This is a genomic window from Olleya sediminilitoris (assembly GCF_016785945.1).
Taxonomy (GTDB): Bacteria; Bacteroidota; Bacteroidia; order Flavobacteriales; family Flavobacteriaceae; genus Olleya; species Olleya sediminilitoris.
In genome coordinates this window covers 57,672-115,342 of the sequence record NZ_JAEMEF010000010.1, presented here as the reverse complement: position 1 = coordinate 115,342, position 57,671 = coordinate 57,672, and the positions used below count along the sequence as shown (strand labels likewise).

55 protein-coding genes and 1 other RNA gene (2 of these 56 cut by a window edge) are annotated in these 57,671 nt (G+C 30.1%); 21 read left to right on the top strand and 35 right to left on the bottom strand.

From position 1 onward, the window contains the following. From hpf to JAO71_RS11745, 11 genes are all read right to left on the bottom strand, one after another. On the bottom strand, positions 1-279 hold the 5' portion of the coding sequence (gene hpf / locus JAO71_RS11795; protein ID WP_116824277.1) for a ribosome hibernation-promoting factor, HPF/YfiA family. The gene continues 24 nt to the left of window position 1, outside the view; only the first 279 of its 303 coding nucleotides appear in the window; it begins with the start codon at positions 277-279; its stop codon lies off the left edge, out of view. Between the two features lie 25 nt (positions 280-304). After that, the gene (locus JAO71_RS11790) at positions 305-1,195 is read right to left on the bottom strand and encodes a tyrosine-type recombinase/integrase (protein WP_054851744.1); all 891 of its coding nucleotides are present in this window, start codon (positions 1,193-1,195) and stop codon (positions 305-307) included. A gap of 114 nt (positions 1,196-1,309) precedes the next feature. Further along, positions 1,310-1,504, bottom strand: coding sequence for a 30S ribosomal protein S21 (rpsU, locus tag JAO71_RS11785; protein ID WP_028290303.1), 195 nt, complete (start codon positions 1,502-1,504; stop codon positions 1,310-1,312). A gap of 93 nt (positions 1,505-1,597) precedes the next feature. Continuing rightward, positions 1,598-2,971, bottom strand: a complete 1,374-nt coding sequence (locus JAO71_RS11780; protein WP_203000989.1) for an alpha-amylase — start codon at positions 2,969-2,971, stop codon at positions 1,598-1,600. Between the two features lie 169 nt (positions 2,972-3,140). After that, the gene (locus JAO71_RS11775; RefSeq protein ID WP_203000987.1) at positions 3,141-4,571 is read right to left on the bottom strand and encodes a carboxypeptidase-like regulatory domain-containing protein; all 1,431 of its coding nucleotides are present in this window, start codon (positions 4,569-4,571) and stop codon (positions 3,141-3,143) included. 199 nt (positions 4,572-4,770) lie between these two features. Then, entirely contained in the window at positions 4,771-5,937 is a 1,167-nt protein-coding gene (locus JAO71_RS11770; protein WP_054851747.1) for an acyl-CoA dehydrogenase family protein, read from the bottom strand. 24 nt (positions 5,938-5,961) lie between these two features. After that, complete coding sequence (locus JAO71_RS11765) at positions 5,962-6,849, bottom strand: ComEA family DNA-binding protein (RefSeq protein WP_116824273.1); 888 nt, start codon at positions 6,847-6,849, stop codon at positions 5,962-5,964. 17 nt (positions 6,850-6,866) lie between these two features. Next, positions 6,867-8,483, bottom strand: a complete 1,617-nt coding sequence (locus JAO71_RS11760; protein WP_028290308.1) for an alanine/glycine:cation symporter family protein — start codon at positions 8,481-8,483, stop codon at positions 6,867-6,869. Positions 8,484-8,572: 89 nt separating this feature from the next. Next, positions 8,573-9,598, bottom strand: coding sequence for a potassium channel family protein (locus JAO71_RS11755; protein WP_054851749.1), 1,026 nt, complete (start codon positions 9,596-9,598; stop codon positions 8,573-8,575). 6 nt (positions 9,599-9,604) lie between these two features. Continuing rightward, entirely contained in the window at positions 9,605-9,832 is a 228-nt protein-coding gene (locus tag JAO71_RS11750; protein ID WP_028290310.1) for a PspC domain-containing protein, read from the bottom strand. 12 nt (positions 9,833-9,844) lie between these two features. Continuing rightward, positions 9,845-11,119: a DUF2851 family protein gene (locus JAO71_RS11745; protein WP_203000985.1), complete on the bottom strand. Its 1,275-nt coding sequence runs from the start codon at positions 11,117-11,119 to the stop codon at positions 9,845-9,847. A gap of 208 nt (positions 11,120-11,327) precedes the next feature. Between JAO71_RS11745 and JAO71_RS11740 the strand changes: the two genes are divergently transcribed. Next, positions 11,328-11,693 (top strand): hypothetical protein, encoded by a 366-nt coding sequence (locus JAO71_RS11740; protein WP_203000983.1) that lies wholly within the window; start codon positions 11,328-11,330, stop codon positions 11,691-11,693. Between the two features lie 64 nt (positions 11,694-11,757). Here JAO71_RS11740 and JAO71_RS11735 read toward each other — a convergent pair whose 3' ends face one another. Continuing rightward, entirely contained in the window at positions 11,758-12,738 is a 981-nt protein-coding gene (locus JAO71_RS11735) for a PLP-dependent cysteine synthase family protein (RefSeq protein WP_203000980.1), read from the bottom strand. Positions 12,739-13,028: 290 nt separating this feature from the next. Next, complete coding sequence (locus tag JAO71_RS11730; RefSeq protein ID WP_028290314.1) at positions 13,029-14,264, bottom strand: ABC transporter permease; 1,236 nt, start codon at positions 14,262-14,264, stop codon at positions 13,029-13,031. Between the two features lie 8 nt (positions 14,265-14,272). Here JAO71_RS11730 and JAO71_RS11725 point away from each other — a divergent pair, with 8 nt between their 5' ends. Next, entirely contained in the window at positions 14,273-15,517 is a 1,245-nt protein-coding gene (locus tag JAO71_RS11725) for an exo-beta-N-acetylmuramidase NamZ family protein (protein WP_203000978.1), read from the top strand. On the opposite strand, the gene JAO71_RS11720 is transcribed toward JAO71_RS11725, so the two are convergent. The 3 genes from JAO71_RS11720 to JAO71_RS11710 all read right to left on the bottom strand — a co-directional run bounded on the left by JAO71_RS11720 (position 15,514) and on the right by JAO71_RS11710 (position 18,125). Next, a complete protein-coding gene (locus JAO71_RS11720) occupies positions 15,514-16,422 on the bottom strand; it encodes a hypothetical protein (protein WP_036598372.1) in 909 nt (302 codons plus the stop codon). The genes JAO71_RS11725 and JAO71_RS11720 overlap by 4 nt on opposite strands. 295 nt (positions 16,423-16,717) lie before the next feature. Beyond that, a complete protein-coding gene (locus tag JAO71_RS11715) occupies positions 16,718-17,611 on the bottom strand; it encodes a hypothetical protein (RefSeq protein ID WP_028606809.1) in 894 nt (297 codons plus the stop codon). A gap of 19 nt (positions 17,612-17,630) precedes the next feature. Continuing rightward, positions 17,631-18,125 carry a YkgJ family cysteine cluster protein gene (locus tag JAO71_RS11710; protein WP_203000976.1) on the bottom strand — a complete coding sequence of 165 codons (495 nt, stop codon included), beginning with the start codon at positions 18,123-18,125 and terminating at the stop codon, positions 17,631-17,633. 21 nt (positions 18,126-18,146) lie between these two features. Between JAO71_RS11710 and JAO71_RS11705 the strand changes: the two genes are divergently transcribed. Further along, positions 18,147-18,845, top strand: coding sequence for a class I SAM-dependent methyltransferase (locus JAO71_RS11705; protein WP_054851756.1), 699 nt, complete (start codon positions 18,147-18,149; stop codon positions 18,843-18,845). Here the strand turns inward: JAO71_RS11705 and JAO71_RS11700 are convergent. From JAO71_RS11700 to JAO71_RS11685, 4 genes are all read right to left on the bottom strand, one after another. Next, positions 18,842-19,369 carry a DUF2059 domain-containing protein gene (locus tag JAO71_RS11700; protein WP_203000974.1) on the bottom strand — a complete coding sequence of 176 codons (528 nt, stop codon included), beginning with the start codon at positions 19,367-19,369 and terminating at the stop codon, positions 18,842-18,844. The two genes, JAO71_RS11705 and JAO71_RS11700, sit on opposite strands and share 4 nt — an antisense overlap. 40 nt (positions 19,370-19,409) lie before the next feature. Further along, a complete protein-coding gene (locus JAO71_RS11695) occupies positions 19,410-21,032 on the bottom strand; it encodes an amidohydrolase (RefSeq protein ID WP_203000972.1) in 1,623 nt (540 codons plus the stop codon). Positions 21,033-21,126: 94 nt separating this feature from the next. Beyond that, positions 21,127-22,854, bottom strand: coding sequence for a TonB-dependent receptor (locus tag JAO71_RS11690; RefSeq protein ID WP_203000970.1), 1,728 nt, complete (start codon positions 22,852-22,854; stop codon positions 21,127-21,129). 40 nt (positions 22,855-22,894) lie between these two features. Then, the gene (locus tag JAO71_RS11685) at positions 22,895-25,915 is read right to left on the bottom strand and encodes a tetratricopeptide repeat protein (protein WP_116824263.1); all 3,021 of its coding nucleotides are present in this window, start codon (positions 25,913-25,915) and stop codon (positions 22,895-22,897) included. A gap of 230 nt (positions 25,916-26,145) precedes the next feature. Between JAO71_RS11685 and JAO71_RS11680 the strand changes: the two genes are divergently transcribed. Genes JAO71_RS11680 through JAO71_RS11670 form a run of 3 tightly spaced genes read left to right on the top strand, consistent with a single transcriptional unit; the run spans position 26,146 to position 28,666 of the window. Beyond that, positions 26,146-26,829, top strand: a complete 684-nt coding sequence (locus JAO71_RS11680) for a cell division ATP-binding protein FtsE (protein ID WP_203000968.1) — start codon at positions 26,146-26,148, stop codon at positions 26,827-26,829. A gap of 11 nt (positions 26,830-26,840) precedes the next feature. Then, a complete protein-coding gene (locus JAO71_RS11675; RefSeq protein WP_203000966.1) occupies positions 26,841-27,731 on the top strand; it encodes a glycosyltransferase family 2 protein in 891 nt (296 codons plus the stop codon). Then, the gene (locus tag JAO71_RS11670) at positions 27,728-28,666 is read left to right on the top strand and encodes a glycosyltransferase family 2 protein (protein ID WP_203000964.1); all 939 of its coding nucleotides are present in this window, start codon (positions 27,728-27,730) and stop codon (positions 28,664-28,666) included. Before JAO71_RS11675 ends, JAO71_RS11670 begins: the two co-directional genes overlap by 4 nt. Here the strand turns inward: JAO71_RS11670 and JAO71_RS11665 are convergent. Together JAO71_RS11665 and JAO71_RS11660 are read right to left on the bottom strand one after the other, a co-directional pair. After that, positions 28,652-29,056, bottom strand: coding sequence for a sugar 3,4-ketoisomerase (locus JAO71_RS11665; RefSeq protein ID WP_054851764.1), 405 nt, complete (start codon positions 29,054-29,056; stop codon positions 28,652-28,654). The two genes, JAO71_RS11670 and JAO71_RS11665, sit on opposite strands and share 15 nt — an antisense overlap. 2 nt (positions 29,057-29,058) lie before the next feature. Next, positions 29,059-29,880, bottom strand: coding sequence for a glycosyltransferase family A protein (locus JAO71_RS11660; protein WP_203000962.1), 822 nt, complete (start codon positions 29,878-29,880; stop codon positions 29,059-29,061). Between the two features lie 36 nt (positions 29,881-29,916). Here JAO71_RS11660 and JAO71_RS11655 point away from each other — a divergent pair, with 36 nt between their 5' ends. Continuing rightward, the gene (locus tag JAO71_RS11655; RefSeq protein WP_203000960.1) at positions 29,917-31,059 is read left to right on the top strand and encodes a glycosyltransferase family protein; all 1,143 of its coding nucleotides are present in this window, start codon (positions 29,917-29,919) and stop codon (positions 31,057-31,059) included. 7 nt (positions 31,060-31,066) lie between these two features. On the opposite strand, the gene JAO71_RS11650 is transcribed toward JAO71_RS11655, so the two are convergent. The 8 genes from JAO71_RS11650 to typA all read right to left on the bottom strand — a co-directional run bounded on the left by JAO71_RS11650 (position 31,067) and on the right by typA (position 40,145). Further along, positions 31,067-32,368 (bottom strand): O-antigen translocase, encoded by a 1,302-nt coding sequence (locus tag JAO71_RS11650; protein WP_116824258.1) that lies wholly within the window; start codon positions 32,366-32,368, stop codon positions 31,067-31,069. Continuing rightward, positions 32,369-33,469, bottom strand: a complete 1,101-nt coding sequence (locus JAO71_RS11645; RefSeq protein ID WP_203000958.1) for a DegT/DnrJ/EryC1/StrS family aminotransferase — start codon at positions 33,467-33,469, stop codon at positions 32,369-32,371. It abuts the gene before it with no gap. After that, positions 33,462-34,307, bottom strand: coding sequence for a FemAB family protein (locus JAO71_RS11640; protein ID WP_215906988.1), 846 nt, complete (start codon positions 34,305-34,307; stop codon positions 33,462-33,464). Before JAO71_RS11640 ends, JAO71_RS11645 begins: the two co-directional genes overlap by 8 nt. A gap of 156 nt (positions 34,308-34,463) precedes the next feature. Next, positions 34,464-35,942 carry a sulfatase-like hydrolase/transferase gene (locus tag JAO71_RS11635; RefSeq protein WP_203000956.1) on the bottom strand — a complete coding sequence of 493 codons (1,479 nt, stop codon included), beginning with the start codon at positions 35,940-35,942 and terminating at the stop codon, positions 34,464-34,466. After that, positions 35,939-37,318, bottom strand: a complete 1,380-nt coding sequence (locus JAO71_RS11630; protein WP_203000954.1) for a class I SAM-dependent methyltransferase — start codon at positions 37,316-37,318, stop codon at positions 35,939-35,941. The genes JAO71_RS11635 and JAO71_RS11630 overlap by 4 nt, the downstream gene beginning before the upstream one ends. Then, complete coding sequence (locus JAO71_RS11625; RefSeq protein ID WP_028290334.1) at positions 37,318-37,518, bottom strand: hypothetical protein; 201 nt, start codon at positions 37,516-37,518, stop codon at positions 37,318-37,320. The genes JAO71_RS11630 and JAO71_RS11625 overlap by 1 nt, the downstream gene beginning before the upstream one ends. Positions 37,519-37,571: 53 nt before the next feature. Then, entirely contained in the window at positions 37,572-38,342 is a 771-nt protein-coding gene (locus tag JAO71_RS11620) for a nicotinamide mononucleotide transporter family protein (RefSeq protein ID WP_203000952.1), read from the bottom strand. 3 nt (positions 38,343-38,345) lie between these two features. Then, complete coding sequence (gene typA, locus JAO71_RS11615) at positions 38,346-40,145, bottom strand: translational GTPase TypA (protein ID WP_028290336.1); 1,800 nt, start codon at positions 40,143-40,145, stop codon at positions 38,346-38,348. Positions 40,146-40,369: 224 nt separating this feature from the next. Here typA and JAO71_RS11610 point away from each other — a divergent pair, with 224 nt between their 5' ends. The 5 genes from JAO71_RS11610 to JAO71_RS11590 are packed head-to-tail and all read left to right on the top strand — an operon-like array spanning position 40,370 to position 45,705. Continuing rightward, positions 40,370-42,133, top strand: a complete 1,764-nt coding sequence (locus JAO71_RS11610) for a DUF4836 family protein (protein WP_203000950.1) — start codon at positions 40,370-40,372, stop codon at positions 42,131-42,133. An 11-nt stretch (positions 42,134-42,144) separates the two neighbouring features. Continuing rightward, complete coding sequence (locus JAO71_RS15880) at positions 42,145-42,777, top strand: ATP-binding cassette domain-containing protein (protein ID WP_054851775.1); 633 nt, start codon at positions 42,145-42,147, stop codon at positions 42,775-42,777. After that, positions 42,774-43,967 (top strand): hypothetical protein, encoded by a 1,194-nt coding sequence (locus tag JAO71_RS11600; RefSeq protein ID WP_203000948.1) that lies wholly within the window; start codon positions 42,774-42,776, stop codon positions 43,965-43,967. The genes JAO71_RS15880 and JAO71_RS11600 overlap by 4 nt, the downstream gene beginning before the upstream one ends. Before the next feature lie 31 nt (positions 43,968-43,998). Further along, a complete protein-coding gene (kdsA, locus tag JAO71_RS11595; RefSeq protein ID WP_028290340.1) occupies positions 43,999-44,817 on the top strand; it encodes a 3-deoxy-8-phosphooctulonate synthase in 819 nt (272 codons plus the stop codon). 24 nt (positions 44,818-44,841) lie between these two features. After that, a complete protein-coding gene (locus JAO71_RS11590) occupies positions 44,842-45,705 on the top strand; it encodes a hypothetical protein (protein WP_203000946.1) in 864 nt (287 codons plus the stop codon). Positions 45,706-45,708: 3 nt separating this feature from the next. On the opposite strand, the gene JAO71_RS11585 is transcribed toward JAO71_RS11590, so the two are convergent. Beyond that, positions 45,709-46,056, bottom strand: coding sequence for a DUF1801 domain-containing protein (locus JAO71_RS11585; protein WP_203000944.1), 348 nt, complete (start codon positions 46,054-46,056; stop codon positions 45,709-45,711). Positions 46,057-46,064: 8 nt separating this feature from the next. Further along, complete coding sequence (locus tag JAO71_RS11580) at positions 46,065-46,439, bottom strand: hypothetical protein (RefSeq protein ID WP_028290343.1); 375 nt, start codon at positions 46,437-46,439, stop codon at positions 46,065-46,067. 146 nt (positions 46,440-46,585) lie between these two features. On the opposite strand from JAO71_RS11580, the gene JAO71_RS11575 reads away from it, so the two are divergent. Genes JAO71_RS11575 through JAO71_RS11550 form a run of 6 tightly spaced genes read left to right on the top strand, consistent with a single transcriptional unit; the run spans position 46,586 to position 49,722 of the window. Next, positions 46,586-47,200: a hypothetical protein gene (locus JAO71_RS11575; RefSeq protein ID WP_203000942.1), complete on the top strand. Its 615-nt coding sequence runs from the start codon at positions 46,586-46,588 to the stop codon at positions 47,198-47,200. 28 nt (positions 47,201-47,228) lie between these two features. After that, positions 47,229-47,522: a winged helix-turn-helix domain-containing protein gene (locus tag JAO71_RS11570; protein ID WP_028606785.1), complete on the top strand. Its 294-nt coding sequence runs from the start codon at positions 47,229-47,231 to the stop codon at positions 47,520-47,522. 44 nt (positions 47,523-47,566) lie between these two features. Next, positions 47,567-48,049 (top strand): hypothetical protein, encoded by a 483-nt coding sequence (locus JAO71_RS11565; RefSeq protein ID WP_116824244.1) that lies wholly within the window; start codon positions 47,567-47,569, stop codon positions 48,047-48,049. Beyond that, entirely contained in the window at positions 48,046-48,678 is a 633-nt protein-coding gene (locus JAO71_RS11560) for a SanA/YdcF family protein (protein ID WP_203000940.1), read from the top strand. Before JAO71_RS11565 ends, JAO71_RS11560 begins: the two co-directional genes overlap by 4 nt. Beyond that, positions 48,678-49,064, top strand: a complete 387-nt coding sequence (locus JAO71_RS11555; RefSeq protein WP_203000938.1) for a ribosomal maturation YjgA family protein — start codon at positions 48,678-48,680, stop codon at positions 49,062-49,064. Before JAO71_RS11560 ends, JAO71_RS11555 begins: the two co-directional genes overlap by 1 nt. Further along, on the top strand, positions 49,051-49,722 hold the full coding sequence (locus JAO71_RS11550; protein WP_203000936.1) for a DUF1361 domain-containing protein: 672 nt from the start codon (positions 49,051-49,053) through the stop codon (positions 49,720-49,722). Before JAO71_RS11555 ends, JAO71_RS11550 begins: the two co-directional genes overlap by 14 nt. Positions 49,723-49,753: 31 nt before the next feature. Here JAO71_RS11550 and JAO71_RS11545 read toward each other — a convergent pair whose 3' ends face one another. Both JAO71_RS11545 and JAO71_RS11540 read right to left on the bottom strand, forming a co-directional pair. After that, positions 49,754-51,832 carry a thrombospondin type 3 repeat-containing protein gene (locus tag JAO71_RS11545; protein ID WP_203000934.1) on the bottom strand — a complete coding sequence of 693 codons (2,079 nt, stop codon included), beginning with the start codon at positions 51,830-51,832 and terminating at the stop codon, positions 49,754-49,756. 64 nt (positions 51,833-51,896) lie between these two features. Continuing rightward, the gene (locus JAO71_RS11540; RefSeq protein ID WP_203000932.1) at positions 51,897-53,102 is read right to left on the bottom strand and encodes an NAD(P)-dependent oxidoreductase; all 1,206 of its coding nucleotides are present in this window, start codon (positions 53,100-53,102) and stop codon (positions 51,897-51,899) included. 99 nt (positions 53,103-53,201) lie between these two features. On the opposite strand from JAO71_RS11540, the gene ssrA reads away from it, so the two are divergent. Next, positions 53,202-53,597: a transfer-messenger RNA gene (gene ssrA, locus JAO71_RS11535) on the top strand. Positions 53,598-53,632: 35 nt separating this feature from the next. Here the strand turns inward: ssrA and JAO71_RS11530 are convergent. After that, positions 53,633-54,655 carry a LacI family DNA-binding transcriptional regulator gene (locus tag JAO71_RS11530; RefSeq protein ID WP_203000930.1) on the bottom strand — a complete coding sequence of 341 codons (1,023 nt, stop codon included), beginning with the start codon at positions 54,653-54,655 and terminating at the stop codon, positions 53,633-53,635. 118 nt (positions 54,656-54,773) lie between these two features. On the opposite strand from JAO71_RS11530, the gene JAO71_RS11525 reads away from it, so the two are divergent. Next, positions 54,774-57,440, top strand: coding sequence for a TonB-dependent receptor domain-containing protein (locus JAO71_RS11525; RefSeq protein ID WP_203000928.1), 2,667 nt, complete (start codon positions 54,774-54,776; stop codon positions 57,438-57,440). A 97-nt stretch (positions 57,441-57,537) separates the two neighbouring features. Further along, on the top strand, positions 57,538-57,671 hold the beginning of the coding sequence (locus tag JAO71_RS11520) for an MGH1-like glycoside hydrolase domain-containing protein (protein ID WP_054851791.1). Its footprint extends 1,171 nt past the window's final position; the window shows 134 of its 1,305 coding nt (coding positions 1-134); the start codon lies at positions 57,538-57,540; the stop codon falls past the right edge of the window.

Here is a 57,671-nt window from a genome sequence, read left to right as displayed (position 1 = left end):
TTTTCGCTTTTTTAATTGACGTTGAAGTGAAGCAATTGCTATGTCTGTACCCTCTTCAAAAGACTTACATTGTTTTTTAACTACTAAACTATCTCCTGGTATATTTATCTTAGCTTCAAAGATTTTATTAAGCTTGTTGCTTCTTTTTTCAACTTTAAGATATACTTCAGACTGAATGACTTTATCATAATACAATTCTAGCTTATTCATTTTTTTTTGAATAAACTCTAATAACTGAGGTTCTGCATTAAAATTGATTGCTTGTGTGTTTACCTTCATAATTTACTTTTTTGTGGTTAAACATTTATTTTTTACTTCTTGGATGGCTTTTAGCGTAGACTTTTTTTAATTGCTCTATACTATTGTGTGTATAGACTTGTGTTGCTGCTAAACTTGAATGCCCTAATAACTCTTTAACTGCATTTAGCTCTGCTCCTTGATTTAATAGATGTGTTGCAAATGAATGTCTAAGTATGTGTGGACTTTTTTTCACCTTACTTGAGGCTATACTAAAGTAATCATTTATAATCCTGTAAACAAGTGTTTCGTATATTTTAACTCCTTTTTTGGTTAGAAATAAATATTGATCATCATCTATTAATTCTAGTTTTTTTCTAACTTCAAGATACTTTTGAATACTGTTAATTACAGAATTTAATAGTGGAATTAACCTTTCTTTGTTTCGTTTACCTAAAATTTTGATGGTTTTATTTTCTAAATCTACATCACTTAATTTAATATTTATTAACTCAATACGTCTTATTCCTGTTGAATAAAACAATTCAATAATTAATTTATTTCTTAAGCCTTCAAATCCTGAAGCCAAATTAATTTTATCTAAAACTGTTTCGATTTCTTTTTCAGAAAATGGTATTTGAAGTTTTTTACTTGTTTTTAATGCTTTATGTTTTGAAAGCGGATTAACTTTTACTTCTTCTATTTTTAGCAGAAATTTATAAAAACTATTTAATGCAGACACTTTTCTATTTATGCTTCTATTAGTTAAGCCACTTTCTACTAAATTAATAATCCACGTTCTGATTTGTGCATAATTAACTTCTGTAATAGAGTTTAAAGCATCTTGTTCCTCTAAAAAAAGTAAAAAAGACTGAATATCTTTATTATAAGCATTGACCGTTAGCTTGGAATATTTTTTTTCAAGCAATAAGTAGTCTATAAAAGCATTAATTAACATTGATTGAGACTATTTTATATTTATAAATATAGTGTTTTGTGATTGACTACAAGTAAAACGAAAAAATCCCACTAAAAATAAAGTGGGATTTTAATTATTATAATGCCTGAGAAGTTATACTGCTTCTTGATCTCTTAATAATTGAACGTATTGCGCTTTTTGCACTTTAGCTCTGTTTTGTACTGAAGGTTTTAAAAACTGCTTACGACCTTGTAAAGCTCGTCTAGTACCAGTTTTATCAAACTTACGTTTGTAGCGTTTTAAAGCTCTTTCTATATTTTCTCCTTGTTTAATTGGTATTACTAACATGGTGTCTTAACCTCCTCTCTTTTAAAATTTTGAGGTGCAAATATAAGAACTAATTTAAAATTCTCAATTTTATTTTTAAAATAACTTAACGACTTACAATGTTGACCAAACAGAATAACTTTTAGGAGGTGCTTGAATTTTAACCCACTTACCAGATTGTGTTACTGGTTGCCAACTTGAATGTCCCGTATAATCTTTTATTGTAGTACTTGACCAATTAGTTTCTACCCATCTTTCTTGCCAAGTATCAGAATTATTAATATAAACGATTAAACCTGATGAATTATTACCATTACGTTTAGCGATGTATTCATCGTTATCTACATGTAAAATAGAAGTACTTCCACTAGCTAAATTATTATGAATCCAAATTAAGTTATTTAGACTTGCTTTATTTAACCACTCTTCATAATCCTTATAGAATATTGTTGGATAGCCTTCATGTGTTAAAATATAAGCATAGGCTAAAATCTTATTATTTATAATCTCGTCAGTATCATGGTTTGTAACAAATGTCATTGCTTTAGATGCATTTTGTTTCCAAAGCATATTATCATTTAATGCATTTAAATTATTTCCCATAAAAGCATCTTTCATTTTATAATAACAAGCAAAATCAAAAGCACTTGCATTTGCAGAATTTGTCCACCAATCTAATGTCGAAACATTGCTGTCCCAATATTCTCCAACTGAAAAACCACCAACTTCATCTTTCCAAGCCTTAACTACCCATGGCTCGAAACCTTTAACATAATCAAAACGCCAACCATCAAAACCTATAACATCTCTGTAATATTTAGCGACGCTATTTGAATTTTTCCATAACCAATCTTGTACATAGGTTTGATTATGACACAAATCAGGAAAGCCTCCAAATACACCAGAATCATTTGAATGTGCATTATTAGGATGAAAATCTGTTGCGGATCTGTAAAATTTACCAGAAAGTGGATTAAAATCTGTCCATGTGCTTCCACCTGTATATGGATTTACTTCACTATTACCTCCACTATTGTGATTAATCACTATATCAGCAATAACACTTAGTCCACTTTGGTGTGCTAAATCTATTAATGACACGAGTTCTGTTTTAGAACCAAATCTAGTTTCAACACTTCCCATTTGGTCATATTCACCAAAATCGTAATAATCAAAAGGATCATAACCCATAGAAAATGGACCATTTTGTGCTTTTGATACAGGTGGTAACCAAATAGCGTCAATACCTGCATTACTCCAATCTTGAACTTTTGCTTTTACTGTATTCCACCAATTACCTCCAGCTGGAACGTCCCAATAAAAAGCTTGCATCATTACACCTGAGCCAATGGGTTTTAAACCTGCTCTTTGACTACTAGTATTGTTTACGGATTTTTCTTTTACAGAATCTGTAAGTACGTCATCATTACTACAACTGTAAGTAAAGACTATCGAGACGTACAGAATTATTAATTTTAGTTTTTTCATGTTATTTGGGATTAGATTATACCTAAAACTAATCCATTACACATCAAAAACAAAACGTTTTATTTCACGAAAACGTTTTCGTGTTGACAAATAATTAAAAAAAACATGTAATTTTATCAAAAACACAAAATCACACGCTTGTTTTGATTTTATTATACTTTTGAAATATTTACTCTTTCTTATATAAAGATGATCTTTTGGTTAGATCATTAATTAATTTTTCATCTTCTTCACTTTCTAATAAAGTGTTGTAGTTATCCCAAAACTGTTTGTTATATGGTTTAACTGAAAAAATATCAGGATCCCAATCTTGTTGTAATGCTGTTTCGACCTTATCTGGATCTTGAATAATTTCTGTAAATAAAATCTCTTGTACTGTATAATAAAAACGTTCTTCTTTATTAAACTGCGCTTCTTCTTCTTTATTAATTTTACCTGTTGGTTTATAACCTACGTTTACTAATTTAGGAGTCTCATAGTAAATATAGTTAGGATACATCCTATCTTGATACTCTGTATAAGAGATCACTAATTTGTGATTAATTTGAGTATCAAATAACGTTTTACTTCTACTTTTTTGAGCTTTAGATCCTGCTTTAAGTTGGTATTCAATTTTTTTAACAGCAAAATTATCCCAATAAATATAAATCCAACCACCAGCAATATAACCTTCGTTATAAATGCCTTTTGTATTTAAACCTACAAAATCTTCACTTTTATTGATTTGAATCTTGTAAATTTTTCTTTCGTTGTCTACCAGAATAGTATCTAATTTAAATTGATGTGTTTTTAAAATATTGTCACCAAATAAAGCTTTAGGACTTTTTGAATTACGAACAAGGTTAAGTTTTCCTTTAAATAAATTTTCTAATCCATTAACACGCGTATCGTTCCATTTTATAGACTTTATTAATGATTCTTTTTTAATAGTATCACGTCTTAAATTTTTGGGTCTTAAATTAACGTTAGCATTGTATTTTAGGTAAGTTGAATAGGAAAATAAACTATCAACATCACGTAGGTCATAACTTTTTCTAACTTGATCGACATTGATTTTAAGGTTGTCTTTTCCGCCAGACACATAACTGGAGTCATCATATAAAGTGATTGCACTTTCAACTAACCACTTAAACTGTTTTTTATTTCGCTCTTTATGTCTTAAAAATCCTTTCTGTAAATATTGTTGTTCTGGCAAATTATCTTGTAATTTTTCTAAAGCACGAAGTACAATATCATTACCTGTTTTAGGTCTGTTTTCTGCAACTATCAAAATTTCGTCTAAAGACGCGACATCTTCTTCAAGTAAAATATCAAAATCATTATCAAATTGATCGACAGTAGTTTTAAAACTTTTAAATCCAATTGATGACACAACTATGGAGTCGTTTTCAAACTCTTTAGGAACTAACAACACAAATTTACCATCGGCATTTGTTATTGTTCCTATGGTTGTATTTTGTACATAAACACTTGCGTTTTCAATTGGCATCATCGTCATAAAGTCAACGACCTTATTTTTTAATTCGGTTTGACCAAAAGAGAAGCTTCCAAACAGTAACAATATTATAATTACTGTTGGTTTAATGTTTAAAAATTTCATTTTAAAATAATTGTATTTATAAGTTTATGTAGCTAGTCTAAAATCTAAAACAATATTACCATTTTAGCGATAATTAAAAAACTAATTTTCGCTAAAACAGTAACCATTATATTATGTAGCTGGCTTATAATCTTTACCATCAATTACCATTTTAGCGATAATTAAAAGACTAATTTTCGCTAAAACAGTAATCTTTATATTATGTAGCTGGCTTATAGTCTTTACCATCTATTACCATTTTAGCGATAATTTCTCTTAAAATTTCAGAGGTACCACCACCTATTGGTCCTAGTCTACTATCACGCAATAGTCGTGCCAATGGATATTCTTCCATGTATCCATAACCTCCTAAAAACTGAAGACAGTCATAAATAGCGTCATCTGCTACTTTAGTAGACTTTAACTTAGACATTGTTGCTTCTTTAACAACATATTCTCCTTTACCTAATCTATCTGCAACTGTATAGTTAAACGTTTTACATATTTGCACATCAGTTATATGATCTGCTAGACGATGTCTTAATGCTTGAAAACGATCTATAGTTTTTCCAAAAGCTGTACGCTCTGACATATACTTCATGGTGTAATCAATAGCAAATTCTGCTCTAGCATGGGCATTTACACCCATTATTAATCTTTCTGAAGCAAAGTGTTGCATAATGTATGCAAATCCTTTATTTATTTCTCCCATTAAATTAGACGCAGGAATAGTTACATTATCAAATGCTATTTCACCAGTATCTGATGCTCTCCAACCTAATTTATCAAGTTTGGTTGCAGACACACCAGGTGTATCTCTATCTACTAAGAAAATACTGATTCCTTTATTACCTAATTCTGGGTTAGTTTTAGCAGCTACTACAAGATAATCACTATACACACCGTTTGTAATAAACGTTTTAGAACCATTAATTACATAGGTATCTCCTTTTTTTACAGCTGTAGATCTCATACCTGCAACATCACTACCACCAAAAGGCTCTGTAATACATAAACATCCAATCATGTCTCCAGCGATACTTGCAGTTAGATATTTTTGCTTTATTGCTTCACTACCTTCAGCTTTTAGATGTGTCATTGCTAAGTATGCATGTGCCCACATTGCAGCAGCAAAACCAGCAGAGTTTATTTTTTGTAATTCTTCAAGTAAAATTACCATATAGAAAATATCCAAATCTAATCCTCCATACTGTTCAGGATAACTGATTCCGAAAAAACCCATATCTCCAACTTTTTTCCAAATAAAGCGTTCAATTTGACCTGTTTTCTCCCATTTATCTATGTGAGGTACGACTTCTTTTGTTAAAAAATCGCGTAAACTTTCTCTAAATAAATTATGCTCTTCACTGAAGTACATATTTCCCATAATACGTTGTGTTATTGTTAAGTCTTAATCTAGACGTAAAGATAACTTAATTATCTGTATTTTATTAACAGGAAAACCGTTAACTTTTGTTAATTCGTCAATGGATTTAAACCCATCACGCAAGGTACGTTCTTCAATTATATTATAGGCTACTTCGTAGTCAATGTACTTAATGGTTACCAATTGATCTTTAGTAGCTGTATTTAAATTAATTTTGGTTATTACTCTTGGTGTTCTTATAGTGAAATTATTTTTAATATTTTGAATTACTTCTGGTGTTAATCCATACACTTCTTGCAACTCTATAAAACTATGAAACCCATTTATTTTATGTCTGTATTTTATAATTCGTTGTGAATAGGATGGACCTATACCATATACTTTTTGTAATTGTTCAGCTGTAGCTGAATTTAAATCTAACTTTTGACTTTCAGTTTTTGGTAAATTAGAAAATGATTGACTAAAATTGTTTTGTTTAGGCTTTGGATTAGTTACCCAATCTGGAAATTTAAAGTAAGGTGATATTTTTGCTAATAACGAATCTGAAACCTTTGTTACGGATTGAAACTGATTTACAGAATTAATCCACTTATTTTGTTTTCTGAAGGCTAACAGACGATCAATTTCTTGATTAGTCATACCTAATGCATACCCTTTATGATCTGAAATAAAGTTAGGGTTAAAAGGATAAATTTTAGGTTTTCGTTTTTCTAACTCGACTGCTTTTAAAGAATCTATTTGATCTATAAATGTACTTATGGTACTATCTTTTGTATTAAACTCTGGATTATTATCCATTAATTTTGGTAACACAAAATGATAAAATATTTGTATTGATATAATAAGTAGTAGTAATAAAAAAATCCCACTTCGTTGTTGTCTTGAAAACTTGAAGTGGGATTTGATATTCATTTTAAATGTTTTTAATCTTACATCTCATCAACTAAATCTGTTGCTCCATCTTCAATAGCGTCTTCTTTTTTATTGATGGCATTCATATATTTAGTTAATTCCTTTTTAATTATTGGTGATAACATAACCACACCAATAATGTTTGGTACAACCATTGCAAATATCATTGCGTCTGAGAAATCAATAACAGCTCCTAAACTTATAGATGCTCCAACTACTACGAAAAATAAGAATAATATTTTATATACTAAATCTGTGATTTTTCCTTTTCCAAATAAGAATACCCAACCTTGCATACCATAGTATGACCAAGAAATCATTGTACTAAAAGCAAATAATATTACTGCAATAGTCAATACAATTGAGAAATGAGGAATAACACTATCAAAAGCAGTTGCTGTAATTTCTACACCTTCTTTAATCTCTACACCATATTCCATGAATCCACCATCAAAGTTAGTAATTACAATTACTAAAGCAGTCATAGTACAAATTACAACAGTATCTACGAATGGTTCTAATAAAGCTACAATACCTTCACTAGCAGGATACTTAGTACGTACTGCTGAGTGAGCAATTGCAGCAGAACCAACACCAGCTTCGTTAGAGAAAGCTCCACGTCTTACACCTTGTATCATAACTCCAATAATACCTCCTAAACCAGCTAAAGGTGTAAATGCACCATTAAAAATAGCTGCGAAAGCATCATCAATTAAAGTGAAATTAGCAAATAATATAATTAAAGCAGCCAATACATAAATACCTGCCATAAATGGTACTACTTTTTCTGTAACAGAAGCAATACGTTTGATACCTCCTATTATTACAATAGCAACTAAAACAGCCATAACAATACCAAAATACATTCCTGCATTTTCTCCTGTTAGATCAAATAACTTAGTAAATTGTGCTGCTGCTTGGTTAGCTTGAAACATGTTACCACCTCCAAAAGATCCACCAACAACAAAAATTGCAAAAAGTACAGCTAGTACTTTACCTATTCCTCCAGCTCCTTTTTCTTTTAAACCTTTAGTCAAATAATACATTGGACCACCATAAACAGTTCCGTCTTCACCTACATCTCTATATTTAACACCTAAAGTACATTCTGCAAACTTAGATGCCATACCTAATAATCCTGCTATAATCATCCAAAATGTTGCTCCTGGACCACCAATTGATAAGGCTACTGCAACACCTGCAATATTACCTAAACCTACAGTTGCCGACAAAGCTGCGGTTAATGCTTGGAAGTGAGACACCTCTCCGTCAGCTCCTTCTTTTTTCATGGTTTCGATAACATCCCCTCCTGGAGTTTGATCTCCATAAAGTGAATCTACACCATGTTTTTCAATATCTTCGTATTTACCTTGCACCACTTTAATTGCTGTTCTAAATCCAGTAAAATTGATAAACTTAAAGTATATCGTAAAAAAAAGTGCACCTCCAATTAACACTAATAATACCCAAGGAATTTTGATTGTATCGGTAAATGGAATTTCCGAAAAAATGCCTTCAACAAACCAGCCTGTATACTTTTTAAATGCAGCATCAATTTGGTCTGCAGTACTACTTTGCGCAAAAGTTAGTATTGGTAATATTAATGTAAAAATCGAGAGAAGATATTTCTTCATAATAAATATTTGTTAGTTAATTTTGAATTAAGATTAGCAAGATGCAAAAAAATGATGAATTTTTAAAAGAAAAGCTGTTAAATACCTATTTAATCTAAACTAAAAATAGTATTTAATTTCTGAATTTGTTCTGGCCTACCAAGTACAATAACTTTTGAGTTGGGTACTAACTTGAGTTCGGCCTCTGGGTTTACAATATATTCGCCATGACCATTTTTAAAACCAATAACAGTGCAACCTGTTTTGTGACGTAAGTCTAAATCTTTAATTGTTTTAATACCTGAATCGGGATTATACAATTTTTCAACCTGAACTTCTTCAATATTAATGTTAGCTTCTCCAACAATAGCTAGATTATCTATAAACTCTATTAAGTCTGGAACAACCACTAGGGATGCCATATGGTCACCTCCAATTCTGTCTGGTAAAATAACATTATTAGCACCTGCTAATTTTAATTTATTATAAGATGTTTCTTGTGATGCACGACTAATAATTCTTAGATTTTTTTTCATTTGCCTTGCTGATAACACAACAAATAAGTTGTCTGCGTCATTTGGTAATGCAGAAATCAAAGTACTAGCTCTTTCAATACCTGCTTGTAATAAAATTTCATCTTCATTAGCGTTACCTAATATAAAAGGAGTGTTATCGTCTTCAAATTTTTCAATAGTTTCTTTATTTTTTTCAATAATAACAAAAGGTCTTTTGTGAGCTAACAATTTGGTAGCTGCTTGCTTTCCGTTTCGACCATAACCACAAATTATGATATGATTGTTAAGTGCATCAATTTTTTTCTGCATTTTCTTTTGTTTTAATTCTTCAAGGTTACTTTTACTTAAAATAAATTCGGTAATAACAGATAGTGCATAACCTAAAATTACAACACTATTTAATATTAAAAATATCGTAAAGATTTTTGCGACATCATCTAAAGGTTGTACTTCTCCAAAACCAACGGTTGTAATTGTAATTACAGTCATATACAAAGCGTCTACCCAACTGTAATTAGACATCATTCTAAACCCTAAAACACCAACTAATAAAAGTAGTAATAGTAGTGAAATAGCTGTATAAATTTTAGATCTATATAAAGTAATTAAAGGATTGGTCATATGGTTTTAAAGATCAAAAACTGAAGATCGTTTTGTGTAAATAATATCTTTAATGCGCATCCAAAAGGCTAAAAACAAATATAATGCAAAGCCAAAACCTAAGGTTGCAAACGTCAAATACATAAAACTAGTACGTACTACTTTGGCTCTTATACCTAAACGATCTGCAATACGTTGACAAACATGATACCCACGTTTTTGAAAATAATGTATTGGTTTGTATAAAAATTGCATACTGCAAGATAATTAATTTTGCGTTAGTATAGAATTACCAATTACACATTTTAAGCACATATTTTTGTCACAATAATTATTTTTAAGTTGAATTAAAGCCTGACTTTGTAAAGCAGATTCTGATTTTACTTTTAAAACTTTAAACTTATCTACAATGCTGTTTTTTTCTGGCTTTAATTGCTCTATAAGCTTAATAATTGTATCGTCAATAGCTTTACCTTGTTGCTTTGCATAACAGAATTTAAGCGGAATGATTGTATTTATTAATAGTAAGTTTATAAAACTTTTGGTGATTTTCTTTTTACTAGTTTTTGAAACTTTATCAAATGTGTAATGATCCTCCCAAAAAGTTGATGTTGACACAGAGAATAGTTTGTAAATATCGGTTAAAGTATCTAATGCAATGACTTTTGAAAACAAATTTTGATGCACATGATATAGATTTGCTAATTGTGACAATCTAATGGTTGGAAAATTTGGTGGACGTAATCTAAAAAACTGAAACGGAATGACACTTTTATTATCTAACCCAAATTTTTGCTTTAAAAACGCATAATCTTTTTGAAGGTTTATATAATATGCCTCTTGAACATCTTTGTCCAACATATTAGCTTGGCCAAAAAATAAAGCCTCTAAACTTTGTAAATTATTTTGTTGCTTTCTGACTATTGAAAAATCAATACTATTTGCTAAACTTAAAAACGCATCACTATTGACTTTTAATCCAAAGTTTTTAGCAAGTAATTTAAACAATACTGCTTCAAAATTATTGTTAGATGTTTTCAGTAAGACTTCAATATCTTTTGACTTACGTTCTAAACGTTCAAAAAACAAGCGTTCTAACCAATTATTAACTTTAAAAGAATCTACTTTTGGGATAGTATTTTCGCAATTAATCCAGGTTTGATTTTTATTAAATAATTTATAATAATTATTTAATGCTCTTACTGAGACATAATCCCTAAGTTGGATGGTTGGTATTAGAGTGTTATTTTTACGGAATACTTCTGTATCATGTTCCCAAACGACATGTAATATTACGTTGTCATAATTAGGATCTACTTCATGATTATGTACAAACCAATCGCTAGATTTAATGTGTATCTCTATATTCCCTGCCCAAAGCTGATTATCAATAGTAATTTGACCGTTAAAAAAATCAGGTCCAGAATGCTGGTTATGCGAACCTATTGAATTTATTAATACGGCTTCATTATTAGTAGTTTTTAAGTTTTGAGTATCAAACTTTTTAAACTTCCAGAGATAATGTAAAAAATCTTCTTGCATGTTTAAATGTAAGACTAGTGATTGATATTTACAAATTAGCAGAATAATTTGTAAGAACAAACCTTTTTACAATTGCTAAAATTGATTTAATAACGTTAATTACTCATAACCATTTAATTGATTAAATTAGACTAATATTTATTAACACTATATTTATACTAATATGCATTTAACCAAAAAACATTATTTGTTTATAATTTCACTTTTTATGCAAATTAGTATGTTTGCTCAAGACAAATTTGATATCGTTTTTGGAGAAACTTTTACTCTTAAAAACAATACTATTACTAATGTTGGTTATCAAAATGAATTTATAACTATTGAATTAACGGATTTAATTGAAGAATGGTGGTATGATGCACCTCCTGAAGATAAAAACCGTAAATATCACTCTGATATACAATACACGTTAAAAATAACATTTGATGACATTGAAAAACAATTCAGTTTTTATCGTTCTGAAATAAAAAAAGACAATCTATACACTATAAAGCTAGATGGCTATAAAACAGTAATTATATCTGACAAATATAATAACGCCTCTGGATCCATTACAATGAAAATTATTAAGTAGTTAAATAATAAAAACTCACAATGTAAATTGTGAGTTTTTTTTATTTAATTATTGGAGCTTAAAACTACTCAATGTATCCTTTTTCGCGCATCCAGTCGTCATTAAACATTTTACCAACATAACGACTTCCATGATCATGAAATAAAACCACAACAACATCATCTTTTGTAAAGTGTTCTTTTAATTGTAATACTCCTTTTATTGCTGCTCCTGCACTATTACCTAAAAACATTCCTTCTTCTTTGGATAGTCTCTGAGTATAAACTGCTGCATCTTTATCTGTTACTTTTGTAAATCCATCAATAATATCAAAGTCAACATTTTTTGGCAAGATATCTTCTCCGATTCCTTCTGTTACATATGGATAGATTTCGTTTTCATCAAAAACACCTGTTTCGTGATATTTTTTAAATACTGATCCGTAAGTATCTATTCCCCAAACTTTGATATCAGGATTTTGTTCTTTTAGATATTTACCGACTCCAGATATGGTTCCTCCTGTTCCAACACCAACGACAAAGTGTGTTATTTTACCTTCAGTTTGTTTCCAAATTTCTGGTCCTGTACTTTGGTAATGTGCTTTTGCGTTACTTGGATTATCGTATTGGTTTACGTACCAACTGTTTTCTATTTCTGTGCTTAATCTTTTTGATACAGAATAGTAAGATCTTGGATCTTCAGGCTCAACTGCTGTTGGACATACGACTACTTCTGCTCCTACTGCTTTTAGTATGTCTACTTTTTCTTTACTTTGTTTGTCTGCCATTACAAATATACATTTGTAACCTTTGATTATTGCTGCTAACGCTAATCCCATTCCTGTGTTACCTGAGGTTCCTTCTATAATAGTTCCTCCTGGTTTTAAACGTCCATCTGCTTCTGCATCTTCAATCATTTGTAATGCCATACGATCTTTAACAGAGTTTCCTGGGTTAAAGGTTTCGTATTTAGATAGTACTAAACATGGTAGCTCTTCAGTTAGCTTGTTTAATTTTACTAATGGTGTGTTTCCAATGGTTTCTAGTATATTGTTTGCGTATTGCATGCTTTACTTTTTATTTTATTTTGCAAAAATAAGTAATCTTTTTGTTTTATGTTCCATTTGATTGAACACTTAATAAACTGTTATTTTTAGTTCCTAATTTTAACATTATGATAACTACTAAAACCTTAAGTTTAAGCTGTACTTTATTTTAATTACTTGCCTTAGGATAGGTTGCGTTAGCGGTAGTAACGACATCCTTTTTTGTGCGCGCTTATGCGCAAAAAAGATATAGTGGATGACGCGACCCTTAACTTGATTTTTTTTCAAGTTAAGGGTAACGCCCAAATTATTTAATCAAATCTAATAGCTTTTACTGGAGATATTTTTGAGATAATGTAAGATGGTATTAATAGCATTAATAGACATAATACAAAGGTCCCAATATTTAATGCTATTATGTAACCTATGTTTATATACACAGGCACTGCAGAGACGTGATAGGTTTGTGGATCTAAAGGAAAAAGTCCAAAGTATTTTTGTAAAAGCAATAAGGTTAATCCTATTAAATTACCCCAAAACAGACCTTTTAATATTAGATAACTTGCGTTGTATAAAAAGATTTTACGTATACTGGTATTGGCACTTCCTAATGCTTTTAGAACACCTATCATTTGGGTACGTTCTAGAATTAAAACCAACAAAGCTGTTATCATGTTTATACCTGCTACTAAAATCATGATACCTATTATAGCATAGATATTATTGTCAAAAATTTTTATCCAATCAAAAATGAATGGATATTCTCTGTCTACTGTTTTTGCATTTAAAGTGGATGGTACTGCTATAAATATAGCATTTCCTGTGGTTTCTAGATTATCATAATCGTCTATAAAAACTTCAAAACGTCCAACTTGGTCATCATCCCATTTGTTTAGTCGCTTAATATGATTAATGTCTCCAATGACATATAATTGATCCATTTCTTGTAAACCAGAATTATAAATACCAACAATATTAAAAGTTATACTTCTTGGTGGTTTTGTTGTGTCTTCTCTTAAAAAATAAGTATTTATACGATCTTTAAGTTTTAGCTTAAGTCTGTTGGCTAAATACTGAGAAATTAAAATGTCTTGATTTAATCCGTCTGTATAGTTTGGCAGTTCTCCTTCTATTAAAAACTCTTTAAAATATTGCCAATCATAATCTTGACCAACACCTTTTATAACGACGTATTCAAAATCGTTTTCTAACCTAATTATCCCAGATTTAGTTGCTGTAGCCTGAATATGAGTCACACCAGGAACACTAGAAAAATTTGGATAAAAATCCTGATTGGTAGATATTGGACGTATACTTTCTTCGGACTGATTATTATCGTAATTTTGAATGATACTATGTCCATTAAAAGCAATTACTTTTTCTCTGATTTTTTGTTGCAACCCAATACCAGTTGCTATAGCAATCATCATTACAATAATTCCCAAAGCAATTGCTACAATACCAATTTTTATTATTGGTGCTGATATACTACTTTTATACGCTTTACTATCAATTATGCGTTTAGCTATAAAAAACTCGAAATTCAAACTAGATTATGCGATTTAATATTTTCAAAAATACAGTTTTATTATTTGTTATGGTACTAAATTCTTGTGCTTATAAAACGAAAAATAATATTACTGAAACAACTGCTATTTTGGCTAAAGCCGAAATTACTACTGATAACTCTATAGATAAGCCAATTATTGTTGGAGCAAATCAAACCAAAGCCTATTTACCTTTGCTAAAAGACAAACGTGTTGGTGTAGTAGCTAACCAAACAAGTGTAGTTTTTAAAAAAGAAACATATACACATTTAGTAGATAGTCTTTTAGATTTAAACGTAACTGTAAAAAAAGTCTTTGCACCAGAACATGGTTTTAGAGGTCAAGCAGATGCAGGTGAAGTGGTTAAAGATGGTATAGATACTAAAACAGGCTTACCTATTGTATCATTATACGGAAAAAATAAAAAACCAAGCGTTGCACAATTAAAAGATATTGATATTATAATTTTTGATATTCAAGATGTAGGTGCGCGTTTTTACACCTACATATCATCTTTACATTATGTCATGGAAGCTTGTGCTGAACAAAACAAAACTTTAATTGTATTAGACAGACCAAACCCAAATGGCCATTATATTGATGGTCCAATTCTAGAAAAAGAACACACTAGTTTTGTCGGTATGCATCCAATACCTGTTGTACATGGCCTAACAATTGGTGAGTATGCACAAATGATTAATGGTGAGCATTGGTTAAAAAATAAGGTAACTTGTATGTTAGAAGTTATAACTATTAAAAACTACAACAGACAAATGACGTATGATCTACCTATTAAACCCTCTCCAAATTTACCTAATGCTCAAGCTATAAATTTATATCCAAGTTTATGTTTTTTTGAAGGGACTAATGTTAGTGCTGGTCGTGGTACAGATTTACAGTTTCAAGTTTATGGTTCTCCATTTTTACCTCAGACATCGTATAGCTTTACCCCTAAATCTAATGCTGGAGCAAAATACCCTAAGCATGAAAACAAAATATGTCATGGATATAATTTAAGTGGTAACAAACCTTTATCTAAGCTTAACCTAAGCTATCTTATAAATGCATATAATAGCACCAATGATAAAGGCGCATTTTTTATTAAGAATGGCTTTTTTACAAAATTAGCTGGAACAAAAAAATTACAAGAACAAATTGAAGCTGGTTGGAGTGAAGACAAAATAAAAGCCACTTGGACAAGTGGCTTGAATGATTTTATGACTAAACGTAAACCTTACTTATTATACAATTAATCTTCGTAAGGTAATCCGTTTGGTCTTAAATTTTGTTTTCTGTATTCTTCTCTAGTTTGTTTTTCTAGACTGTTATTATTTATTTCAGAAATATTGTATTTCACCTCTTTAGTATCAACTTTTTTTTTTGAGCTAGCTAAAGTGGCTGCATGCTGTTTTAAAATACGTTGGTTACGCTTGTAACGTGCTGCAACAGTATTAACTTCTTTTTCTTTAATTTCATGACGTTTAGCTTCTTGTTTTGCCAATCTTTTTTGTTCTGATACTTTTTTATTAGCTTCAGCTTGAGCAAATACTTGCTCTTTCATGGACTTTGCTTCTACTTCACGTTTGATGCGTGCATTATATTCTCTTTGTCTCAGGACAACTAACTTACGCTCTTTAGCCAATTTTTCTTCAAAAGAAATTTCATCTTCTTCAATAGTCGCACTAGCCAAACGTGTATCTTTATTAATAGATGCTCTTGGCGTAATACTACGTTTACGTTGTTCTTCTTTAGATAAACTAGCACGTAAAACATCTTCTTCTAAATCTGTTACAGCGTTAGTTGGTTTTGCAATATCTTGAATACGATTTAAAGATATTGGATATACAGCATCTTCACGATAAGCCACAACAGTATATCGACCAACATTAAAATGGTGTAATGGAATTTTAGCTTCCTTATTACCTAAATCCATCATTATAGATTCTTTTTTATTATGAAACAAAAAAGTAAACCTATAAATGTCTTTATTACTTTTTAATACAATAGTGTCTCCTGTTTTATTAAGCCCGTGAATAAGTCCTGCTTTGGTAGCATTTACATTTTCGACAATGGTTGTTTTACTTCTTGTTTGAGAAAACATTGAAGTGGTTAATAGAAAAGTAAAAACTAATACTAATGTTATTTTTTGCCTAATCATAATTGTATAATTAATTGTTACGCTAAAAGTCAGTTTAAGAGGATTCCAAAAGTATTATGAAATACTATATATTTCACACTAATCATAATGCAAGTTATACATTTTTAGTCAAAATGCACAAAAAACCGATGAACAGACATTTAACCTTACTATCAATAACTTAAATGAAAAAAAAACAATGATTTACAACAAAATTTCAACAAAAAGAACAATAAACTACAAAATCAACAACAAAATGAAGTGTAAACAAAATTATTCTAAAAAAAGAGAAGCATAGCCTATTGAGAATTATTAATTATTTTTTCAATAACAACTCAACTTTATTTAAATCAGATTGTGATAAACTATCACGCCATTTTATAGCTTGATCCATATCATCCAAGCCTCTAAAAGTTACATAATTTAAAAACGAAAACAAAGATTGATTTAAGTCGTCAATTGATTCAGTTTCATGTTTTTTAAGAAAACGACGCGCCTTTTTAAATTTACCTATTATTAAAAAACCTTCAATTTTCAATAACTCTTGTTTTTGATGTAAAGCCTCTTTATGTTCTATATCGCTAAGCTTCAATAAATCTGTAGCTTCATCCATATATAAATCTGATAAAGCTATTAATTCTTCTTTAACAAAATCTTCTGCATACATAGCAAAATCAAGATATTTATTAGCTAATCTAAACGCTGAAGCATAATTTTTATGTTCAAAATATTGCTTCATTTCATTTGATAAAAATGAAGTGTCTAGCGCGTATTTCTGTATTAAAAGCGACATGTTAGTCATACTAAAATCATCTCTTTCAGATAGATTTAATATGTTTCCATTGGGATCCATTACTTTTAATTTGTCATCATTAAACCTTTCAATATAACTAACTCTCCTGTTTTTAACTCCACCATGATAAAGTTTATCATAATTAGACTCGTTAATTATAACTGGTACAAAATACTCCCAGACCAACTGTTTTATTTTATCACTTTCAAATAACTCTACAACAATTTGAGAACCCTCTTTAGTATCCACCAATAAAGGATAAGAATAATTAGCAGCATCCTCCCAAATAACTAACATCATTTTATTTTTAACCAATGCTAATTTTTTAGCTAACGTATAAGAAGTCAACCATTCTTGAGCTATGGTACTATTTATAGAACATAAAACAAAGGCTATAAGGACAACTATTTTTTTCATAGATATTATTTAAGCAGAATTACAATTTAATTCTAGATTTCATCTTTTCTACAATATTATAAGCAGCAGGACAAATGGCAACGTTTTTTAACGTTAAATTAGATATTTGTTGAAATTTTTTACGATCAGTATGCGGAAATTCGGCACAGGCCTTAGGTCTGACATCATAAATAGAACAGTAATTATCTGGACCTAAAAAAGTACAAGGTACAGACTTTAAGACATAATCATTTTCTTCATCCACACGTAAATATTGATCAATAAACTGTTGTGGCTTTTGTCTAAAATATTTAGCAATACGCTGCACATCTTTGTCTGTAAACAAAGGTCCAGTAGTTTTACAGCAATTAGCACATGTCAAACAGTCTGTAGTTTCAAACTCCTGTTCATGCAATTCTTGCATAATATAATCCAATTGCTTTGGTGGTTTCTTTTTTAGCTTTGTAAAAAAGGTTTTGTTTTCCTTATGCTTATCTTTGGCAAGCTTTGGTAGATTATTTAAAAATACTTCCATAGTGCAAAAATAGTATTTTAAATGAAAGACCTTTTCGGAAAAGCATTATTAGATTATCAAAATGGTAATTATACAGTAGATCTTATAACATCTACCAACATATCTGATGACGATGCACTACCACTTCCCTACTTATTTAGAAGTTTTAAAGACATGCCTAAATTAGAGCAGCATGCATTAAAACTATCTAAAGGTAATATCTTGGATGTTGGTTGTGGCTCAGGAAGCCACACTTTATACCTTCAAGACAAAGGATTACAAGTTAAAGCAATTGACATTTCTGAAGGTGCTATTACCGTTTGTAAACAAAGAGGTGTTTTAAACGCTGAGTTAAAAGGCTTATTAGATGAAACTGAAACTTTTGATACCATATTATTATTAATGAATGGTACTGGTATTTTTCAAACTGTAAAACAAGTCTCTGCATATTTAACACATCTTAAGTCTTTATTAAATACCAATGGTCAGATACTAATAGACTCAAGTGACATACAATATATGTATTTAGATGAAGATGGTGGTTTTTGGCAGGATATTAATGCCAATTATTATGGTGAATTGGATTACTTTTTAAGCTATAAAAATGAAAAAGAAGACCCTATGAAATGGTTATACTTAGATTTTAATTTACTGCTTACTGCTTGTCAAGCTGTTGGTTTAAAATGCGAAATGCTCGCGGAAGGCGAGCACTATGATTATTTAGCAAAGATATCTGTTTAAAGATCGTATCCTTTTTCTGACAATTTTGAAATAACGCTTTTATATAAATTACCACTCCATATTACAGAAATATCACTCATAGATGAATTCATAGATTCTTGAGAGCTAACAATTTTTTGTCCTGTTTCACTTTGATAAAATTCTTTTAAAAAAACTTTATCACCTTCGGTTAAAGCATCTGTTTTAAACATGTTTTTACCAGCTTTGGTTGCATATAATTTGTTCATGTTTTTAACATCTTCATGTGTAAAATGCGCTTTGTAAGCACTAACAATCATTAGAGACAACTCGTCCATTGCTTCTGAGTTACCTTTTTTTAAGTCTGTCCAAACAGTTGCTGGCACTTTTTGAGCCACAAACTGCTCTTCTAGCATCGTATACATTTGTTCTATAACACCTTCATAATAACTATATGTTCCGTTACTTTTAATACACGTTTTAACATCTTTACTGTATTGATCTACTTGAGCAAAGCCTGATGTACCAATGACCAAAAAGCAAAATATTGTGATTATTTTTTTCATTTTAATTAGTTTGTATAATTAGTTATTTACAAAATAGCAACTACTGTGCCACTCCGTTAATGTAAGTTTCTTTAACTGTTATATTTGGGATTTCATTTTGATCTACAGTCATTATATCTTTATCTAAGATAATAAAATCGGCAAACTTACCTGTTTCTATACTTCCTTTTTCTTGTTCTTCAAAGTTAGCATAAGCAGCCCAAATGGTCATTCCGCGTAATGTTTCTTCTCTTGACAACCCATTTTCTATATTAAAACCACCTTTAGGAAATTGTTTTAAATCCTGTCTAGAAACCGAAGCATAAAAGGTTAAAAATGGACTTACTTTTTCTACTGGAAAATCTGTACCTAAGGCCACTCTTCCGCTTTTTTCTAATAATGTTTTATAAGCATAAGCGCCTTTTATACGCTTACTCCCTAATCGGTCTGCTGCCCAATACATATCACTTGTAGCGTGTGTAGGTTGGATAGAAGGAATAATATTTTCATTTTTAAAATAATCAAAATCATGATCAGTAATTACCTGAGCATGTTCTACTCTCCAACGTCTATTAGCTTCATTTTTTAAAGTCTTTTCATAGGTTTGTAACACAAATCTATTGGCAGAATCTCCAATAGCATGCGTATTCATTTGATAACCTGCTTTTGCTATTCTTTCAGCTAAATCCTTATAAGCGTCAGTACCAATAACTAGAGCTCCAAAATGATCATGTTGATCTGTGTATTCTTGTTTTAAAGCTGCACCACGTGACCCTAATGCTCCATCTGCATAAACCTTTACAGATTGGACGTTTAAACGATCTGTTTTTACTTTTCCTTTAGTTAAATAATAATCTAAATTTTCTTTTTTATTACTAATCATAGCATACACACGCATATCCAATTTACCTGCTTTTTGTAAGCTATCAATTAACTGAATAACTTGCTTATCTAATCCTGCATCTGACACTGTTGTTAAACCTAAATCTGTACATATTTTTTGAGCAGATAATAAGGCGTCAATTTGTTGCTGAACTGTTTGCTCAGGAAAAACAGCCTCTACCAACTCCATTGGATTGTCAATTAATACACCTGTTAATTTTCCATTTTCTTTTAAAATCTCACCACCATCGATTTTAGAATCTACTGTTATTCCTGCTAAATCTAAAGCTGCTTGATTACATAACATAGCATGACCATCTACTCTAGTTAAAGCGACTGGTGTGCTTGGATATAGTTTATCCAGCAACAATTTATTAGGATACTTTTTGTCTTCCCAATCGTTTTGATCCCAACCTCTACCTATTATAAAGTTAGTTGGTTTATTATTATAAAAGTCAATAGTTTTTTTCATGACATCATCAAAACTAGTCGTCCCTCTTAAGTCCACATTTAATTGGTTTAATCCTAGTCCATAAAAATGACAATGTGCATCTATAAATCCTGGTACAATTGTCTTACCATTTGCATCAATAATATTAGTTGACAAGTACTTATTTGTAATTTCTTTTGTTGTTCCTGTAGCTACAAATTTTCCGTCTTTAATTGCAAACGCTTCTGCTTTAGCAAACGTTGCATCAACAGTATAAACATTAGCGTTAGTTACTATGGTGTCGACATCGGTTTTGTTAGTTGAGCATGAGGCTACTATACAAAGTAACAATGCTATTTTTAATAATTTCATGGTTAGATATTTTTAAACAAATATAAGAATAAAAAAAACCTCTAAACAGAGGCTTTTTATTGTTATATCTTAAGATGAAATTATTTAGTATAGACTAAAAATCAAATTTGTAAGTAGCTCCTACTAAAAATTGAATACCCTGAACAGGTGTGTTTTGCCATTTGTTATATTCTTCTCCAGCAATATTATTAGCTTTTGCAAAAACTGAAAAACGATCGTTTATATGATATCCTACATGTGCATTGGCATCAAAATAGCTATCCAATGTAACTTCTCCAGACGTTGGTGTTATTAAGCTTGGCACATTAAATTGGTCCTTACGCTCGCCTACAAAATATAAATTAGCACCTGCAAACCACTGTTCTGTAATTTGATAATCTAAAAAGACAGAAGCTTTTAAATTTGGTAAATTCCAAGCTTCAGTTTCGTTATTAGTGTCATAATTAAAATATTCTCCTTTGACACCTAAAGTGATGTTACGGTTTACGTCTACATTAAGCTCTGCAGACACACTTAAAGTTGTAATATCGTCATATATTATTCCAAATGAATTTCCGAAGGTATAAGATTCTGTTGTTTGAGTAATATCGTTATTTATAAATAAAGCTTTATTTTTTTCTGAACTATAATTACCACTTACCGAATAACTCATTGTATTTGTTAACTTCCCTTTTAACCCAGCAAATGCTTTATATTGCTGATCCGTTGGAGTTATAAATAAGTTAGGCGAAACAAACGGATTTTCTTGTGCATAATCGTAATACGAATTTTGATTTAATCCACCACTAACACCTCCAAAAACAATTAAAACTTCGTCTACCAATCTATAACTTGCTGCAATATTTGGATAAATAAAGAATTTGCTTTTACCAGCTTCTGTGTCATTAAAATAGACTGCTTTTACACCTAAATCTACAGTTAAGTCATCTTCTTTTATCTGAAATTTTGGAGAGACACCAAATAAGAAATTACCATAATCTAAAGCTTGATCTGAGAAATATCCTTTTTCAAAACTACCACCTAAATAGTCTGCAAAAACTTCTATATCCACATCATTATCTTGAATATTTATTGTTCCTGTAGCAACAGCTTTTAACCTATTTTCTCCAGATCCATAATCGTCACCAAAATGTCTAAACAAGATATTAGCTGATGTTATTGTGGCATCTTCAAACATAATATCTCCTCCAACATATCCGTTTATAAAGCTATGTCCAACATCCAAAGCATCTGCTATTTCTTGATCAAACAGAGGCTGTTGTAAACCATACCAATTAAACGTTTGGTATTGAAAACCGCCTAATGCTGACCAAGTATAATCACGATCTGTTTTTGTATAGTTTAAATTAATTTTTGAATCTGAAAATCCACTATCTGTTAATGCATCTTCTACATCTCCAATAGACGAATGATGCCCTAAATAAGCACTTACAACCTCATCACGACCTAATTGCTGATTTAAATATGCTTCGCCTAAAATAGTGGTATAAGTACCAAAACCTAAAGTCGCATAATTATTATACAATTTTACTTTTTTTGCTTTATCTACAACTGCTGCTTTACCTTTAGCTGGTGTAAAGGTTGAAGCAACTGGAAATGAAAAAATATTATATTTTACTTCTTTTTTTACAGAAGTTTCATTGTCATCTAAAGATGGCGTTTCTTTTACTTTAAACGCATCTGAAATGGTTGGTGTATATGGTTTAACAACGTCTATCACTCCTGTTTGAATAGTATCTCCTTCACGCTCTTGAGCAAATGTAATTAGGGTTACTACTAATGATATTACTGTTAATATGATTTGTTTTTTTGTTCTAAACATAATTTATATTTATGAATTACGACGTCTGGATTGATGTATTTTAGTCTTCAGTGATTACTGAAGAGTTTGTTTTAGCTTCTTCTGCTTTGATTAAGTTTAATTGGGTTTGTGCTTCCGTTTTAACGTCTTCAAAATTGCTAAAGTTTTTAATTACACTTTCTAAAATATAGGTCGCCTGAAAGGCATCACCAAGAGCATAAAAATTCTTAGCCATAATTACCAATCCTTTGGCTCCATAGTATTTGTAACCTGAATAATCTTTAGCCAAACGTTGTGTTACTGTGTTTGACTCGGCATACAAACCGTCTTTATTTTTAAAATAAGCATTGTAATATAAAGCTTCGGCTGCTGTTTCGCCTGTCGCAAAAGTTTCTACTTGTGTGTAGGCAGTTCTAGCTTTAGCCATATCATTAGTTTTAATTGCTGATCTTGCAATAATCACATAGGCATCACTTCTAACTTTATTATCTAAATTATTCTTAGCAAGCACCTTTTCCGCGTAAGCGACTGCTTGATCATAATTATCTAATTGGTAATTGGCTTGCATTAAATTGGATTGTGCAAACAAGCTGTTTTGTGGAAAATTAGCTTCGGTTTCTAAACGTTGTAAAGTCGGAATAGCTTCTGTCCAATTATTGTTATCTAACTGAATTTGTGATAGACGCAGTAATGCTTCTTCTGAAAACTCGCTTTGTGTTTGTGTTACGACATAAGCATAATGAGGTTTTGCATTAGATTTTAAATCCTTTTTAAAATACAACTGAGCTAAATAAAAATGCGCTTGTGTTGCGTGTAAGCCACTTGGAAATTGATTTAAATAGCCATTAAATTGTTTGATTGCAGAATTAACGTTTTCATCTAAATACTGAATTTCTGCTGCTTGATAAGTTGCATTGTCTAAGTCGGCATTTGTAACTTCAACAAAATCTAATGTTTTTACCCAAGTTGCATATTGATCTACTTGACCTAAATCTATATATATTAATCGTGCTGTAGATACTGCCTGATTGGCTTCTGGTGTGTTTGGATAGTCTTTTGCTACTGCTTTAAAAACGGTTAAAGCTTGCTGGTTTTGATTTGCGTTATAATAAACCAGACCTTGACGCAATTGACCTTTACTTGTAAATGGACTTGTACGATATTCTTTTTTTAATTGTGTATAAATACCAATTGCTTTATCATCAAGACCTGCTTTTACATAGCTATTACCTAAAGCATACATAGCGTCATCTCGTAATTTAGATTTTGGATATTTAGCAATAAATTGTTCTAATTGACTGGTTTGTGTGTCTTGCTTACCAATGTAACCATAACTCATGGCTTTTTGGAAATAGGCATAATCACTCTCTATAGTTCCTACTTGCATGGCTTGGTCATAAGCTGCAATAGCTTTGTTATAACTACTTGACACAAAGTAACCATCGGCTAATCTTAAATACGCATCGTTTAATCTAACTTTATCTGTTGCGTTTTTTTGAATAAACTGATTGAAATATGTGGTTGACTGATCGTAGTTTTTTTGCTTAAAATAGGTATATGCGATGTTGTAGTCAAGGTTTTGATATTCGGTAGTCACATTAGCTTCACTGTGTTGTGCAAATTGTTTAAAACCAATTAAAGCGTCGTCATAATTTGTTAGGTTGTAATCCGTTTCGGCTTTCCAAAATATTGCTCTTGCAGTAAACTTTTGATCTTGTTGTTCTTTTAAAGAATTATCAAACATTGCTTCTGCATCTTGATATTTACTTTCATTAAACAATTCTAAACCTCTGTAAAACGCTACTTTTTGATAAGCTACTTTACTTTCAAAACTATTTTTATTTTTTAGTAGTACTAAAGCTTCTTTATAGTTTTTTGATGTTATGTAAGAGTCAATTAATAGTGTTTCTATTTCATCTTTATACTCGGTTTCAGGGTATTTTTCTAAATAAGTATTTAAAACCTGAGGTACAGATTGATATGCGTTACCAATTTGGTAACTAATTTTAGCGTAATTTAACCATGCATCTTCCTGAATTTTTAAATCATAATCCATTTGTGATGCATTTCTGAAGGCATTTAATGCTTCTTGTTTTTTACCTACATTTACATAACTTTCTCCTAAATGGTAATAAGCATTTTGGGCTACACTATTATCTGCACTTACAATTTTATTAAACTCTGATATTGCTTTATCGTACTCTTTTTGTTTGTAATAAGCATAACCAATTTGGTAGTAATCTGTATTACTCCATTTTCCTTTTTTTCCTTTATATTCCGTTAAATACGGAATAGCTTTATCGTACTGTTCTAAATTAAAATAACTTTCTCCTATTATTTTGTTAAGTTCTGAAACTTCATTACGATCACTGGTTTCTAATTTAGGTTCGGCTAATTGAATAGCTTTTTCAAATTTACCTAGTTTGAAGTTTAAATCTGCTTGAAAATAGCTTAGTTTCTCTTTGTATTTTTCTTGATCACTAACTTGCTCAAAATACTTATTAGCACCATCATAGTCATCGCCTTGATAAGACATAAATCCTAAATAATACTTGGCTTGAGACCCATATTTTTGAGACGTTTCTACACGTGTTAAATATTTTTTAGCGTCTTTATAGTTTTTAGTAACAAATGATGCGTAACCATTATTAAAATTATAGCCTTCACGATCTGTTCTTGATAAAGAAGACTCGTCAACCTTAGCATACCATTTTTGAGCATAAGCATATTTACCATTTACAAAGTAATACTCTGCAACATCTACAAATGCCGTATTTTTTTTTGTGCTTGTTGGATAATCTTCCACAAATCGCTCCATTAACACATCAGCATTTTGCTGGTTTAATCTTATAGCTGCATTAGCAATATAAAACGCACAATTACTTTGTATGTTAGGATCTTGAGATTCTTTTTTAATTTGTGTAAACAAATTTTGGGAAGCCAAATATTGTTGGCTATTATAAAGCTGAAGAGCTTTTTGGTAATTTGCTAAATCACTTGTATAAACAGCGGTTTGCTGTGCAAATAATTGTAGACAAAAGGCTAATGTAATAAAAAATGTAAACTGTTTTTTTAATGACATTGATACTATTTTTAAATTCAAAATCAAATATAAATTAATCTATAAGTCTAACGTTAGATTTAACTAATAATTATAAATGGACCTACTAAATATGATGTTAATAATTAAATTAACTATGCTAATTAAGTCATAAATGATGCTAATTATTTTCCTTATTATTTATTAATTGTTTACTTTGGCAGATACAATTTTTTGCTTCAAAAAAGCGTTACCAAACAATAACTCACTTTATGTCAAACACAGTTTTAGAATTAAAAAATGCCTCAATATTTCAAGGTAAAAGTCTTGTATTATCTGATGTTAACTTAGAAGTTAAAAAAGGAGAATTTGTATATTTAATTGGTAAAACTGGTTCTGGAAAAAGTAGTTTTATGAAAACACTTTATGGTGATTTAAAACTAACACAAGGTAAAGGGTATATTGTAGACTTTGATTTACCGACATTAAAGGAAAAAGAAATTCCGTTTTTAAGACGAAAACTTGGTATTGTATTTCAGGATTTTAAACTTCTATCAGATCGTACAATAAACGATAATTTATTATTTGTCTTAAAAGCTACTGGTTGGAAAGATAAAACTAAAATGAATGAACGTGTTACTTCTGTATTGGATAAAGTAGATATGAAAACCAAAGGTTTTAAATTTCCGCATGAATTATCTGGTGGAGAACAACAGCGTGTTGCTATTGCACGTGCTTTGTTAAATGATCCTGAGCTTATTTTGGCTGATGAGCCAACTGGTAATCTTGATCCACAAACTAGTATTGAAGTTATGGAAGTACTACAAGACATTAATAAAAATGGTAATACCATTTTAATGGCGACTCATGATTATGCATTATTGCTAAAATACCCAAGTAAGACTTTAAAATGTGGTGATAATAAGGTTTTTGAGGTTGTGCAACGTAAATCTTAATTAAAGTTTACATGTTATCTGTATTAATCCCAACTTATAATTACGATGTCACAAAGTTGGTTAATAGCTTACACCAACAACTTATATCACATAAAAATTGTTTTGAAATTATTATTTATGATGATGGATCTAAAGGTGAAACAATATTAATTAATGATACCCTAAATACATTAGAAAATGTTACTTTTAAAAGTCTTGTTACTAATGTAGGTTTAAGCAACAACAGAAATTTATTAGCAGAGGCTGCACAATATGAATACTTATTATTTATTGATGGAGATTCCTTAATCATTTCTGATCAATACATCGTAAACTTTTACAAAAGTATAAGTGACAATTCAGATATTATTTATGGTGGACGTATACATCCAGAACAAGTCCAAAACAAACGTAAATTAAGATGGAAATACGGTAAACAACGAGAAGATTTAACTGCAAAACAAAGAAGTCAAAACCAATACAAATGTATGTTTTGTAACAATACATTAATGACCAAAACTATTTTTAAAGCTATTGGTTTTGAAAAAACATTATCACAATATGGTCATGAAGACACACTGTTTGCTTATAAAGCAAGCTTGATAAAAGCAAATATAAAGCATATAGACAACCCTATTTTACATGGTGATGTTGATATTAGCAACGTATTTATAGATAAAACAAAAAAAGGGCTAGAAAATCTTAACTATATTTACAAAACAGATTTGATTAAAGTAGAATTTATTCCGTTTTTAAATTATTACACAACTTTAAATCGTCTTAAAGTCAACTACCTAATAGCCTATAGCTTCCCATTAATAAAAACCATTACAAAACGCAATTTAACGTCCAAACACCCTTCATTATTTCTATTTGATTTATTTAGAATTAGCTATTTTTGTTATATAAATCGTAAAAAATGAGTCCTTTCTTTTCTGTTATTATTCCGCTTTATAATAAAGAAAAATACATTTTAAAGACCCTTAAAACCGTATTAAACCAATCGTTTCAAGACTTTGAAATTATAATAGTAAATGATGGTTCAACAGACAATAGCGTTGATATTGTAAATAACCTAGCCAACGATAAAATTAAGTTGATACATCAAGAAAAACAAGGTGTTTCTGTTGCTAGAAATAATGCGATAAAATTATCAAAGGGGAATTACATAGCAACTTTAGATGCTGATGATTTATGGAGAAATAATCATCTTGAGGCATTAAAACAAACAATTACTAAATATAAAGATGCCATTCTATTTTGTAATAATTATGAAATAAAAAGAAATGACGGATTTATAACACCTGCAAGATTTAATTTTAAATACGACACTGACTGCCTGTTAATCGATAATTTTTTCGAGGCAAATGTTATTAATTATATACCTCACTCGTCTTCTGTAGCATTTAAAAAAGAGGTCTTTTTTAAAATAGGCGCATATAACAATTCTTTAATAACTGGTCAAGATATAGACTTATGGATTAGATTTGGTCTAAACGGAAAAATTGCATTTAATCCTACTGTTACAATGCTTTATAATTTTTATGACCCAAATAGCCTATCAAACAGCAACTTAAATGACAATAGGTTATATTTAATAAATCAGTATAAAGAGAATGAAAAAAATAACCCAGATTTAAAACGCTATTTAGATATAAAACGCTACGCATTAGCTATAAGATACAGATTTAATAAAGATTACGACAAAGCCCAAATGCTAATTAAAAACATCGATAAAAACCATCTTAACATAAAGCAACGTTTGATATTACAATGTCCTAGATTTATATTAATAGTGCTAAAACGTTTTCAAGATTTATTAATAAAAAACAAGATTTATTTATCAGCCTTCAAGTGATAAATAATGATTAAAATCTCTTATGTAGTCGGACTCTTCATAAACATCAGAAGCCAATACAAGACAAACGGATCCTGATGAAAAATTTTCAAGTTCTCTCCAAATACCAGGTACTATTAACAACCCCTTGTCAGGCTTATTTAAAGTTATAGTTCTGGTCGTACTACCATCTTTTAAAATAACATCAAAACTACCACTTACAGGAATTAAAAACTCATATTGTGCTTTATGAGAGTGACCTCCTCTAAACGCATCACTAGGTACATCATATAAATAATAAACACGGTTTACTTTATAAGGTAAAATATCTTTTTCAACAATAGCTAAGTTTCCTCTAGCGTCTTTCACTTTAGGAATTTCAATTACAACAACATCATCGTTATTAGCCATATTTATTTTTTTAGCGATTTATATTTTTTTATTCCTGATAAACCTACTTTAAATTTTCTAAAAATTTGACTAGTATTAATTTTATTTTGATTAAAAAGTAAATATAGGTGATGTATTAATTTAAAATATGAAAAAACTCCATAATACTTACAAAATAGGGCACTCACTCCAAAAATATTTTTATCAGTAGCATCTAATTGTCCGGAACTAAATACTGGATGTGATAAAATTAATTCAGGTTTAAATCGAGGTTTTAGATTAAGTTTTAAAGCATCACGCATGAAGATGTACTCGTCTGCTGTTTCAAATACTGATCCTAAACCAAAATTGACATCAAACAATAAATTACTTGCTAATATTTTTTCTCTTTTAAAGGAAATCACTACAGAATTTACGGATTGAATAGAGTTCAAATCATGTTTCAAAACTTTTGGATAAGCCTTGAACAACTCTCCATCAAAGTTTTCCATTTTAAAAGTTATAATAGCAGCTTGCATATTTTGTATATGAGCTTCTAAAATCAAATAATCAAAATTAGATTTGAATTTAACATCATCGTCTACAAACAAACAAATATCTCCTGTTGCCTCTAAAATTGCAAGGTTTCTACTTTTGGACAAACCCTTTTCAAAACTATTAACAACCTTTATGTTTTCTATATCTGAGTGTAACAGGTTAGCTTCGGTAGTTTGATTAACTATTAAAATATTAAATTTTTTGTAGTCACTAAACGGAAACAAATCTACCAAAAAATGTAAAGAGGACCGATTCATTGTTGCAATTAGCAACTCTAAATTAACATCTTTTATTTCAGCATTACCCATTAAAAATTATCTTTGAAACAAATGTATAAAATATAAATGAAGATTTTATTAGTTGGGGAATACAGTAGACTCCATAACTCTTTAAAAGAAGGGTTGGTCGCTTTAGGGCATGAAGTTACAATAATTGCTTCTGGTGATGGATTTAAAAATTATGATGTTGATATTGACATCTCTTCAAAGCTTAAAAATGTACGACTATTTTCATTTTTAAATAAAATTTTTACCAGACTTTTTAAACTCAATTTTATAGCAGTTGAAAATGCTTATCGTTTTAAAAAACAACTTCCAAAATTAAAAAACTACGATGTAGTACAATTAATTAACGAAGACGCATTGCATATCAATCCTAAACAACAAATTAGACTTTTAAAGCAATTAAAAACTCAAAATAAAAAACTGTTTTTACTCTGCTGCGGAGATGATTATATTACTATAAAGTATTACTTACAAAACACAATTAAATATTCTATTTTAACGCCATATTTAGAAGATAAATCGTTGAAAGGAAAATATGATTACTCACTTAAATACCTTTCAGATTCTTATAAAAAATTACATGATTTTATTATAAAAAATAGCTATGGTACTATTGCAACAGATATTGACTATCATTTACCCATGCAATCTCATCAACATTATTTAGGATTGATTCCTAATCCAATAAACATAGATAGTATAAATTATCACTCTTTGAGCACTAAAGGTAAAATTGTGATTTTTCATGGCATAAATAAATTATCAAAAATTAAAAAAGGAAATATTTATTTTGAAAAAGCACTAACTATTATTAAATCCAAACACCCTGATAAAGTAACAATCTTATCTAGTGAAAACGTACCCTACAAAACTTATATTAACACTTACAATAGTGCACACATTATTTTAGATCAAGTGTTTGGTTTTGATCAAGGCTATAATGCTTTAGAAGCAATGGCTAAAGGTAAAGTTGTATTTACTGGAGCTGAAAAAGAATGGTTAGATTATTATAATATTGAAGCTAACACAATTGCGATTAATGCACTTCCTGATGTAGATTATTTAGCACAAAAATTAGAATGGTTAATACTAAACCCTAATCAAATTGAAACTATTTCAAAAAACGCAAGAGCTTTTGTAGTTAAAAATCATGACTATAAAACTATAGCTAAGCAATACGTACAGACTTGGAAAAATGCTTAACGTATTATTATTCATTTTTTTCTGGAATGACACCAAATAACGACGAATAAAATATTAATAATATGATTGCATAATACAAGACATAAGTTACAAAATGTGCCATATTAGCACCAACTAATCCAAACTCGTCTATTAAAATTTTACTTGTAAAATAAAGCACTACTACTGAAAATGCTTCAGTTATTATATAATGCCAAAACATACGTTTTGCTAAAAACTGATAAGCTATAACAATAGATAACACCTTGATAAAATCACCTAATAATTGCCAAAAAAACAATTCCTTAACAGGCAAAAATTCTTCTGTTAAAACAACTCTAACAATAAAATGTCTCAAAAAGTAAATTACAATTAACCCTAATGCGAAAATTGGAATAATTGTTTTATAAAAACTAAAAACTTCTTTTCTAAATTCCTTAATATTATCAATTTCAGAAAATCTTGGTAAAATATATAAAGTTAATAACGAACTGATAAACAATAAATAATACTTAGATATACGGTTCATTGCTTCCCAAAATCCAGCTTCTTTCAAACCAATATTATCTATAATATAAGTTCTAATTAAAATAGCGACAACTGGCAATATTATTGCAGAAAACAAAGCCATACCAGAATAAGACCCTAATTTTTTAGCAAAACTAAAACTAAAGTTACTAGCTCTAATTAATTTTACCACATTACGTCGATTTAAAATACCCACTAAAGTAATTAAAAATATTAAGGATTCAGTTGTAACAACAGCTATTAACGCTCCATCAATCTGCTCTAACCAAATCAATAATATTGTAACTATTGCTCCTAAAACTTGACCGAAAATATTGAATATTATTAAATATTTATATTTAGAAAACCCGTTTAGTATTGAAAAAGCAAACATATTTAACGCATAAAACGGTAATGCTACAGCAAAAATCTTAATGACATAAGCATAATTGTTATCCTCTGTAAATATTAACTCATTTATATAGTCTGCCTTAAAATACACAACAAAACAAGTTAACAGGGACATTATAAATCCTAAGTAAAAAACAGTCGATAAGGTTTTACTAAGTTGTACAACATCATTTTTAAACTCTGCTATATATTTTACAACCCCTTTGTACAAACCCAAAATAGATAATGATTGTACAGATCCAACAAAGTTTCTTAAGTTACCGACCAAAGCCATACCCTCTGACCCAACATAAATTGCAATAAACTTAGAAGTTAAAAATCCAGCTATTATTTTTATAATAACAGATACTGAGTTAAGTGAAGCAACTTTAACCAGAACATTATTACTTATGTATTCTAGGATTTTTTTCAATTAATAATTATTAATTATTGTTATTACTTTTTTGACTTGATCTTCACTCATCACTGGACTAATTGGTAAACTAACACAAGTGTCGTGAATTTTTTCTGTTATTGGAAGTTTTAAATCATTAAATCGACCAAGTGCTTTTTGCTTGTGTGGTGGCACTGGATAATGTATTGCTGACTGTACTAAATTAGCTTCAAGATAGTCCATAAACTCTTTTCTATTCTCCACTAAAACGACAAACAAATGAAATACATGATTATCTGAACCATCATAATAAGGCAAAGTAATTTTACTGTTTTTGATATTAGCTAAATAACGTTTTGCTATTGCTTTTCTATTTTGATTGTCTTGATCTAAGGCTTGTAATTTAACAGACAAAAATCGTGCTTGTACATCATCTAATCTGTTATTTACACCTAATCTTTCATTATTATATTTAGATATTGTGCCATAATTACGAAGTTGCTTAACTACAGTAGCTAATGTGTTATCATTTGTAGTTATTGCTCCTGCTTCACCTAAAGCCCCTAAGTTTTTACTTGGGTAAAAACTAAATGCTGCAGCATGACTTAAGCTACCTGCTAAACCTCCTTTACTATCTTTTGCTCCATGTGCTTGTGCTGCATCTTCAATTAATAATAAATTATTATTTTCTGCTAATTCTAAAATAGCTTTAGCATTTGCTAATTGTCCATACAAATGAACCATCAAAATAGCTTTTGTTTTTTTTGTGATGTGCTGTTTATATTGATTAGCACTACAGTTAAACGTTGCTAATTCTGGCTCAACAAAAACAGGAGTTAATCCAACTTCTAAAATTGAAATTATTGATGCTATATACGTATTGGCTGGTACCAAAACCTGATCTCCTACTTGTAATTTTCCTAATTGAATATAGGCTTTGAAAATTAATATTAAAGCATCTAAACCACTACTAACACCTACACAGTGTTTAGTGTTACAATACGTTGCAAACTGAGATTCAAAATTTGAGACACCTTCACCTAAAACGTAATGACCAGAATTTAAGAAGGATGTAAATTGTTTTTTTAAATCGGTTTCAAATCGATGATTAATTTTATGCAAGTCTAAAAATTTAATCATTACAATTCATTTTAAAAGTATCCTGAAAATATATCTGACAACCTAACTCTTCCTTTTGTTTTAAAAGTCCTTCATTTACACCAAGTGTACTATTATCCATTACAGTTCCCATTGAGAAGTATTGCTTTCCTTCGAGTTTATATTTTTTAATCAAATACAAAAAAAGATAATCTAACGCTCTATATTTTTCACCTAAAACTGTAGTTGCTCCATATTGAGATTTAACCACAGTTTGTGTTTCAAAAATTGTTATTCCTGCTAATAATTCTCCGTCTTTAATTATATTAAACTGCTTGATATTATCAGGAAATTTATTACTTAAATTTTCAATTTCTTTTAATGTATGAACAGGTTTTACATTATGTTTTTCTATTAATCTTGGCGACAAAACTGTATTCCAAAACGAGGTGTATGATTTTGTTTCTACAATATCAAAGTTATAAATTTCACCTTTTCTATAATGTTTTAGTTTAGTTTTATGTATTTGTAATGGTTTAGAATAGTCTATTGCCAATACTAACGCTCTATTTTTTAACATCGCTTTTTTAGACAATACATAGTCTAAATATTTAGCTGAAACTTTATAATATATTTGAGGAATTAATTTACAATAAAACCAATTAATTTGTTGTGATTTAAAATACGTTTTTAATGACTCTGTAACCTCATAAACAAAATTCATCTCGGTTTTATTTACAAACACCAAGCCTCCATAAGTTAGACCTTGATGAGAATAAATACTATCATTACTTTTATTAGCAGGAAGTAATGCTACTAGTGTTTCGTTTTTATAAATCATTAAAGAAAAATCTGTAAACCTATCTTTATGATATTCCATAAAGTCACGATTAAAAAGAAATGTTCCGTTTATTGACTTTGAAACAAACCTATTCCAAACTGCATAGTGCTCTTGATTATATGGTTGTATATTGTAAATAATAGATGTTTTTTTTAAGTAATCGAAAATACTAATTAATCTTCATTTAAATCACTTTTAGTTAGATAATGGATTAAACACGGTATTTCCTTCTGCATCAATATATTTATAGACTCCAAATGGAGCACCTTTATCAATAATAATATAACTACTGTCTTCCTCTAGATAATTAAGGTGTTTTTTATCTTGACTTAAATGAGAAAATAATATTCTAAAAAAATTAACTGGTGTTATAAATTTATAATCAAAATCAGGTGATTGATCATTCCATTTTATTGACAACATAGCGCTATAAATAGAATAAATCAACCCTTTATCTTCCACCTTTGTTGCTGACTCCTTGGTATTATTAAAGCCAACAAATCCTCCATGATCTGCACTAATTATAATTAATGCATTTTTGTCTTTGTTTTCTATTATTTCAATAGCATTTTTTAGCCAAAGATTAGTTTCTTCTAAACGATTTAAATAAGCTATTCTTTCTGACTTTTTATTAGCCCAATCTGCAGACATATTAGTTATATGTGATGGTAAAAGTTTTTCAATAAAATAAAAACTTGGTGACACCAATTCTTGGGACAAAACCTGCTGCAAATCTTTTAAAACTTCTTTTTTAACTGAAAAACCTTTGTCATTGTAGGCAATCTCACTAGGATTAATATTACAATAATCATATCCTATTTTTGGTCTATTTACTAAAAAGTAAGGATGCTCCAACAATAAATGAGTTTTATAATTGTTCTTTTTAAAAATTTGCAAAACAGGATTATCAGTCACTATTACCTGTCTAGCATTAATCAATTCATTAAAGGCTTTTACAGGTTCAGAATAATAATGATGTTTCATTGCAAAAAGAGAACTGTTCGAGCTTAGAGTAGAGAAATAATTACTCCTATAATTTTTATAGTTTTTAAAACCATTAGTTTTTAGATAATTATTAAAATTTGAATTATCAAAATCATAATATCCTTTATTTAATACTTCTAAATTCACATAACCATCCACTTGTATCATGTAAATGTTTGGCTTCGTTTTAAAAGTCACATTTTTAATAGCATCTGGTTGATCTAACCACTGATTGTTGTAAGAAAAATGTCTCAATAGTATTGGCACAAACATAACGCTTGACAGTAATCCTAATAGCAATTGAAACACTACTATTTTTTTAAAAAAATTATAAAAAGCTATTGCACAAATTATTGATAAAAAAGCAATAAAAAACAAATATTTAGCACTAATCCCAATCGTACTAATCATTAATAAATAGCCAAACCACGAGATATTAACTCCTAAATATAACTGCTTTTTATATGTCTTTAAAAAAGTTGTTTTTGTTAAAAGAAAAGAAATACTTAGCATTACAATTACTGGAATGGCCAAATAAACTAGCAAAAAAAAGAAAAATTGATAAAATGAATTAACCTGAGTGAAATTTGAATTATAATAGTAAAACATTGGATACAATCCTGAAGCTAAACCTGTAATAACAGGGTAATCTGCTTCACTATTTACAAATTTCAGAATACGTTTTTTCATTTAACTTTCATTAAATACAGTACACGATGTGTGCCTGTGATGTGTTGTTTTTCAATAATTTGAAAATACTTTTTGTAACTATTTTCAAAATTATCTTCATTATAAAAATCAAAATACGCTTTAAAATCGGTTTTGCTGTTTAATAAACGTTGTACCCAAGAATCTTCTCGTTTAGGAAATTCAATAATAAAATCTTTTGAAAACGAAGCAAAAAACCTAGCAGACATGTCAAAACTAACATTTCCGCTTAATGACATATGATGTATTACAGCTAAAGCCAATGTTGTATCGGGAGCAAAGTCTTTGATTCTTTTTAAAAACGAAAATCGCTCTAAATTATTAAAACCTATACTTGCTGAAGGATTTAAAACATCTAAAACAAAAGGCGTGATGTAACTATCTTTATTTGTATTTATAAGTTTAAAATTGTGGTCTACAGCATTATTATCTATATCACAAACTAAAGCATGTTGCAATGATGCTTTTATTTTTCTAACAAAAGTACCATCATTACCACCAATATCTATAAGTGTTTTAGTGTTTAAATTATCAACCCATTGGTTAATTATTTTTGACTTAAAGTCGAATGAACTATCACAATAATTAATCTTGTTATAGTAATTACCCCATTCGCTACTTTCTTTTAAATTCAGCTTTTTTATATAATCATACAGGCTTTGTACAATATTTAACTGTGCTTTTTTACTTAATGTGCTTGCTTTTGTTTCTCCTTTATAATCTTGGTTATGCTTATCTTCAAACTTGGCTAAAAGATGAATATTTGAATACAAAAAAGGATTCAATTTAGTCTTAAACGGAAGCATAGAAGCTAACATTTTAAGAGGAATACCATCCATAAAATTACTAATAAGTTTTAAAGACTGTGAGCCATGATAATGTGCTAAAACTAATGGTCCTAAAAAATGAGTTATAAATTGCTTGTAAGCTCTCCAAGGTGAGTTTTCTATATAAAAATCAAAAGATAACGTGTCTATAAAAACAGCTTTACCCTTATTAAAAGTAACATTAAATGCAGAAGCGTCTTTTAAAGTAAATCCATGCTCAATAGCAAATTTCTGAAGCTTTAAAGTTAATAATGCTGCAGCTTTGTATTGATTAAAACTCCACTCATAAGGGTAAGTAATAAAAGAGATGTGCTCTGGTTGTAAGACTATTTTTTCTGAAGACGAAAAAACTTCGTCGTGTTTAACTAGTAATTGATTATCAAATAACTGTTTAAAAAAACCAGATTCTTTTAAGGCTTGATATTGCTTAAAGTAAATAGGATTAATTTGTCTTTTAACAACTCCTGCTTCAACAAAAACAAAACCAGAAGGATCTTTATAGGACGCAGTATGATTAGTTATATTGGTCACTAGTTACTTGTGTTATCTATATCAGATTCTTTAACATTTATATCGTCAAACAACTCGTCATTATCTTTTTTAGTCAATCCAAAAAAGGCTTTGACTTTATACAAAATGTTTTTTGAAAATAGCAGGATTGCTGCTACTGCTGCTACAATAGACTGAATAATCATTGCACCTAAACCTGGATCAAAATAAAGACTATACATTGTTTGTTTTTTGTAAATATAAACAATGTAATAGTGCTTTTAAAAAATAGATACTATTTAACGTTTGGATTTTGTTTTATATCTCCATTTAAACGCCAATCAAAAAAAGTAAGGGTTGAGTTTATAATATAAAACACATATTTTACAATATTTGCAATATTACCTTGAATTACATTTTTTATAATTTGTGCTAAATTATAAAAGGACCAAGTTAAAAAGGTTTGCTCATATTTAAAGGCTGTACTTATATTTCCAACCAATGATATACCAAATATTATAGCTACTGTATGCTTAAAAAACTGATTTTTAATATTAGTTCCAAACCAATAAAACCCTAAAAACACAAGTGTATAAGACACTATAAAAGCCAAAGCAATTAGCAGCCAATACTTAGCATCTGCTTTTTTTACTTGTTCTCCTTCGCTCCATTTTTTTGTAGCTAAAATAGCAATAATAAAAGTTAAGGGATAGGTAATAATAGCAGAGTGATTACCAAACAAATAATCTATTATTCCGGAATTAACGGTTGTAAAAACACCTATTAAATTACCTAGATTTTGTTGTTTAACAATCATTCTTGCTGCTAGTAAAGACACCACAGCTCCTAATGTAGATAATAAACCAATTGGAAAAGCGCCTTTAGATATGTAGTCACTAAAACTAGAAAGAGGTATCCCAAATTGGATACCTCCTTGATAATATATAGTTTCATGAAAACCTCTGTAAAAACAGATAACAGTTACCAAAACCACACCAACAATATCAATATATTTAGAGTGTACTACACGTCTAAGTGTTGGATTTGCTAACTGTATTGGTTTCAAATGTTATGCAATCTTGTTTCTTTTACGATCGTTTTCTGTTAACCAGATTTTACGTAAACGCAAGTGATTTGGCGTAACTTCGACATACTCATCTTTTTGTATGTATTCTAAAGCTTCCTCTAAACTAAACTTGATAGCTGGTACAATTTTAGCCTTATCATCTGCTCCAGAACTACGTACGTTACTTTGCTTTTTAGCTTTAGTAATGTTTACAGCCATATCATCTTGACGAGAGTTTTCTCCGATTACTTGACCTTCGTAAATATCTTCTCCTGGTTCAACAAAAAACTTACCTCTATCTTGTAATTTATCAATAGAATAAGGAATTGCTTTACCGTTTTCCATAGATATTAATGATCCTGATATACGTCCAGGAATATCACCTCTTAATGGTTGGTACTCTTTAAAACGGTGTGCCATAATAGCTTCACCTGCAGTTGCTGTTAATAATTGGTTACGTAAACCTATAATACCACGAGAAGGAATTAAAAACTCACAGATCATACGATCTCCTTTAGTTTCCATACTTAATAATTCTCCTTTACGTAATGTTACAAATTCTACAGCTTTTCCAGATACTGTTTCTGGTAAGTCAATAGTTAATTCTTCAACTGGTTCACATTTAACACCATCAATTTCTTTAATGATTACTTGTGGTTGTCCAATTTGTAACTCATAACCTTCACGACGCATTGTTTCGATTAAAACAGATAAGTGTAATACACCACGTCCAAAAACCATAAACTTATCAGCAGTATCAGTTTCACCTACTCTTAGCGCTAAGTTTTTCTCTAATTCTTTTTCTAAACGATCTTTAATGTGTCTAGAGGTTACATATTTACCATCTTTTCCAAAGAATGGAGAATCGTTAATAGTAAATAACATACTCATTGTAGGCTCATCAATTGCAATAGATTTTAAACCTTCTGGGTTTTCAATATCTGCAATAGTATCTCCAATTTCAAAACCTTCAATACCTACAACTGCACAAATATCTCCTACTTGTACGCTTTCTACACGTTTACGTCCTAAACCTTCAAATATAAAAAGTTCTTTAACTCTACTTTTAGCAACAGTACCATCTCTTTTTACTAACGAGATTTGTTGCCCTTCTTTTAATTCACCTCTTTGTAATCTACCAATCGCAATACGACCTGTAAAAGAAGAAAAATCTAAAGATGTAATTAACATTTGTGTTGTTCCTTCATCAAACTTAGGTGTAGGTACATGCTCTACAACCATGTCTAATAATGGCTCAACGTTGTCAGTTTCAACTTTCCAATCTTCACTCATCCAGTTATTTTTAGCCGAACCGTAAACTGTTGGAAAATCCAACTGCCACTCCTCTGCTCCTAACTCGAACATTAAGTCAAATACTTTTTCATGTACTTCGTCTGGAGTACAGTTTTCTTTATCTACTTTATTTACAACCACACATGGTTTTAAACCTAAGTCAATCGCTTTTTGTAATACAAAACGCGTTTGAGGCATTGGTCCTTCAAAAGCATCAACTAATAACACAACACCATCTGCCATGTTTAATACACGCTCTACTTCTCCTCCAAAATCGGCGTGACCAGGTGTGTCAATAATATTAATTTTAGTGTCTTTGTATATAACAGAAACGTTTTTAGAAGTAATTGTAATTCCTCTTTCACGTTCTAAATCGTTATTATCTAAAATTAAGTCTCCTGTATTTTCGTTTTCACGAAACAATTGACAGTGGTACATAATTTTATCAACCAACGTTGTTTTTCCGTGGTCAACGTGTGCAATAATTGCAATGTTTTTGATATTAGCCATAATTGTGCCTTATTTTAAGCGTGCAAATGTACTTAATTTTTATCGAAAAAACAGCTTAATTTTTTTTTTGATAAATTTTTAAAAATAAATGTAACATTTTTATAAGAAGACACACAGATAGTTATGTTAACTTAAGGTAATGGTTTGATATTTATTTTGTTAAAAATATTATATCATTAGCTTTGTTGACATATTAATCAATATCCAAATTTTATTCTTAAAAAATGAAAAAACTATTATCCCTTCTTACCATCACCTTTTTATTTGCAAGTTGTAGCAAAACCATTGACGAAGCTTACCTTGTACCTAAAGACGCTATTGGTGTAATGTATATTAACTTAGAGTCTTTATCTAAAAAAAGTCAAGATTTAGACTTTAGCAAACTAAGTATAAACACAATAATTGAAGACAAAGCACCTGAAGAAATCAAAGACTTTGTAAATCAGTTAATGACGCAAGACAATATTAACAACACTTTTAGAAAAGAATACATCTTAGGTTTTGGGTCTTTTAAAAGAATGTCTGGAGTTGGTGGTTTAATATTACCTATTAAGGACGCTGCATCATTTGAAGCCTTTATTAAGCCAATGATAGATAAATTAAGTAATCTAGAAAAAGAAGACAATGTTGGTAAAGACAATGCTTACACAGTGTATTCTGACAGAGAGTTTGCTATTGGTTATAATGATAAAACTGCTTTAATTATTGGTGCTAATAATTATGCTGCTGCAGAATTAAAAGATTTAACAGACCTAGAAAGACAAGAGTCTATTTTGGCAACCAACTATTTTGATGACTTTTTTGACACAAAGCAAGACATTGGTGTGCATGTAACATCTACACCTTTAGGAGATACTTTTGATGGTATATTAAATGCTTTTTCTGGATTTGATATTGATTTAGAAAACAATAACATTACTTACTACGGAAGTTTTGAAAACGACCACTTACATACAGACACTAAGCTAAAATTAAATAATGACATTAAATCTTTAATAGCTTATGACAAGTGGATGACTACATCATATAGCAAATCTATGTTAAATGCATTACCTAACGACCCATTGGTTGTAACAAAAATGTCAATAGATTTTGAAGCGTTTTATGAGCATATTGTTAGCCTTCAAGACAATAAATTATTACCAGTTCAAATTAGAGAAGAACTTAAAAAAAACATGGAAAGATCAGATCGTGAAGCGTCCAAAGAAATTGGTATGACTACTTCTGACTTTACTGCGTTATTTGACGAAACAATAATGTTTGCCTTAACAGAAGGTAAAACAGTAAAAGATTCGGTTTACAGTTATGATTATTATTCAAGAGAAGAGTCTTATAAATTAATAGAAAAAAAAGTACCAAATATGTATGGTGCAATTGCTATTAAAGATAAATCTAAAGTTTCAAACTTTTTAAGTCTTATTAAAGAAAAAGGAGCGCCTTTACAAGAAATTAGTAAAGATTATTATAGAGTAGACAACGAAGCTTTTGTGGTAATTACTGACGATTTAATTTTGATTACTAATGATGAAGAACGTGCTAGCCAAATGAAAAACAATGGTCAGTTAACTAATAACTTGTCAGATTTTAAACATAAAGACAAATTATCACACTCAATGTATGTGTATTCTAAAGGAAACATTGGAGCAATTACTAATGACTTTTCAAGTTCATTAACTAACATGTTCAATCCTTATGGTCGCTATAACACCTATGATAGTAATAATGCTATGAGTAAATTATCAGAAACAAGCAATGAACTATATGAAAAATATTATGGTGAAATTCATTATTTTGTTGATGTTGATGGTAGTGAATCTTTCTTATACACCAAAGGTGGCAAAAACTCGTTAATACAATCTATCAAATATGGTGACGAATTAGCTAAAACTATGAGTACATTTGAAGATGACCTAAAAGAAGAAGAAGTGACTGAAGAGGTTATTGAAGAGATAATTGAGATAGAAGAAGTTGAAGAAACAACTAACTAACACAAGCCTAAGTGCATATAAACATACAATCTATTACACCAGATTTTTTTACTCCAGCTTCGTCAGAAGTCTGGAGTAAAAATTTTGAATTACTTCCAAATTCAAAATATCTAGTTAAAGCAGTTTCAGGAAGCGGGAAAAGTTCTTTTTTTAACTTCCTTTATGGATTAAATAATCGATTTTCGGGTACCATACAATTTGATAATTCGGCTATAGCTTCATTATCAGAAAACGACTGGACGTCTTTAAGACGAAACAAAATAGCAATTGTGTTTCAAGGTTTACGTTTGTTTCCAGAATTAACAGCTATGGAGAATATTCAACTTAAAAACACTTTAACTAATCATAAAACTGAAACCGAAATCTTAGCAATGTTAGCACAATTAGACATCGATCAATTAGCTAATAAAAAAGCAGACACGTTATCTTATGGACAGCAACAACGTGTCGCAATTGTTAGGGCTTTATGCCAACCTTTTGAGCTATTACTACTTGATGAGCCTTTTAGTCATATTGATAAAGCACAAATTACAAATGCAGTTAATTTGGTTAACCAACAAGTAGAAGCCAATCAAGCAACACTTATTGTAGCTAGTTTAGGAGACACTTATAACATCAATTATACTAAAACTTTATTATTATGATTGATACATTATTAAAAAAACAAGTTGATAAATCTCAACTTATCTTTTTTGCTTTAAGCTCTAGCTTAGGCTTAGCAATTTTATTAATCGTTATTCAATTATTTATTGATACACGCTCAGTTTTTAACTCTGAAAACGATTTGTTAGGCAATCAAAACCTAATAATTTATAAAGATTTAGGACGTGATAATGCATTTACAGATCAAGAAATAAAAGAATTACAACAACAACCTTTTATTAATAAAACTGGTGACTTTACACATGGTACTTACCGTGTTTTAGCAAGTGTAACACTGCCTAATTACACTGGTATTTCAACCGAAATGTTTTTAGAAGCAGTTGGCGACCAATTTATTGATATCAAAAGTATTGATTGGTCGTGGCAACCAGGAGACAGAGAAGTCCCAATTATAATTCCTAAAAATTATATAAACTTATACAATTTTGGATACGCAGCAAGTACTGGAATGCCTCAGATTAATGAAAAAATCATAAGACAAATCCCAATCGAACTTAAACTTACTGGCTCAAGTCAAACCAAAATGTATTCAGCTTACATTTTAGATGCTTCAGAAAAAATAAATTCGATATTAGTACCAGAATCGTTTTTAAATCATACTAATAAAACGCTAAGTCCAAATAAAGCTAGCAAAATTTCTAGAATAATATTAGATGTCATCAACCCATCAGATCCAAAATTACTAGAGTTTTTAGCATCAAAAAACTACAATTATTTATCAAACGATGTACAAAACTCAAAATTAAGCTATGTATTAAAATTAATATTAAGCGTGGTTTTAGCAATTGGATTGTTAATCACATTTTTATCCATTTATTTAGTAGTTACTAACATTAACCTACTGATATTAAAAAACAAACAGACCATAACACAGCTTCATTTTTTAGGATATTCTAAAGTTCAGATAGCTAAAGTATATCATAAAATAGCTTTTAAAATCTTAGGTGTTTCAATTATCATTGCTTTACTAATCAGTATTGGATGTAAGTTTTGGATTGCTCCTTATTTAGAAATTTTACATGTTGACAGTACATTAATTACCATTGCTTACCTTATTATTATAAGTATTATAATTTTTATTGGTTTGGCTGTATATTATCGCAAACACACCAATAGCAAGATACAGCAAATGTTAAGACCAAACACTAGTCTACTAACTACTGAAAATTAACGTATCTTTGTTGCCTAATTTATTTAAAATAATGACACTTCAAGATATACCAAAAATAAAACATACTGATAGTAAAAACTTTTTTTTGCTATGTGGACCTTGCGCTATTGAAGGCGAAGACATGGCTTTTAGAATTGCTGAAAAAGTAGTTACAATTACCAATAAGCTAGAAATCCCTTATGTATTTAAAGGTAGTTTTAAAAAAGCAAACCGAAGTAGAATTGACAGTTTTACAGGAATTGGTGATGAAAAAGCTTTAGAAATCTTAGCTAAAGTTTCAGAAAAATTTAATGTACCAACGGTTACAGACATACACGAAGCTAGTGATGCTGCAAAAGCTGCACAATATGTAGATGTATTACAAATACCAGCTTTTTTAGTTAGACAAACAGATCTTGTTGTTGCTGCTGCAAAAACAGGAAAAGTTGTTAACCTTAAAAAAGGTCAATTTATGAGTCCTGAAGCTATGAAGCATGCAGTACAAAAAGTAAAAGATGCTGGAAGTGACAAAGCCTGGATTACTGATAGAGGTACAATGTTTGGTTATCAAGATATGATTGTAGACTTTAGAGGTATACCAACAATGCGTCAATTTGCTCCTACTGTTTTAGATGTAACACACTCTTTACAACAACCAAATCAAAGTGCTGGTGTTACTGGTGGACGTCCAGATATGATTGAAACTATTGCACGTGCTGGAATTGTAAATAATGTAGATGGTTTATTTATAGAAACACATTTTGATCCTGCTAATGCCAAAAGTGATGGCGCAAATATGTTACACTTAGATAATCTTGAAAATTTACTAAGCAATCTAGTCGCCATAAGAAAAACTATCAATAGTTTATAATTACCAAAATTTCTTTTTTAAATAATGAAAAATTTAACGCTAAAACATTTAGCATTATTAAGTCTTGCGCTATTTTCAACATTAGCGTTTGCCCAAAACAACAACGACACGCAGAGATACACTGCAAACAACAAAGGAAAATTTTATATCAGTTGGGGAGGAAACAGAGAAACGTTTTCTGAATCTGACATCAGGTTTCAAGGTGATGGTTACGACTTTACTATTAAAAACGCTACTGCAGAAGACAAACCTAAAGGTTGGCATGTAGACTATATTAATCCAACTAGAATGACCATACCACAAACCAATTTTAAAGCTGGGTATTTTATTTCTGACAAATACAATATATCACTTGGTGTGGATCATATGAAATATGTAATGAACAGAAACCGAAGCCAAAATGTAACCGGTTATGTTAACCTTCCTGCAGATGAAGAAGGGAGTGTATTTAACCAAGAATTTGATGGCAGTGAATATGTTGTATCTGAGGACTTCTTAAAGTTTGAACACACCAATGGATTAAATTATGTGTATGTAGAAGTCAATAGATTTGATGACATATCGTCCATATTTAAAATAAATAATACAGACAAGTTTCAATTAAATATAACAGAAGGTCTTGGTGCAGGTGCTTTGTATCCAAAAACCAATACGACGCTTTTAGGTAAAGAAACTTATGATGAATTTCATTTATCTGGTTACGGAGTTTCAGCAAGTGTAGGGCTAAACTTCACCTTTTTTAAATACTTTTTTATTCAAACCGATTTAAGAGGTGGCTATATAAACATGCCAGATATTAGAACAACTAGTAATGCTAATGAAAGTGCTTCACAACACTTTTGGTTTTTACAACGTGTATTTTCAATTGGTGGACGTTTTAGATTATAAAAACTAATACAAAGTCAATGCATCCTTTAAAACAGTAATAATTACAGTATCCTTTATTTCATCTACAGATTGATACCTTAAAGACATCATTTTCTTTCTGTTTTCAGTAATATGATGAGACTTATATGCAGTAATTTGTGTTCCTTTTACAAAAGCTAAATCTACAAATTGCTTTTTATGACTAGCGTTTAAATAACAAAAAGGCATTCCGTTTACATAGTAAAACGGAATGCTCCATTTGTATTTTAATTCAAAATCTGTTATTGTGTATTCTATAATAACCTGCAAATGCAACAAAATAGAACGATACGGTTCTGGTTGTTTTATTATATAATCTTCAGCAGGATTCAATAGCTATACTATAAAATATGTAGTAAACTTAACACACCAATAGCTAATAAAGCAATTCCAATAATAGCTTTAAAAGGCATTAATTTTCCAGATACTTTTTTTAAGGTTTCTTCTAAAGCTGGCACTTTTCCAAACACGTGAGTTAACAATAATAATCCACCAATAATACTTACAATCCCGTAAATACTAAAACCGCCAGATAAAAGCCCGAGTATTGGTAGCACTATTAATGCGCCTCCAATTACTGTCTGAAAAGGAGCTAAAACACCTGCAATTTTATTAAAAAAGTTAGCGTCACCATCCCATTTATCAAGTGTTGCTAATCCTAATAACACACCTCCTGAGATGTTTGCGATGTCTAAAAGTAATCCTGTTAATGCCATAATAATTTATTTTTTTAATTGGTTAAAGGATAAATTTATGAAAATAAACCGCACAAAAGCACAAATGTTAAAATGAATATTAAGAAACTTTTAACTTGTGTATTAAAACAAATTAAATTTACTTTGCAATTCAAAGTACTTTTACCATGAGCGATACAGATTATTTAAAAGACATTAGCGAGATTAAAAATTTAATGAATAAATCTTCAAGATTTATTTCATTAAGCGGTCTTTCTGGGATTCTAGCAGGTATATATGCATTAATTGGTGCTGCAACTACTTACTATTTGGTTACAAAATATAGCTACGGAACGTTAATATTAGATGGTTGGGTATTTAGAAGTGTATTTTTAATTTTAATAATGGTAGCTGTTTTAAGCTTTATAACTGGAGTGTATCTAACTACAAAAAAGGCAAAACAAAACGGAGAAAGTATTTGGGATAGCTCGTCAAAACGGTTAATCTTTAATTTTTTAATTCCGTTAATAGCTGGAGGATTATATATTTTAATAATACTTAGTCAAGGACGCTATGGACAAACTGGTGGTTTAATGCTTATTTTTTATGGTTTAGCATTAGTTAGCGCATCAAAATATAGCATTGGTACAATAAAGTATTTGGGCTTTGCCGAAATTATTTTAGGACTAACCGCAACCCTTTATCCTGGTTATGGGTTTTGGTTATGGGTTATTGGTTTTGGAATAATGCATATTGTTTACGGTACATATATGCACTTTAAATATGATGTAAAAAATAAGTAATATTTTAGCGGACGCAGAAATTAAATAAATGAGCATAATTACTAACATCAATAAAGTATTTGACCACAGAATTAGACTTGGTATCATGTCTGTTTTAATGGTTAACGAGTATGCAGATTTTAAAACACTAAAAGAACTACTTGGCGCAACAGATGGTAATTTAGCAAGTCATACTAAAGCTTTAGAAAAAGCAGAATACATAATTGTTGAAAAACAATTTATAGATCGAAAACCTAATACAAGATATAGTGTAACCCAATTAGGTCAAGCCGAATTTAAAAAGCATATTAATGCGCTTGAAAAACTAATTAAAAAACAATAATCCTTTTTTTTAACTTTTAACTTTGAAAAACAAAGTACTTTAAAATGATAAAACAACGTAAACAAATCATCGCTTGGCTATTTAAAGTCACTCAATATGTATATACAAAATACTTTAAACGCAATGCACCATGGAATATCAAAAAACAGCAATTATTACAATTACCTCAGCATACCTTTGGTCACCATTTGGGTGCATTTTTAGATACAAATGGATTTGAATTAATCCCAAAAGCAGAACGTCATGATGCCTATCACGTGTTAACTGGCTACAATAGTAATGAACAAGATGAAATTGCTTTACAATACCTGTGCTTTGGCAATGGTAAACGCAGTTTGTATTTGTTTGGTGTAATAATTATAGGAACAATAATATTACCAGATTACTGGACGTATTATAAGCAATCTTATAGTATTGGCAAAAAGGCTAATTCCTTTTACAACTTAGACTATAAAGGTTTATTAAACACCTCTTTAACAACATTAAAAAGTACAATATTTACAAACCCTAATAACATAACAGAATGAAAACTTACATCAAACGTTTTTTAACCTTAACCATTTTAATGATACTTGCTGTAATATTGGCAAACTTTCATATTGAATATAGTGCACAAGGAAAACTGTTTAATAATATTGAAGATATCCCTAAAAACCGAGTGGGTTTAGTCTTAGGTGCTGGGAAATATGTTGGAGAAAGTAGTCGTGTTAATTTATATTATAAATACCGTTTAGAGGCTGCTTTTTCACTCTTTAAAAACAAGAAAATAGATCTTATTTTAATTAGTGGAGACAATAGTAGCATTGATTACGACGAGCCTTCAACCTTCAAACAGGACTTAATACATTTAGGAGTTCCGGAAGACAAAATAGTATTAGATTATGCAGGTTTTAGAACTTTAGATTCTATTGTCAGAGCTCATAAAATATTTGGTTTAACCAATTTTACAATCATATCACAACAATTTCATAATGAACGTGCCATTTACTTAGCCAACAATAACCAACTAAATGTTATTGCTTTTAACGTAAAAGACATAAAAGGCAAATATGGATTAAGGACTAAAGCAAGAGAATATTTAGCCAGAACAAAAGCCATTATAGATGTTATTATAAACAAACAGCCTAAATTTTTAGGCCCTAAAATAGAACTATAATGTCTTTAAAATTTAACCCTATATTTTTTGCCCTAACAATAACTTTATTAGTTATAGAAATTAGTATTGCTTACTTTTTAAACAGTGGATTTATCCGTTTTACACTAGGCGATTTTCTAGCATCAATACTTGTGTATTGCGCTATAAAAACAATTTTAAAAACGTCCACAGTTACTGTAGCTATTATTGCATTAATTATTTCATTTAGTATCGAGTTTGCCCAACTAGCCAATCTACTAGATTATTTAAACCTAAGACATAACACACTAACTTCCATAATACTTGGTAGTCATTTTAGTGTTCAAGATTTAATTGCTTATGCACTTGGTATAATAACTATATATTTTGTTGACATTAATTACATCACGACTCATGAAAACTATTAGACACATTTTACTTACCCAATACAAAACAATACAATCAGTAATTATATTAACAACATTTAGCATACTATTACTACTACTTAGGATAAAGTTAACCAACACATATTATTTCATATTTTTAATTTGGAATTTATTTTTAGCAGGAATCCCTTATTTAATAAGCAGTTATTTGTCAACTTATAACACTATAAATAAAATGTCGCTTTTGACTATTAGTTTTGTTTGGTTGCTATTTTTACCTAATGCTCCATATATAGTTACAGATTTATTTCATTTAAAATATAGCCATCAAGATTTACTTTGGATAGACACACTTATCATTATAGTATTTACAATAACAGGACTACTATTGTTTTACAAATCGATAAAAACAATGTGTTTAATTTTTGAGACTTACGTCGAAAAGAGAGTTGTTACATTCAGTCTACCAATACTATTCATGTTAGTTGGTTTTGGAGTATACTTAGGTAGATTTTTACGATTTAATTCATGGGAAATAATAAATAAACCTTGGACTATAATTGAAACCATTATGTCCATAATTTTACATCCAATAACATATAATTATGCATGGATATTTTCGATTGTATTTGGAGCAACTTTATATGTTGGTTATTACATTTCAGACTCAACAGCTAATAAAACAAAAAAAGCGTCCTAATTTAGGACGCTTTTTTATTCTTATTTAACCTTTAAAAATCTAAGGGATCGTTAGGATCGGTTCCATTAATTGCCTCTTGACAATCATCAACTCCATCTCCATCACTATCTGCTGCATTAGGATCTGTAATATTACCATTTGGATCACAATTAGAATTAACATTGTTAACTCCTGTCAACTCCTCACAATCTGATAAACCATCTTGATCACTATCTATAGTATTTATTCCTAATAAATCAATTTGTCCAATATAAGATTGATTAGAAATAGTATTTGTAGATACTACAAACACCACATCAAGCATATTTGAATCATTGTAATAACTAGGATTTATTATAGAGTTTGCACCTGTTTCTGCATCTGCTTCAGTTTCAAAATAAGTAAATACTGTATTTGGATACGTCGCTCCATAAGTTTCAGTCAAATCATATTGTAAATTAGAGCTATCACAATTATTAGCCCAAATCTCTGTACCAAAAACAACCACATCTACAGAATCTAAATAGTCTGGTATTTGATCTGCATCACTGTCTTCATTCATTGGGTTTCCGTCGTTATCATAATCTTCATCAATAGTATTTACACCATCATTATCATCATCTTCATCTAAATAATCTGCAATACCATCTTGATCTGTATCGTCATCATCTAGATTATTATTTCCGTTTAAATCTTCATTAAAATCTAATACACCATCAGCATCGCTATCTGTTAGATCTGTACATGACATTTCTGTACCTAAGTCCGTTAAAGGATCAGTAAATGTTCCTGTAACCACATCAGAACTTTGACCGTTTTCTAGATCAAAAAACTGCGCACTAAAACCAAGATCTGTATCACAATAATCAATAACTAAATTTAAATTCCCGTCAGTGACAGGTATAATACTTGATGAATTATTATAAAACAATTGTACATAACCATTGGTAGCTACTTCCCCTGAACAATTATTAAAAACACCTGTTAGGTTTGTAGTCATAACATTGGTATCTTCAACAGTAACTGTAATTGTAGTATCTTCAGAAAAAGGTCCAATGTTTTGTATATAATCATATCCAATACAACCAAAATCTGGTAGTACTAACGTTAAGGTTTCATCACTTGGTATTAAGCCACAAACACTACCATTTTGATTAGTTATACCAGAGGAAGAAGAATTCCAGTCTGTTGACTCACGTTGTAATTGCACATAAGTATTTTGTAATGGGTCTCCATTTTGGGTTACTAAATTAACACACAATTCTGACGAAGCAAAAGGATCATCACAATTCCAGAAACTAAAATGAGTCACTTGACCAACATATTTATCACCTTCTATAGTTGCATAACCTTCTTCTACCCAGTAACCATAGACCTCATCAAAATACCATAATGGTATTGTTGAAGGAGGATTTACAGCATTGGCAGGAACAGGTATAGTTATTGTTGCTTCTGTGCCATCAGCAATGTTAAGACTTTCTCCATCACTTGCAATTAACTCTACAGCAATCATTCCGTAGGTTTCTAAAACGCGTAAATCTCCACTTTCATTTTCAGCAATTAATGTTCCTGGCATTTGTAAATCCATAGTATCATCATCTGGATTAAGATGTTTTAATACAACCGAAACCTCTCCTTGATAGGCAAACCCATTTTGGTATTCATACGTACTTGGTAAATCTATTGATGTTCCATCAGGTAAACCAATATTAAATTCTTGTCCAGAGTATATAGTCGCTAAAGGCTCTGCATCAAGCATCATAATTTTTACTTGATTAACTCCATCTGAAGGTACTAAAGACCTTGATCCATCTATAAATCCAGACTTACTAGCTTTAATGTAGGCAAACTTTTCATAAACTGTAGCTTCTTCAACCGAAAACACTCCGTTAGCATCTGTAAATGTTATTGAATTTCCTATTGAAATTTGTACTCCCGAAATTGGATTTCCAGCTTCATTTATAACATTACCCATAAAACGAGCAGATATTGATCCTCCAAAATTGTCTAAAAAGGCATTACCAGTTGCACCATCAACTTGTTGTTGATTTAAGGGTGTGTTATTATCTTTTTCGCAAGCAAAAACAAATACTAACAATAGTATTGGTAGTAAACATCTAAGATTTTTCATTTATATCGTTTTGGTTATTGTAGTAATAGAACATCTCAAGTATTAAAACTCCTATCTCAAAATTTTATTCTTTACCATCCACATAATCTTGTAAATAACTAAAACGTTTAGTTAATTTACCAGCTTCTGTCATTTTAGCACGTTTTAAAACGCCATGTTCGTCGTTGTTAAAAAATGCAGGTATAACGTGTTTTAAAAACATATCTCCAAAACCTTCACTGGCATCTTTAGGTAACTCACATGGTAAATTATCTACTGCCATAACAGTTATTGCGTTTTCAGCATCATAAGCAACTTCTGTTTCGCTAATTGGGTCATAACCATAAAATGGGTCTGCAATTGTAGAGGCTCTTAATGTTGACGCTACAGGACCATCAATATCACAAGAAATATCTGCAACTAAATTTATTTTAAATTCAGGATGCTTTGCATCTTCACGCGTAAATAAATAAGGAGCTCCATCGCCATAAAAATGACCAGCAATAAAAAATTCTGTCTCTTTAGCATAAGGCATAAAATTACTTTCATAACCAGATGCATCTTTATAAAAAGCCCACTTATCTCCTACTTTACCGTCTTTACGTTTAGCGTATTCCATAACATCTATCATGCAATACACAGGCTCAGTAAATTGAGACGTCAAATACAACGCATCACTAACCTGCTTAATCTTTAAATGGTCCAAAATTTCTTTAGCTCCTTTAGCTACTTTTCCGGATCCTGTTAATAGTATTTTTATGTTAGGTAACTTTATTTTATCTAGTTCTGACTTTACCTCATCTAAATCTTTTAAAGTTTCAACTTTAGGTAATTTAAATAATCCATCACGCAAACCTAATGCTCTAAATCCATTGTAAGCACCTACTAAACCTGCGTAACGTCCAAAACCTATTAAACGTGCTCCATTCTCTTTAACTATAGTTTCATGGTCATAAAGCTCAATGTTTTTTTTCAAAATAGCCTGTAACAATGTTCTGTTATATGGTTGTTTTTTTATTGTATGACTAAAGAAAAAGTATTTTTTATTAGGAATCAGTGCCTCTATTGGCACTTCTTTTACACCAAACATAACATCTGCATCCGAAACGTCTTCAGAAACAGTAATATTTTCTTGTTTATATTGGTCATTATTAAACACTCTTATATCTGAAGCCTCTACAACAAACTCAGCCTCAGGGTAACTCGTTTTTAATTGCTTTAAATAATTAGGAGAAAATACCACACGTCTATCTGGTGGATTTTTACGTTCTTTTATAATTGCGAATTTCATTTAAATATAATTGGTATAAAGTTTGCACTAAATTAAGAGTTAATGCATGGTTAAACAAACTTTTTAGTAATTTTGCATTCTTATAATTTAATTAAAAATGGGGTCGACTGGTTTTGACAGCGAGATTAATTAAACGGTAAGCACGTCGAGTAATGATTTTGAACTCGTTAAACGCTAAGTCAACTTTTTAATCGGCGAGAATAACTACGCTTTAGCTGCCTAATCTGAATTATAGTAGGATTAAGCCTCGGCTCACAAGGTGAGCAAGCTTTATGTCTCCGGAAAGCCTTGATTGACGGCGTTCCATTTTGAGGCATCGAAAATGTCAATATAGATTAAGTAGCGCTTTGATGCTTTTTCGAAACTAAAAAAGATAAGTTAAAAGTGGGTTGTCTTTAACCAGCTTTTAATCGAAAACCTAAGAAAAGAATAAACGTGTAGAAAGCCCTTTGGTTACTTGTTTGGACGAGAGTTCGATTCTCTCCGACTCCACAAAAACGCTGTAAATAATTTATTTACAGCGTTTTTTTTTATGATTTAAAAGATGAATCTCTAATTACTATATTACTTTTTATTTCAACTAATTTATTGGTAATATTATCTTCAGGTAGATTTATTTCATTTATAAGATATTTAACTGCTGTACGACCAATTTTTTCTCCTGGCTGATCTACTGTCGTTAATTTAGGTTCAATTATAGTTGAGTAAACTGAGTTGCTAAATCCAACAACTGCTATATCTTCCGGAATTTTGACATTAAATTTATTAAGAGTTTGTATCACACCAATTGCTGCTCCATCAGTTATTGCAAAGATAGCATCAGGACGCTCTTTAGAACTTAATAAAATATTAGTCATTCGTTTTCCTTCTTTTATTGATATATCTTCAACACTAATAACCATTTTAGGATCCAACGCTATATCGTGCTCTTTTAAAGCTTTTAAATAGCCTGAATAACGTTTTTCAGAATTATAAGAATATTCGCTTTCCTTAATTATTGCAATACGTTTTTTACCAATATTAATTAAATGCTCAACAATATTATAAGCTGCTTCCTCATCATTAATAGTAATTTGGGTACACGGAATTTTATTAGACACTTTATCAAATAAAACAATTGGAATATTATTTAAGGTTGCTAATATATGATCTACCTCTCTGGTGCGTTTGGTTAATGATGCTAAAATACCATCCACACCAAACTGAATCATTGTATTAAACATTTCCTTTTGTTTTTCAATATCATTATTTGACTCTGATATAATAACTCTAAACCCTTTACTCTCTGCTTCTTCCACAATACCTCTTACAATAGTGGTGGTAAAATAATGTGTAATATTTGGTACTATAACACCAATTATATTAGATCTATGTTTTCTAAATCCTTTTGCAAAAATATTTGGGACGTAATTTAGTTTTAAGGCTAAAGCTTTTACTTTTTCTTTAGTATCTATACTTATATCTGGATGATCATTTAATGCTCTTGATACTGTTGATATTGACAACTCTAAGGTTTGCGCTAATTTTTTTAATGTTGTGACTTCTTTCTTCATTTAAAATAAAATTTCAAACGTTTTCGCAAACGTTTGCGTGTAAATATCGTACTTTTTTACATACAAAAATGATTAATTCGTATTTATATTAGCATAAAATTAACTAATTCTTAATAAAATGAAAAAACTAACGACCACTCTATTATTATTATTTTGTTGTTTTTCGATGTTTGCACAAACAGAAATATCAGGAACAGTAAAAGATAATTCTGGATTACCTATTCCTAATGCTAACATTTTAATTATTAACTCAAATGTAGGAACTTCAACTGATTTTGATGGAAATTTCCAGTTTACAGTATCTGACCTTACAGGTAGTAAAGAGTTACAGGTTTCTTACATTGGATATACTACTTTAATAAAAAAAGTAAATTTAAACGGTAACCCAATTATACTTGATATTATTTTAGAAGAAGGTAATAATTTGGATGAAATTGTACTTACTGCTTCTTCTACTTTTAGATCACAAAAACAAGCGCCTTTGTCAATAAGTAGTAAAGGAATTAAAGAAATTACTAGATTATCTGCCAATAGTCAAGCAGATATTTTAAGAGATGTACCAGGTATTACTGCTGAAGGCGGTGGTGGAGAAACAGCAACCAACCTTTTTGTGAGAGGACTTCCCTCTGGTGGACAATATGTTTTTAACCCTTTGCAATATGACGGCATGCCACTTATGAGCACGTTTGGTTTAAACTCATCTGCACACGATGTTTATGCAAGACCAGATGTTGGTTTTAAAGGGGTAGAATTTGTTAGAGGTGGATCTGCTGTACTATATGGAGCAGGATCTGTTGCTGGTATTATTAATTACACTAGTAAAACAGGAGATTCTAATGACGAAAATTTAATTAACATTGAATGGGGAAATAATGGAAGACTAAAAACCGATTTCTATACTGGTGGACAAATAGGCAGTGAAGATTCTAATACCTACTATGCATTTACTGGTTTTATAAGAAAAGATGATGGACCAATTGAAACTGGACTAGCTACAAAAGGAGTTCAATTTAGAGGAAATATAAAACAAAAATTTGAGAATGGATCTTTTACTGTTCATGGTCAATACATTAATGATAAAGCACAATTTTACTTACCATTACCTCTTGATGGAGGGTCAAGAGAAAGATTAAATGGTAATGATGGCGAAGAGGTTAGCCAATTACTATCTGGTGAACTTGCTAACACTTCATTTTTAACACCTGGAGGAGTTTATGAAAGTCCTATTGAAGATGGTGTATACACTAAAGGTGGTTATCTTTTAGCAGATTTTAATTATAACTTAAACGATAATCTTAAATTTAAATCTAAAGTCAAGTACGCTAGCTATCAACACAATTTTGCATTATATGTAGGTGGTAGTGGTGACTATGGTAACCCTATTACTATAAATGATTATGTTGCAGCTGTCGCGCCAGATAATACCGCTTTTAGTGCAAGCTATCAAGGTGGAGCTGGTAACCAAATTAATGATAATGATTTGGTGGTAGAAAACTTACACGTTGACAGGTTAAGACCAATGACAGACTATTCTGGTGAAGCTAGTTTTATATTAAAATCTGATGATGGAATACATACTTATACAGCAGGAACGTTTTTAGCCAGAACAGAAGCCGAAGATGTAAATTATCAATACAGAGTACTATCAGAATTTAATAACAACCCACAACTTGTAAACCTAAGCTACACAGATGCTGGAGGAAATAATGTAATTTATTCTGAAGGTGGCTTGTATAACAGAATTGGTATGACTGCTAATAATTACTTAACACAAAGCAGAACTGCATTTTATTTGACAGATGAAATGGTTTTTGATAGATGGCGTTTTGATGTTGGTTTTAGAATAGAATCAACTACTGGAACATTTAGAAGAGGTGGTTTAGAAGAAACTCAGATTTATGAAGATGCCGAATTAACAACTAACTTACAAAACGTACAATTTGCTGATGGTACTTTTACTACAGGTGAAATTAAAGATACAGATTGGGCAATATCATTAGCTGGTTTATACAAATTAACTGATGCTACAAACTTATATGCTAACTTTTCTAAAGGTTACTTTTTCCCACAACAACGTGGCTTTGGTCCAACTCCAGGAATAAGAGATACAAATTATGAGGCTGAAACAATTTTACAAGGTGAAATTGGTGCTAAATTTGGGGTTTCTAAATTTTCAGGATCAGTAGCTGCTTATTACGTTGGATTGAGTGATCGTATTCGTATAGATCAAGCCATTTCTGGTGGTCAATTAGTAGACCAAGCTAGAAGCGAACAATCTACACAAACAATAGGTTTAGAAGCTACTGGTAAATATAAATTTACAGATTATATAAATGTATCTGCTACCTTAACTTACCAGAACCACGAGATTACAACTAATCAAACTGAAGATTTAGTTAATGGTACAACAAGTACGATTAATGAAGGTAATGAAATTGGTAGACAACCCAAGCTATTAGGAAACATTGGTCTTAATTATGACAATAAAGTCTTTGACGCAAGCTTTGCAATCAACCACACAGGTAAAAAATTTACAGACGATACTAATAATGTAGAGTTAGATGCTATTACAATTGCAAGGTTAGGCGCTGGATATACACTACAAACCAACGAAGACACTTCGTTACGTTTTGGATTATCAGTATTTAATTTATTTAATAGTTCTGGTATTACAGAAGGTAATCCAAGAGCTGGTATTGCGGGGCAATCTGCAGATGGAGAGTTTTTTGTAGGAAGACCAATATTACCTAGACGTCTATTTTTAACAGCAACATTCAACTTTTAATTTACACTATTAATTAGTCTTATAACTCATCATTTTAATTATAAAAATGATGGGTTATTTTTTCCGAAATCAAAAAAACTTACAATCTTTAAAGTATATGAAGGATTTACAAAACAACGCTATTACAGTATTAAACAATAACTGGAAAGACAAATTTAGCATACCATGTGCCAAACTATACCCTTTTCAATGGTTCTGGGATTCAGGATTAATTGCAATTGGTTTTGCACA

Coding starts and splice junctions, on each gene's coding strand:
- JAO71_RS11600 (WP_203000948.1), top strand. CDS start 42,774: ATGATTGATACATTATTAAAAAAACAAGTTGATAAATCTCAACTTATC.
- JAO71_RS11760 (WP_028290308.1), bottom strand. CDS start 8,483: ATGAAGAAATATCTTCTCTCGATTTTTACATTAATATTACCAATACTA.
- JAO71_RS11780 (WP_203000989.1), bottom strand. CDS start 2,971: ATGAAAAAACTAAAATTAATAATTCTGTACGTCTCGATAGTCTTTACT.
- JAO71_RS11765 (WP_116824273.1), bottom strand. CDS start 6,849: ATGAATATCAAATCCCACTTCAAGTTTTCAAGACAACAACGAAGTGGG.
- JAO71_RS11525 (WP_203000928.1), top strand. CDS start 54,774: ATGAAAAAACTAACGACCACTCTATTATTATTATTTTGTTGTTTTTCG.
- JAO71_RS11690 (WP_203000970.1), bottom strand. CDS start 22,854: ATGTTTAGAACAAAAAAACAAATCATATTAACAGTAATATCATTAGTA.
- rpsU (WP_028290303.1), bottom strand. CDS start 1,504: ATGTTAGTAATACCAATTAAACAAGGAGAAAATATAGAAAGAGCTTTA.
- JAO71_RS11570 (WP_028606785.1), top strand. CDS start 47,229: ATGAGCATAATTACTAACATCAATAAAGTATTTGACCACAGAATTAGA.
- JAO71_RS11685 (WP_116824263.1), bottom strand. CDS start 25,915: ATGTCATTAAAAAAACAGTTTACATTTTTTATTACATTAGCCTTTTGT.
- JAO71_RS11680 (WP_203000968.1), top strand. CDS start 26,146: ATGTCAAACACAGTTTTAGAATTAAAAAATGCCTCAATATTTCAAGGT.
- JAO71_RS11755 (WP_054851749.1), bottom strand. CDS start 9,598: ATGACCAATCCTTTAATTACTTTATATAGATCTAAAATTTATACAGCT.
- JAO71_RS11705 (WP_054851756.1), top strand. CDS start 18,147: ATGAAAGACCTTTTCGGAAAAGCATTATTAGATTATCAAAATGGTAAT.
- JAO71_RS11555 (WP_203000938.1), top strand. CDS start 48,678: ATGTCTTTAAAATTTAACCCTATATTTTTTGCCCTAACAATAACTTTA.
- JAO71_RS11775 (WP_203000987.1), bottom strand. CDS start 4,571: ATGAAATTTTTAAACATTAAACCAACAGTAATTATAATATTGTTACTG.
- JAO71_RS11670 (WP_203000964.1), top strand. CDS start 27,728: ATGAGTCCTTTCTTTTCTGTTATTATTCCGCTTTATAATAAAGAAAAA.
- JAO71_RS11750 (WP_028290310.1), bottom strand. CDS start 9,832: ATGCAATTTTTATACAAACCAATACATTATTTTCAAAAACGTGGGTAT.
- JAO71_RS11565 (WP_116824244.1), top strand. CDS start 47,567: ATGATAAAACAACGTAAACAAATCATCGCTTGGCTATTTAAAGTCACT.
- JAO71_RS11695 (WP_203000972.1), bottom strand. CDS start 21,032: ATGAAATTATTAAAAATAGCATTGTTACTTTGTATAGTAGCCTCATGC.
- JAO71_RS11720 (WP_036598372.1), bottom strand. CDS start 16,422: ATGATTAGGCAAAAAATAACATTAGTATTAGTTTTTACTTTTCTATTA.
- JAO71_RS11675 (WP_203000966.1), top strand. CDS start 26,841: ATGTTATCTGTATTAATCCCAACTTATAATTACGATGTCACAAAGTTG.
- JAO71_RS11590 (WP_203000946.1), top strand. CDS start 44,842: ATGAAAAATTTAACGCTAAAACATTTAGCATTATTAAGTCTTGCGCTA.
- kdsA (WP_028290340.1), top strand. CDS start 43,999: ATGACACTTCAAGATATACCAAAAATAAAACATACTGATAGTAAAAAC.
- JAO71_RS11610 (WP_203000950.1), top strand. CDS start 40,370: ATGAAAAAACTATTATCCCTTCTTACCATCACCTTTTTATTTGCAAGT.
- JAO71_RS11625 (WP_028290334.1), bottom strand. CDS start 37,518: ATGTATAGTCTTTATTTTGATCCAGGTTTAGGTGCAATGATTATTCAG.
- JAO71_RS11745 (WP_203000985.1), bottom strand. CDS start 11,119: ATGCAAGAAGATTTTTTACATTATCTCTGGAAGTTTAAAAAGTTTGAT.
- JAO71_RS11640 (WP_215906988.1), bottom strand. CDS start 34,307: ATGGAATATCATAAAGATAGGTTTACAGATTTTTCTTTAATGATTTAT.
- JAO71_RS11645 (WP_203000958.1), bottom strand. CDS start 33,469: ATGATTAAATTTTTAGACTTGCATAAAATTAATCATCGATTTGAAACC.
- JAO71_RS11530 (WP_203000930.1), bottom strand. CDS start 54,655: ATGAAGAAAGAAGTCACAACATTAAAAAAATTAGCGCAAACCTTAGAG.
- JAO71_RS11550 (WP_203000936.1), top strand. CDS start 49,051: ATGAAAACTATTAGACACATTTTACTTACCCAATACAAAACAATACAA.
- JAO71_RS11725 (WP_203000978.1), top strand. CDS start 14,273: ATGCGATTTAATATTTTCAAAAATACAGTTTTATTATTTGTTATGGTA.
- JAO71_RS11660 (WP_203000962.1), bottom strand. CDS start 29,880: ATGGGTAATGCTGAAATAAAAGATGTTAATTTAGAGTTGCTAATTGCA.
- JAO71_RS11540 (WP_203000932.1), bottom strand. CDS start 53,102: ATGAAATTCGCAATTATAAAAGAACGTAAAAATCCACCAGATAGACGT.
- JAO71_RS11715 (WP_028606809.1), bottom strand. CDS start 17,611: ATGAAAAAAATAGTTGTCCTTATAGCCTTTGTTTTATGTTCTATAAAT.
- JAO71_RS11560 (WP_203000940.1), top strand. CDS start 48,046: ATGAAAACTTACATCAAACGTTTTTTAACCTTAACCATTTTAATGATA.
- JAO71_RS11710 (WP_203000976.1), bottom strand. CDS start 18,125: ATGGAAGTATTTTTAAATAATCTACCAAAGCTTGCCAAAGATAAGCAT.
- JAO71_RS11770 (WP_054851747.1), bottom strand. CDS start 5,937: ATGGGAAATATGTACTTCAGTGAAGAGCATAATTTATTTAGAGAAAGT.
- JAO71_RS11575 (WP_203000942.1), top strand. CDS start 46,586: ATGAGCGATACAGATTATTTAAAAGACATTAGCGAGATTAAAAATTTA.
- JAO71_RS11545 (WP_203000934.1), bottom strand. CDS start 51,832: ATGAAAAATCTTAGATGTTTACTACCAATACTATTGTTAGTATTTGTT.
- JAO71_RS11655 (WP_203000960.1), top strand. CDS start 29,917: ATGAAGATTTTATTAGTTGGGGAATACAGTAGACTCCATAACTCTTTA.
- JAO71_RS11740 (WP_203000983.1), top strand. CDS start 11,328: ATGCAAATTAGTATGTTTGCTCAAGACAAATTTGATATCGTTTTTGGA.
- JAO71_RS11735 (WP_203000980.1), bottom strand. CDS start 12,738: ATGCAATACGCAAACAATATACTAGAAACCATTGGAAACACACCATTA.
- JAO71_RS11665 (WP_054851764.1), bottom strand. CDS start 29,056: ATGGCTAATAACGATGATGTTGTTGTAATTGAAATTCCTAAAGTGAAA.
- JAO71_RS11700 (WP_203000974.1), bottom strand. CDS start 19,369: ATGAAAAAAATAATCACAATATTTTGCTTTTTGGTCATTGGTACATCA.
- typA (WP_028290336.1), bottom strand. CDS start 40,145: ATGGCTAATATCAAAAACATTGCAATTATTGCACACGTTGACCACGGA.
- JAO71_RS11635 (WP_203000956.1), bottom strand. CDS start 35,942: ATGAAAAAACGTATTCTGAAATTTGTAAATAGTGAAGCAGATTACCCT.
- JAO71_RS11580 (WP_028290343.1), bottom strand. CDS start 46,439: ATGGCATTAACAGGATTACTTTTAGACATCGCAAACATCTCAGGAGGT.
- JAO71_RS11790 (WP_054851744.1), bottom strand. CDS start 1,195: ATGTTAATTAATGCTTTTATAGACTACTTATTGCTTGAAAAAAAATAT.